Raw genomic sequence first — 51,487 nt, 5'->3', positions numbered from 1 at the left:
TACCAATTACCAATTACCAATTACCAATTACCAATTACCAATTACCAATTACCAATTACCAATTACCAATTACCAATTACCAATTACCAATTACCAATTACCAATTACCAATTACCAATTACCAATTACCAATTACCAATTACCAATTACCAATTACCAATTCCCTCCCTTGTGATGATAAGCTGAAAGCTGATCTGTGAGAAGCTTAACGGCAATGGAATGGCACGTAACTGATGCTCAAAGCTTGGCAATTATTGATAGTGAAATTGGCGATCATGTCTTTTCACCAGCGGAATATGAAATAGTCCGGCGAGTAATATACGCCACCTCTGATTTTGAGTACCAGTCTTTGATTCGTTTTTCGGAACACGCTTTACAAGCAGGAGCAGCCGCACTGGCAGCACGTACTACCATTGTGGTAGATGTGCCAATGGTACAGGTAGGTATTGCCTACGATATTCAAAATACCTTTGCCAACCCGGTGTATTGCAGTATGGAGGCTTTAACCCGTCCCCAAAAAGAAAGAACTCGCTCGGCTTGGGGGATTGAAACTCTAGCCAAGCGTTATCCAGAGGGAATTTTTGTAGTTGGTCAAGCTCAAACTGCCCTCACTACATTGGTAGATTTAATTGAAGCGGAAGAAATTCGACCGGCTTTGATTATTGCTACTCCAGCAGGTTTTATTAATGTAACTGCTGATAAAGAACGTTTACAGGATTCTTTAGTACCTTATATTACTATTGACAGTCGTAAGGGTAATGCGGTGGTAGCATCTGCTATTGTTGATGGTTTGGTTGATTTAGCTTGGCAAGCTTATGGTCAAGATAGAAGTGGGGTAAGTTAAATCAGTTATTAATTGATAATTGATAATTGATAATTGACAACTGTTTCATTCAAGGTTTATGACCTCTCCTTTCAAGGAGAAAAAAAGAAAAAATTTCCTATTTCCCAATCCTCTCACGAATGAGCCAGAAGTAATTGTTAATTGTCAATTGTTAATTGTCCATTGATTAATAACTCCTGACTCCTGACTCCTAATAATCATCATCTCCATATCTTTGTGGTTCTGGACGACGGCGACGGGGTTTTTCTTGTTGGTTTTCTCGTAAGCGAACACTAACTTCATTAAAAAAATCTTCTCGCACGTAGGGATAGTCACTCACCCATAAATTACGACTGGGAATGTAGATATTACTAAATTCCTCGATTATGCTTAAATCTGGGCGATTTGACATGACTACCATTTCTGCGATTTGACCACGAGCGATCGCTTTGTGTGCAGGACGTAATGGTGCATCAAATTCGATACTAAATCCTGTATCGTCGCCCACTTCTAAATTAATTCTTTTTTCGCGATTTTCAATAATTACTAACTCGCCTTTGTTATTGACTGTTTCTTGTTTGCCAATTAATTTTTCTGTAATCCACCAATCTACTACCCGCCCCCGAAAAAAACCGCTATACTTGTAACGCCGACATTTTGCATTGCGAATACTAGCTTGAAATACGGGATACCATAACCAAAAAAATGCCCCAAATACCCCAAAGACAAAAATCAAACCAAAATCTAGTTTCAAAAAGATCCTTAGCAGGAAAATTACAACTACTGTGACTACAGAAATTAATAATCTTTGTAAAAAGTTGTTGAATTTTCCCCAGTAGTATTTATACTGTGAACCACTGGCAATAAGAGGAATAATTTGTTCAAATTTTTGGCGAGTCAGTGGAACAAGCATATTAATTAATTGATAATTGACAATTGATAATTGATAATTGTTTGATTCCAGTTCTAAAACATCCCCTTTTAGATTTTAGATTTTAGATTTTGGATTTTCACAAATATAGGACTATACAGGGTGATCAGGATATCAATATATTTCTAGAAATGAGACTAAACAGTAATTTCGCTCCTGACTCCTGACTCCTGACTCCTGACTCCTGTTTTACAGAATCTTTTCTAATCCATATACTAATGATTTTAACTGGTTAATTTTGCGAATTGCTAGTAAAACTCCAGGCATATAACAGGAGCGATCGCTTGTATCATGGCGTAGGGTGTAAATTTGCCCTGCTGCACCGAAAATTACTTCTTGATGGGCAATGAGTCCAGGTAGGCGTACACTATGAATTCTAATCCCTTCATCAACTAAAGATCCTCTCGCTCCTGGTATTTTTTCCGTTTCTGTGACTTGGGGAGGGTTAAAAGTTTTACCCATTTCCGCTAATAACTGCGCTGTCTGAATGGCTGTACCGCTTGGTGCGTCTGCTTTCTGGTTGTGATGCAGTTCGATAATTTCCACATGATCAAAGTATTGGGATGCGGTGACTGCGGCTTGTTGTAGCAGTACCATACCGATGGAAAAGTTAGGAATAATTAAACAACCTGTACTGGCTTTTTCGGCAAAGTCGGCTAAGTTTTTGAGTTGTTCGGGACTTAAACCGGTTGTACCCACTACGGGACGAATACCATAGGCGATCGCACTGCGGACGTTATCATACACTGCATCAGGATGGGTAAAGTCTACCATTACCCCTGGTTGTAGCTGTCTTTCTCCTGCTACATAGCCTAACATTGGCTCTAATTGATTGGTTATTGGCACTTCTAAGGGTTCGCTTAAACCTGCCAATTCTCCTGCGTCTTTTCCCTGATGTTCTGGTGAGGTATCGAGAGCGCCCATTAATGTCATATCAGGTGCTTGGGCTACTGCTTTGATTACTTCGCGTCCCATTTTGCCAGCAGCACCGTTGACAATGACTGGGATAGTAGATTGATTGGTCATGTTTCTAGAATTGCGTTTTTAGTTATTTTACCTATAGAGCAGGGAACAGGGAACAGGGAACAGAAAGCAAAAGGCACAGGGCAAGAGGCAAAAGTTAATATTTTACCCTTGCACCCCTGCTTTCTTCAGTGTCACCTGTCACCTGTCACCTGTCACCTGTCACTTGCTTTCTGCCTTTAGGAAACTTTTAATAAATAGCTCATACAGTGTCCCATTAAAAAGTAGACTACTAACATTGCGGCCGCTGCCAGAGCAACCAATGTACCCGCCAACATGAGGGAAAATTCTTTGTTTTCGTAGGCTTTCTCCATCAGGTGCAGTGACCAAGCAACCAGCGCCACATCAAAAAGTAAAATAGGAATCAACATATTTCTTAATATTTCTTAATACTAGTAAACTAATATTAACATTGTTTTCGGTAACTGTGTCTAGCCGAAGAGAGATGGAATTGGTTGCTGGGGCTGGGATCAACAAGGCAAGCGGACTGGAACAGATCGTTCCTGCAAATAATTTTTAATTTGGGCTACGCTTAATTGTCCATAATGTAAAAGAGATGCTAATAAAGCGGCTTCAGCTTGACCTGCTGTTAAAGCGTCATGGATATGCTGACAATTTCCTGCACCACCAGAGGCAATAACGGGAATTTGCACAGATTCGGCGATCGCTCGCGTCAACTCCAAGTCATATCCGGCTTGAGTGCCATCTGCATCCATACTTGTCACCAACAATTCACCAGCCCCCCTTTTTTCCACTTCCTGCGCCCACCGTAAGGCATCTATTCCAGTATTTTCCCTACCACCACGCACGTAAACATCCCAACCAGGGTTATTGGGGTCTACTCTTTTGCGGGCATCAATAGCCACAACTATGCACTGATTACCAAAGCGATCGCTCGCTTCATTGATCAAATTTGGGTTGCGGACGGCCGCAGAATTAATACTAACCTTATCAGCCCCGGCTCGTAACAAACCTTTAACATTTTCTAAGGTTTGAATTCCACCCCCCACAGTCAGCGGAATAAAGACCTGTTCAGCAGTCCGGTAAACCACATCAATAATCGTATCCCGGTCTTCATGAGTAGCTGTAATATCCAGAAACACTAACTCATCAGCACCGGCTTCGTTATAAACTTTGGCTAGTTCTACTGGATCACCCGCGTCCTTGAGGTCTACAAAGTTAACTCCTTTAACAACTCGTCCCGCCTTGACATCTAAACAAGGTAAAATTCTTTTAGATAACATAGTGATTTTTCTATCTTTGGTAATTGTTCGGAATTTAAATTGTAAAGGTAATTGGGGAATTAGGTGACAGGAGGCAGGAGGCAGGAGGCAGGGGAGCAGGGAGCAGGGGGAAGTTAATAACCCAATGCCCAGTCACCAGTCACTAGTCCCCAGTCCCCAGTCACCAATCCCCAATCACCAATCCCCAATCCCCAGTCCCTAAGTTAAGATAGCTGAATTATGTCCATAATCTCCTCAAAAAAACAGCCTCCAGAACCCAACGGACAGCCACAACAGCGCCGCGAGTCGCCTAAAGCTTCTACCCAAAAAGCGCCTCCCCAGGAAAATATACTGCAACCGGAAGCGACTGTTGAGGAAGAAGGTAAGCAGGAAGAGAGTATTCGCCCCCAACGTTTTGCAGATTACATTGGGCAGAAAGATTTAAAGGATGTATTAGATATTGCCATTAAAGCAGCTAAATCTAGGGGTGAAGTGATGGATCACCTGTTGCTGTATGGTCCGCCCGGTTTGGGTAAAACCACAATGGCGATGATTTTAGCTGCGGAAATGGGGGTAAATTATAAAATTACTAGCGCCCCTGCTTTAGAACGACCAAGGGATATAGTCGGTATATTGGTAAATCTCAAACCGGGTGATGTGCTGTTTATTGATGAAATCCATCGGCTTTCCCGGATGACGGAAGAAATTTTGTATCCAGCAATGGAAGATTATCGCTTAGATATTACCGTTGGTAAAGGTTCGAGTGCCAGAATCAGAAGTATACCGTTATCTAAATTTACTTTGGTGGGAGCGACAACCCGCGTCGGTGCGTTAACTTCACCCTTGCGCGATCGCTTTGGTTTAATCCAAAAACTGCGATTTTATGAAGTTGACGAACTGACTCAAATTGTCCTCCGCAGTGCAGAATTATTACAAACTCCTGTTAACGCTGAAGGCGCTACAGAAATCGCTAAACGTTCACGGGGAACACCAAGAATTGCCAATAGATTACTAAAGCGAGTCCGTGATTACGCGGAAGTAAAATCATTTACAGAAATTGACCAACCTATTGCCGCAGAAGCATTGCAACTATTCCAAGTAGATCCTTGTGGTTTAGATTGGACAGATAGAAAAATGTTAAGTGTGATCATTGAAAACTTTAATGGTGGTCCAGTGGGGATAGAGACTTTAGCCGCAGCGACAGGAGAAGACACCCAAACCATAGAAGAAGTTTATGAACCCTATTTAATGCAAATTGGCTATTTAAGCCGGACTCCTCGCGGTAGAGTGGCGACAAAAGTAGCTTATAAGCACATGGGCTTTAAACCACCTAATAATGAGCAGTTATCTTTGCTTTGAAATCGGTTAATGATTGACCATATTCTGATTTTGTGGAAAAAAGATCCGCGAAATCCCCCTTACCTCTATAGGGCGGAGATTGATAGCGAACTTAGTTGTAAAGTCTAAGTTGCGGCACTCCCCTGGGAGAACATCGATCAGGTATACTGGCTGAACTAGTCAGTAAATTTCACCCCAAGGCTTGAAAATCGGACATGGACATCAAAAATCTGTTTATAGCAGGTGGTGTGGTGATGTGGCCACTACTACTTTCTTCAGTTGTAGCTGTAGGGCTAATTATTGAAAGAGTCAGGTTTTGGGTCAAAATTAGCAACCGTCAGCACCGAGTAGTCAGAGAAGTATTGAGTCTGTATCGTCAAAACAATGTGGTTAGTACCATTGATACATTGAGGAAGAATGTAGATTTGCCGATTTCCCGGATCTTTTTGACAGCTTTGGAACTAGAAGAGGCAAACCCAGAAGAGTTTCGTTTGGCTTTGGAAAGTGAAGCTCAGGCAGAAATACCTTTGCTCAAAAGATTTAACACGGTTTTTGATACTATTATTGCCCTTGCACCTCTGTTAGGATTACTGGGAACTGTACTGGGTTTAATTACTTCCTTTGCATCTTTGAATATTGGGAATGTGGGAGGATCACAAACTGCAAATGTCACAGGTGGTATTAGTGAAGCTTTGGTTTCTACTGCTACAGGTTTAATTGTGGCAATTTTTACACTTTTGTTTTCCAACACATTCCGGGGACTTTATCAACGGCAAATAGCTTTGATTCAAGAATATGGTGGAGAGTTAGAACTGTTATATCGTCGTCGCTACGAAAGAGGAGAAAAAACCTATGCGCCTACAAGATGATCCAGATATCCCTGCACAGATTAATATTGTGCCGATGATTGATGTGATATTTGCGATTTTGACATTTTTTATCATGTCAACTTTGTATCTTACCCGATCCGAAGGTTTACCAGTAAATTTACCCCAAGCAGCAACAGCAAAAAGAGATAATCCTGCACAGGTGACGCTCACAATAAATAATACCGGTCAGATTTTTTTGAATAAAGAAGCTGTTAGTTTAGAGCAGTTAGCAGATCAGGTGAGAGCAAAAGCAGAACCATCACAACCTTTGATGGTAATACTTAATGCAGATGAAGCTGTGAATCACGGACAAGTGGTAGCTGTGATGGATAAAGTGCGACAGGTAGAAGGTGTGAAATTAGGTATTGCAACTCGTAAATAATTAAGGATTCAAATGATTAAATTAATCTGTATTTTCCTGAGTTTATTACTGACCTTTGGTTTTTGTACACCAGCGATCGCACAAACCCAAACCATTACCGCAGAAGAGCTACAATTAGGGGATGAGTTAGCAAATAAAGCCTTTGCAGCTACAAATCAAGGTGATTTTACAACAGCGGAAAAATATTGGACAGAAATTCTGGAAAAATTCCCTACTAATCCTGCAATATGGAGTAATCGCGGTAATTCGCGGGTAAGTCAGAATAAATTACAGGCTGCACTAGAAGATTATAACAAAGCCATTGAATTAGCACCTAATGTAACTGATCCTTATTTAAATCGCGGTGCAGCATTGGAAGGTTTGGGAAGATGGGAAGAGGCGATCGCTGATTATAATCATGTTTTGGAATTAGATCCAAACGATGCAATGGCCTATAATAATCGTGGTAATGCCACAGCAGGTTTGGGGAAATGGGAAGAGGCGATCGCCGACTATCAAAAAGCTACAGAAATAGCTCCCAATTTTGCTTTTGCTCGTGCTAATTATGCCCTAGCTTTGTATGAAACAGGTGAAATAAATACAGCTATCCGAGAAATGCGGAATATAGTCCGTAAATATCCTAAATTTGCCGATATGCGTGCTGCTTTAACCGCTGCTTATTGGGTAGGTGGTAACAAAGGAGAAGCTGAAAGTAATTGGGTAGCAGCTTATGGACTAGATACACGGTATAAAGATATTAATTGGTTAACAAATATTCGCCGTTGGCCTCCTAGTTTGATAGCAGCGTTAGATAAGTTTTTGCACTTACAGTAATCATCATGGCGATAGCTGAAAATGAAAGCGATCGCCCCAAAAATTACCTAAAATTAACATCTTTCAATTTCCACAAATTTAAACCTAAAACCATTTTCCTGTAATTGTTCTTCTTTGGTTACTTTGCCAAAATCAGCAAATTCAGGAAAGTATATATCACCCGCAAAACTCCCTTCCACAATTGTCAAATATAGCTTATTAGCAAATTCCATAGCCTGAGTATAAATTTGTTCTCCACCAGCAATAAATATCTCTTCTGTTTCACTCATTTTACTCCATTGAATTGCCTGATACAGAGAATGGAAAACCAAACATCCAGGAGCTTGATAATCAATATTTCTAGTCACAATAATATTAGTACGATTTGGCAATGGATGATTAAAAGTAGCATAGGTTTTACGACCCATAATTACAGGATGTCGCCAAGTAATTTCTTTAAAATAACGTATATCACTAGGAATATCCCAAGGAATACCCCCACGAATGTGTTCTTTTTTGGAATCAGCTAAAATACGATCTTCGGAAATAGCAGCTATGAGACTAATAAGAGCCATAATTCATAAATATCCTTATTCTTGAACAGGCAATAATTATTTTTAATATAGTGATGTTTTTGCTCATTAAACATAAGTTTTATAAAGTTTTCAAATTAGTAACAGGATTTTTTATAGAAAATAGCTATATTTTTGACTTGTGGTGCTGTTTTCTGGTATAAAACATTGTAATTTACCAAAAAACTATAACATGACTCATTACTGCTTAATTTGCCCAGCATCCACTGGTCATTGGAACACCATGTTACCATTAGGCAAAGAATTACAACAACGTGGCCACCGTGTTACCCTGATAGGTGTTCCTGATGCACAACCCAAAGCACAAGCAGCAGGGTTAGAATTTCAAGTCATGGGTGAAACAGAATGTCCCCCAGGTTCAACAGCAAAAGCTTTGGCTAAATTAGGTGAATTAAGTGGACAGGAAGCACTAAAATACACAATCAAACTCTTTAAAGAACAAATCAACATCAAAATCAGAGACATCCCCAAAATTGTCAAAGATGCAGGTATAGAAGCACTACTAATAGATCAGACTTTTGCAGAAGGTGGTACTATTGCTGAAATTTGTGGGATGCCTTTTATTACTATTTGTAGTGCAGTAGTTTTAAATCGAGAACCCAGCGTTCCCCCATTTATGACAAATTGGAATTATAACCCAACATGGTGGGGAATACTGCGTAATAAATTAGGTTATAAATTATTAAATAAAGCAACTCAACCGATTACAGAATTAATAGATAGCTATCGTCAAGAAAACAATTTACCTGCATACTCTCAAGTTAATAATCGTTATTCTCCATTAGCACAAATAAGTCAACAACCAGCAGAATTAGAATTTCCCAGAAAAGAATTACCCCAGTGGTTTCATTTTACAGGACCATATCATAATTCTACAGGTCGGGAAGTTGTTGATTTTCCCTTTGATAAATTAACCGGACAACCATTAATTTATGCCTCATTGGGAACTTTGCAAAATCGTTTATTACCAGTTTTTCAAACTATTGCCGAAGCTTGCAAGGATTTAGATGCACAATTAGTTATTTCTTTAGGTGGTTCAGCCGATCCTCAAGTTCTCCAAGGACTACCAGGAAATCCTTTAGTAGTGCGTTATGCACCACAGTTACAACTATTAGAAAAAGCCAATCTCACCATTACCCATGCAGGACTAAATACTACATTGGAATGTTTAACAAATGGTGTGCCAATGGTAGCAATTCCCATTGCTAATGATCAACCGGGAGTAGCATCTAGAATAGTTTGGTCAGGATGTGGGGAAGCTATTCCTGTGAAGAAAGTGAATGTGAATAATTTGCGGAAAGCGATTACAAAAGTCCTCACGGAAGAATCTTATAAAAAGAATGCTTTGAGGTTGCAAGCTGCAATTCAACAAGCGGGAGGAGTTAAGCGAGCAATTGATATTGTCGAACAGGCTATATCTACAGGTAAACCTGTTTTAGCTGATGTTAATAGATAACACAAAATTATATTTTTGATGCTATCTCATGAGAGAATTTACTTCTTCCAGGAGCATTTTTTCTACAATATCTGCTGCTTTGTTTAGACCTCCGGTATTTTTCAGAATTACAGATATACGGTTTGCAACTTCTGTATAAGTTGAACTCATTAGCAAAGTATTAATTTTTTCAATTACCTGAGAACGATTAAACTTTTGTTTGTTCAACTTCAGACCAACTCCTATATCTACAATACGTGCTGCATTGTAGTGTTGATCTCCAAAAAAAGGTAAAGCTAATATTGGCTTTGCCGAATAAAGAGCTTCGTTAATACTATTCATTCCACAATGACTAACAAATACTCGAACATTTGGATGAGAAAGAACAGCTTGCTGGGGAACAAAATCTTCTACACGAAATGAAGATGGTAAATTTGTAAGAATATTCTGTTGTTGTTTTGGTAAAGACCAGAGAACTTTTAACCCAGTTTTTTCTAGTCCTGCTACTAATTCTTGACATTGCCACTGTTCTATATTTGCAAGAGTACCAAACGCAACATATATTATTCCCTTACCTTCTGGATCATCTTCCAACCATTGACTTAAAGAAGAATCTATAGGTTCAGGTGTTTTTGGCAAAATTGGTCCAACCATTTTTACCCAAGGAGGTAATGGTCGTGAAATTTCAAAAGCAAAATCTGTACCCACTATGATTGGTTTTTTGTCAAAAGGATCATCTAATTTTTTATTTCCAGCACACTCCTGACGAATTTTATTCAGTTTAATTGCCGTAGGCGCAAGATAAGGAATTAGTAAAGTTGGTCTAATAAAATTAAAGAAGCGTTGCCATACATTCATTGTTATAGAATAAGATGTACCGAACCGGGGATATTGATCATTAGTCTTGACAAAATTACCTAAAAATCTACTTTGGATAATATATGGTATGTTCATCTTTTGAGCTAAATCCATGGCTGGAATAGCAGCACGATCAATAATTAACAGATCAGGTTGATACTTATTAAAAATAGGAATCAAATTTTCATACATCGGACGATAGGAACTAATCAAGCGTTTCAACATCATCTGTTCACCACGTAAGGTACTTTTTTCTTGAGAAATATCCTTCCAGAAATCTTCTGTTTTATGATTGTTATTATTCGTTGTTTCATTTGATTTTATTTGCCAAGGAATAAATTCAGCACCAGTTTTAGATACCCAATTCTTAGCACTTTCAGAAATAACAAATCGGACTTGATATCCTCGTTGAACAAGTTCGGTAGCCATGGCTATCATTTGATTAGTATGTCCAAGTAAAGGCAAAGAAACAAACATTATATTTTTGTCCATTTTTATTACCAAAATTTATTTTTCATATTATCATATTTTTAGCTTACCTTATTAAATACTCAAGATAATAAATGACAAATATGAACTGGACAGAAAACTCAATTGTCATTTATTCAAACCCTAGATACTATCATGTAGAAGACTAGTCTCCTTTATCTATAAACAAAGGAATTGGAGGGAGTCAAGAAGCAATAGACATCTCCGAAAATTAAATATGCATTATCTGAAACTCTTGGTAGGGACAATTCATGAATTGTCCCTACATCTTTTTCGGAGAAGTCTAATTCATCTGAAAACATTAAATTGCAGATGATTATATTTCCCACCCCAAAATTTCATCCGGTGTCAATTCCTGCACATTACTAAACACTACCTTTGCACCTGCTTTAATCATTGTTTCAGTATAAGCTTCTTGACGTGCTACCGTTCCCTGAACATGAGGTGGTAAAACTCCCACACCTACCCAAGTACGAGAATTATCTAAAATCTTGGCTTTTTCAACGGTGTGCATATCTGCTACTGTATCACCTACATAGATGACAGTTTGTTTTTTATGACTGCCATTTTCTAATAAATCAATAGTTGCAAATAAACCCGTCGGATCAGGTTTACCCGGTGCATCTTCCATCGCAATTAAAACCGGAGATTTTAAACCCAAACGTCTTTCTAAAATATAGTTAGCAGAACCGCGAGTAGCACCGCTAAAAAATCCCCAATCAATACCAGCTTGTGTTAGTGCTTCTAAATAACTAGCTTGTAACAATAAAGGTTCATCACAAATATAACCATTCCAATTTTCTGAATCTGTTCCGCGATAACGAGATTGAAAATAGACAACTATATCTTCATAATTTAATGCTAATTCTTCTCTATTTTTTCCCTGACTCACAAAGTAACGGTAAATTAATTCTTGAGAACCTTCCCAATCATTATTCCAAATTCCCTCAGATTTGAGATTATCAATATCTACATCTGTGGGACGATAGACTTGATGAGTAAAATGCTCTACAGTATCTGCTAAAGCGCGACGATAAGAACCGCTAACATCACGAATTACACCATCAATATCGAAAACGATCATTATATTGGTTTGTTTAGTCATAGTCACAGGTAATAGCTGTTTTTTAGAGTTTAGACCCAATTCACCATAGATTTTAATAGATTCAGAGGTATGAGACAAAAAAATTTTTGCCTTTGAAGTCTGTAACTGGAGAAGATATCAGTGGGGAGCATTGCTGTCTGTATCAGGACTTTCACCCACAAATTTCAGATTAGCTATAGGATGGTATGAGTGGGGATCACCAAGGTTTATCCTCCTGTAGCTAGAGAAAAGGTTAAAACTTTATGCCGTAAATTCCAGTAGTCTAAGTACAACAAAATCTGTATTCTTGTCAGGACTAGACATAGGGGGTACAACCCCTGGTATCATAGTTAAACAGGAATAAAAATTACACAATTACGGAGGTGCATCTCTATGCTTAGAGGTAATACGAAAAAACAATTAACCTATTCTCCTCAAAGTCAATTAGCCTATTTTCATAGGAAAAAATTTAGCTATTACCCGGACAAACAATACACCTATTACCCTCAAAAAAAAGTCAGCTATTACCCGGACAAAAAATACACCTATTACCATTTAATTGCTGTATTTATAACCGGGTTGATAGGAGGATTGACAATCAATAATCTTTATCACAATTATCATTACCAAAGTGTACTTGATTCACCATCTTTAGAGTCAGCAAAAGCAAAAAAAACAGCCGTTGTCAAAGTTACTGCTCACATTATCACAATAGACAAACAAACAGCCTTCAATTCTGTCTGGAATCTGCCACAAGTACAACGCAAAGCCAAAGAGATTGAAAGTCTTTCTAAAGGCAGTATTCGTTTGTCCGCACTTGTTGAAAGTTCTCCTACTACCGATAGACCTTTTTATATAGTGAGAGTGTTTGAAAATCATCCAGATAAAACTACCAGTCCGGTTTATTGGTTTAAAGTTTCCAGTTCTACTGGTGTCATCCAACCTTTAGATTTGGTGCAGAACGAATACATAGCTCTGGAAAAATGGAATCCTGATGGACGGTAATAGTTTAAGCTTGGTCATGTCTTAAATAACGAATCGGTAATCCTTTTGATTTTTCTCTAGTCTCTAGTCCTTGCATTTTGTTTTTTTAACTACTTTAATCAAACAAATTTTGACCAGAAAAATATCTTATTAAATAGGATTTTGGACTTGTTGTTGACTTAAGTCAATGGAGAAAGGTGAAGGGCAAAATTGTCTTAACGAAGGCAGAAGGCAAGAAGCAGTATCTTATTCTCCCCAATCACCAATCACCTCTTCCCCAATCACCAATCCTATTTTTTCACAACTTTGAGACGCTGAGTAATCATTGTCATGCCATCATTACGCAGGATGACCGCAGAAATCCATTGTTGTCCAGGGGTAGATGGTGCAGTTCCGGTTTTAAATAGTCCTCCAGCAGAGAGTAATTCTAAATTTACTGGTGTGGGGTTGAGATATTTGCTGGGTTGGATGGTTTCTTCCATAGCACTTCCCAATAGGAAATCATTACCTAATGGTTCTTGGACAATAGCATCAAAGCTATATTTCTGACCAACTTTTACCTGTTGTGGTAATTTAATTTCTACTTGGGGTGGTTGGTTGCCGGAGGTAAGCTGGGTGCGTTCGGATAAAATCTCTTGGTGCAGGATTTCTGTACCTGCTATGCGCTGACGGGATGTAATGGTAGCATTGAGAGTTAGATTATTACGGTTAGAAGATGGTAAACCTGTGATTGTGGTGACTGTTTCTGCAATGATGGTTTTGCCTTCTGATTTCCAAGATTTTAGTCTAGTGCTGTATCGTAGTTGAGGATATCGCTGCCAGAAAGATTTTAAAGCTTGTTCCATTGTTTGGCGGTTTAATCCATCGCCATGAGTGAATTTGGGGCTGTAAAATTGCATTACGCCTTTAATATCACCCCGACTAGAGGCTGTGTCAATTTGTGTGAGGAGGTTTTTTAGTGCTGGGGGTGCATTTTCCGGTTGAGCAGCTTGAGCAATTTGCCCATTACTGGTTAAATTCAGTGTCAGTAGGCAGGACAACAGGGAAATACTGCCAGTTAATGTTTTGTTGTGGTTCATTAATAAAGCAATAATATTAGTCATTGATTATAGTTTACTGATTTACTCACAGAAGGTCAGGAATTTACAGCAGGAGTCAGGAGTCGTAGGGGCGAAGCATTCGGGCGATAAATTATCAATTTTATGAAAAGGTTATCTTCCGAATGCTTCGCCCTTACAGGAGTCAGGAGTCAGGAGTAAAACTCTATTTATGTCTAGGTTTCAAATGAGATTCTGTACCTCATTGATATGTAATCTGCTGTATTTATCAACAACCGCATGAAGTAGAATGTTTGGCGCTACCTTGATTGTAATGGATATGTTAAAAGTAAGGCGGTTTCATTGTTAAATGGTTGTCAGTAGTGGTGACAGCTATCACTATGCTAATCAAGGTTTTTGCAGTTTTGTTAATTCGGATGACTCCGGGTAAATTAATTGCATAACTATGATATATTTCGATGGTTTTAGGAAATATAGGTTTCAATGCCAAACGCACGGTTAAAATTACTCATAGCTGCTAGTGGGACTGGTGGACATTTGTTTCCGGCGATCGCATTAGCTGATAAATTACAAGAATATGAAATTGAATGGCTTGGTGTCCCCAATAGACTGGAAACTCAGCTTGTACCTAGCCAATATCCTTTGCATACCATTGCTGTGGAAGGGTTTCAACAAGGTTTAAGTCTTGCCTCTGTGGGTATCCTGTTTAAACTCATTGGTGGAATTTTGCAGGTGAGACGCATTCTTAAACAAGGAAATTTCCACGGATTATTTACTACTGGCGGTTATATTGCTGGTCCTGCGGTGATTGCGGCTCGTTCTTTGGGTTTACCTGTGGTTTTTCATGAATCTAATGCTTTACCTGGTAAGGTGACACGATTTTTTGGACCTTGGTGCAGTGCGGTGGCTGTGGGTTTTGATGTGGCTGCTAAGTATTCGCCTGGTGTTAAAACTGTCTGTGTGGGTACTCCTGTGCGATCACAATTTTTGGCTCAGGAAATTGCAGAAAATTTAGATTTACCTATCCCTGATGGTGCGCCTTTAATTGTGGTTTTTGGCGGTAGTCAAGGTGCGGTAGCGGTGAATCAGTTGGTGCGCCAGTCTGCTCCGGCTTGGTTTGATGCTGGTGCTTATATTGTACATTTAACAGGCGATCGCGATCCAGAGGCGGCTAGTTTACAACATCCCCAGTATATATCATTACCATTTTACGATAATATGGCGGCTTTGTTACGACGGGCTAATTTAGCTATTAGTCGTTCTGGTGCGGGGAGTTTAACCGAGTTGGCGGTGTGTGGTACACCAGCAATTTTAATTCCTTATCCTTTTGCAGCGGAAGATCATCAGTCTTTTAATGCAGCGGTGTTTACTGAAGTTGGTGCGGCGTTGAGTTTTCAGCAGTCTGAGTTGACACCAGAAATTTTGCAACAGCAGGTTTTAGATTTGTTGCAATCTCCAGCAGATTTAGCCAAGATGGGAGAGAAAGCAAAAGCGATCGCAACTCCCGATAGTGCTGATAAGTTGGCTGCTTTGGTGCGGGAAGTGTTATTTAATAATTGACAATTGAGAATTGTCAATTATCAATTGATAAAAAGTTGATTAAATTTAACGGGAGCATCCCAAATGTGTAAGTTTATTTTTTTGATTGAACCGCAAAGGACACAAAGTACACAAAGGTAAGAGGGTTTCGGAGAGTTTTTGGTGTAGCGGCGGTTATTTTTTCAAAATTGGGATGCTGCCAATTTAACCACCTATGACATTGACATCCAGGAAATTTTCAATCAAAGCATAAACATCACTACGGCTGAGTTTTTCTTTACCATTGGCTAACGCCTCCAGTGTACCGTGAGCTAAGGCCAAAGGAATTTGACAGAATTGCAAAGCAGGTCCTGTCGGTAGAGAGTTAGTATAAATATCAGCTAATTCCAGATTACGACGTGCGTATTTTTGCAAATGCTCATGATGCCAACCCTGGGGAAAAAAGTCTACACCACGGGTTAAATCTTCAGCGTTATTACGTAAAATATTTACAGCTTGTAAACCTCTACCAAAAGCGATCGCCTGAGTACGGTTAGTTTCTGTGCCATCGTACCATGACCATAAATCTGAGAGTAACAAGCCCACCGCACCTGCCACCCCAAATGTGTAACGATCTAAATCAGATTCAGTTTCAATTTTCCAATTTCTTTCTGCCCAATAAGCCATCCTATCAGCCATTGCTGCTGTTGCATCCCAAATGCGAGGGGCAATACTTTCAGGTGCTAGTATTGACCATTCTCTCACCCGTAGACTCACTTCTGCTAAAGAATTTTCGTAACCTTTGAATCCTACAGCAAAAGCATCTACCGCAAAACCATCAACCCCAGTTTGCAATGTTTGGCTAATGTTGCGTAACAGATGCGCTTTGGTAGCATTATCTAATTCTGGATGATCTTCAATTTCATCAATGGCACGCATACATAAGTAAGCTGATGCTACAGCTTCTTGCAATCCTGACGGTAAAATACTGATGGGTATATAAAAAGTTCTACTGGTTTCTTTGAGGATTTGCAAGGCATCTTGGCGTAAATCCATTATTTCACTCCTCTGTTGATTTTCACACCATACCGGAATTTTAGATTTTTTGATGATACTGGATTTAGTTTCTACTCCCAAATCTAAAAAACTATCTCGTATTTCATCGAAAAATTAGTAGTTTATGGTATCGCAATTAACAAAAATCTCAAATCTAGCAAATTATAGTCTAGTAACGATTTAGGACTTACGCAAGATTGTACTAAAAACCTGATTCTTGCGTAGGGATAATTCATGAATTACCCCTACTCATGAATTACCCCTACTTTCGTTCTATTTTGCGTAAGTCTTGCTATTTTATAATAATCTCTGTGTAGTTGATGCAAAAAAGTTAAAAATAATGCTTATATACTAATAAAAAACTCTAGGATTTACGCACAAGTCACAAAAGAATTAACAACTCCTAGCACAGAGAACACAGAGGAATAGGAGTTTGGGAGAGTTTTTGCTAAGTCCTATTTCTAACTCCTTGAACTCCTGATAACTGATAAGTAGGTCTATCCAGATCCCCGACTTCTCAGAGAAGTCGGCGATCTAGCTCCTCAACATTTTATGTTTAATTAGGGCTTGCTGAATAAAGATGAAAAGATTACAGGTAAAGGGTCTTAGCCTGCTGGAAGTTAAAAAAGTGCAAGCTTTTACGAGGTAGAAACTTAAAAACCTTGCATTTAATTCCTACTCAAAGGAAAAATCGTTCCCATCCAACTCTTGAAACTGTCACCTGTCACCTGTCATCACGACAAAACTTTTTCAGCAAACCCTAATTATGTTGACCTGTCACCTTTACTTAAAATCGGAATGTGGTGCGAATCACTCCTGTATAAATGGTGTCGTTATTGCTGTTATGTTCTGGGTTGAAAATCACTATTAAACCAGGAGTAATGGAGAGATTACTATTCACTTGATAACGGTATAGTGCCTCTAAATGGTAGGAAGTATCACTATCTAAACGTCGGGGACTGGTTGCAGTGGGAACTGCTGGACCAAAATCATTACTGGTGACTTTTGGCGGTTGACCAAAAATAATTCCTGCCAAGTTACCTTTTTTACCTAAATCGGGTAAACCTAAAGTTACCGCCCAGTTCCAAATGTCTGCTGTATCCCCTCTGTTGACATTTGTGGCATTATTTTCTGCGATCGCCTGAGTATAACCCACCCAGCCAGAAAGTACAAATTGGGGACTAAAACGATAGCTCGTTTGTAACCCATAATGATTAGCAGAAGTAGCAACACCACCACCAAAAGGACTATTAGCAAAAACGCTACCCTCCGCACCAGAAACACTCACATCTCCAGCCACAGCACCACTAAAATAAGAATGGGCATAGGCTAAAGCCAAAGTCAAATTTTGATTAGGTTGGAAAGCTAACTGTGCTAAAGCACCATAAGTACCATCAAACAAACCCCGACTTTCATCCGGGTTATCAGCATTTCTCGCTAAATAACCACCAGAAAAAGTAATTTTATCACTCAGTTTAAAAACCGCACTTACACCAGCACCTCTACCACTAGCTAAACCAGTATTACTAGCACGGTAAATAGGTGAAAAGCGACCAAACCGAGATAATGCACCAGTTGTAGCGGCTGACAATAAAGGGTTAACAGTATTGAAATTGTCAAAAAATGAACCACCAATAGCATCCACAGTCACATTGACTTTATCACCTACCGGAAAGTTGTAGAACAATTTACCAACTTCTACGGTGTTATTAGCATTAACAGTGGTATCCCAACCCAAACGGGTCATTTGTGTACCAGAAACAGCACCGTTAAAAGCAATAGTATTGTTAGCTTTTAATATGAGTCGTAAGCGGTCTTTACCACTAAAACTGGTATCAAAAATTAACCGCACCCGATCAGAAAAGATGGTATTATCTTGTAAACTGCTGCGTGCTGCACCTGTGCGCCATTGGTCAGAGTTCAGTGGTCTATCTCCACCAAATACACTACCCACTGTGAAAATTACATCACCACTTAATTTAGTAGTTGTGGAAAATTGCTCACTTTCTAACACCGCAGTCCGACTTTCTAAACCATCCAATCTTCCCCGCAATTCTACTAATCCATCAGCATATTCTTGTTGTAATTTTTGCAGAGTTTCTAAATCTTCCTTTTTCACAGCATCAGCCGTACTTGTGGCAATTAATTCTTGAACCCTGTTCAGACAAGCATTTAAACCAGCAGCAAACTCATAGCGAGTCATAGCTCGATTACCCCGGAAGGTACTGTTAGGGTATCCAGCAATACAACCATATCTCTCTACTAAAGATTGCAAAGCTTGAAAAGCCCAGTCTGTAGGTTGCACATCAGCAAGTTGGGAAACTGATGTTACCTGCTCTAAAGTATTTTCTGTTTCTGGAGTCGGAGTTTGAGCCATCACACCCATTGTACTTCCCGCAACCAGTAAAGGAGCTATCCAAAAGGAATTTTGTACAAAACTAGACATATACCTCACACATGAAAATCAAAAAATTTTACCAAATTGGTTGGTAAACTTGCTATACCAACTTAAATAAAAGTTCACACCTGTATCCGTGATAAATACCGCAGCATTTACCCGTTGGAAGTAATAAAATAATTAGATATTTAGTTGTAAAAGTTAAAGTTTAAATTGCAATATTCATCGCAATATTCAACCCAAAAAATCATTTGTTGTTTAAAGATTTAGCTGCTTTTTAGAAAGTTTTAACTGCTTCCATAGCCTTTGAATTTGAGTGTAAGCATCCTCTGGAGAAAGCTTGCCGTTAGTCTGTAAATTACATATATAGTTCACTCGCTGGGAAAATTCTTGTAAATTGGCATTAAAATTTATGTACTCTGGTTTGAACTGACCGTAATACCTATTAATAGGATAAAGAAACTCATGTAAGGTAATTAAAAAATCTTTATCATGTGACATATTCATTACTTTTGTTTGTGTCAGTAGAAAAACTATAAAAGTATTAACATTGGGGTATTTTTTGCTCAACCAACTAAGTTGGTATAAACACCTTATACCAACCTTAAAGGGAAAAAAGTATTGTAGTATACAAAAAATAGAATATAGATATGTAAATATTTACCAACTTACATGGTAAAAATTTGGTAAAATTGCCAATACCCTACTGAGTATCAATTATTATGAATATCAATTTTGCAAAAACCCTTTTCTCCGTAAAAAGAAGACGATTGATGATATCAATTGCTACAGCATTAAGCACAATGCTGATAGCAATTAGCATACCAACCCTCACTTCCACCCCTGTTGTAGCGCAGTCCAATACCAGCTTGCTTGTATCTGCGGCTGCAAGCATGAAAGATGTATTGGAAGAAATTAAACCTCTGTACCAACAAAGTCAACCAAACGTCAACATTACTTATAACTTTGGTAGTTCTGGTGCTTTACAGCAACAAATAGAACAAGGTGCGCCAGTGGATGTTTTTATATCTGCGGCAAAAAGACAGGTAGATGCTTTAGAACAAAAAAATCTTTTAGTTCCTGGTAGTCGTACCGTCATTGCTAAAAATCGCCTAGTTTTAATTGTACCAAAGAATGTTTCTGGTATTCGTAGTTTTTACAATCTCAAAGATGCAAAAGTTAAAAAGATTGCTATTGGTGAACCGAGAAGCGTACCTGCGGGGCAATATGCACAACAAGTATTACAGAAATTAAAAATTTGGGATCAGATCAAATCAAAACTGGTCTATGCTAATAACGTGCGTCAAGTTTTAGCATCTGTAGAAAGTGGAAATGCGGAAGCAGGTTTAGTGTATTCTACCGATGCGAAAATATCTAATAAAGTCAAAGTTGTAGTTGCGGCTGACGAAAAATATCACTCTGAAATTATTTATCCCTTAGCCATACTCAAACGCAGTAAAAACGTTGATACAGCTAAGAATTTTTCTCAGTTTTTAGCTAGTGATAAAGCTAAAGCTGTATTTAGAAAGTATGGGTTTATTCTGCCTTAATTATTGCTGAAATTAAATTCCTGCATTTTTGATTCCTATACTTTTCAAGTATGCAGGAATAACAGTAAGTGAAATTAATCGAATTGAAAATTTACATCACAGCAAACAAATAATGTTTTACAACCCACATTCCCGATTTAGAAATTTTCTCTATTTTGGTTTAATGACTATCACAATAGTAATAGCTATTGCCTTTAGTCAAATCACAAACCTATCTCCAGTTACAGCCCAGCAACCAGAGAAAGTAAATTTAATAGTTTCTGCTGGTGCGGGTTTAAAACCAGTGTTAGAAAAAGTTAAGCAAGCATATAATCAGAGGCAGTCAAAATTAAATATTACTTATAACTATGCTTCCTCTGGTGCTTTAGCTAGACAAATTGAACAAGGAGCAAAAATTGATGTTTTTATTTCAGCATCTGCTGAACATTTGACTACTTTACAAAATAAAGGGTTTATTTTAGAAAAAAGTCGTAGGAATTTACTCAAAAATTCCATAGCTTTAATTGTACCGAAAGATTCCACAGCAATTAAGAGTTTTCAAGACCTAACAAAGCCGACTGTGAAAAAAATTGCTGTCGGTGAACCCAGAAGCGTACCTGTGGGTAAATCTGCCCAAGAACTTTTTAATTACTTCCGTATTTCTGAACAAGTAAAACCTAAACTTCTCTATACTAGAGATGGTCCACAAGTTCTTTTTTATGTGGAAAATGGAACAGTTGATGCAGGTATTACCCATGACAGTAACGCCAAACAATCTAACAAAGTAAAGATTGCCGTTATTCCACCAGAAAACACTTATACCCCTTTAATTTATCCGGTAGCTATTCTGAAAGATAGTAAAAATATTGCTGCTGCTAATGAATTTGTGAATTTTTTATTTAGTCAACCTGCAAGAAAGCTATTTGAACAATTTGGTTACAAAATGGCTGATTAAATATTAAATTTGCATATTTCAATCAAATCTTGTGGGGTGGGCATCTTGCCCGCCCTAATTATTTCAAGTCAATAAAATCCTTAATCTTCACTAATTCTCTCACTAATGTTGACGTTTCCAAATAACTTATTTATCCAAGGACTAGCAATAAAAATTCCTGCTAGTACCAACAAAAATACAGAAATTCCAAAAATTTGGTCACGGGGAATTTCTAACACACCACGTAAAATAATTTCTCTTAACGCAGAAACAATAGTAATTTCTACCGCAGCACCTACAGAAATACTATGTTCTTGCAGATAATCAACCAAAAGCCTAAATAATTCCACAAGTATCAAGATAAACAAAATATCAGATGTTACTTCCCGCAAATCTAATGGATGCAAAAAGGAGATGAACATATCTCCTAATCGAATTAGCATCACACAAAATAAACCTACGCAAAGAGAAATAACAATAACATCTTGAAAAAGTTCTAAATTACGGACAATTCTATCTCTCTTAAACCAACTATTTACTTCTACAAGTATGCGTTTTGGCATAGTCGCTACAGTATATTTATTTTTATGGGTGGTAAAAAGTAATCTTAAATTAAAATCCAAATTTACAATGTTTATCGAGAGCATTAATAAACTTTTATGAATTATTTCCGCCCAACTCAATAAGCAGAAACTAACAGAAAATAGCTACTAAAGAGATTAATGATAGCTTAGAAGCTTCTTACAGAACTAGCAAAATTGAGAAATACTGGAGCGAATCATGAAAATTACTTATGACTCAGAAGTTGACGTTTTAAGGATTATCTTTAGTAATGCAGAAATTGAAGAAAGTGATGAAGAAAAACCAGGAATCATTTTAGACTATGACGAAGTTGGAAATATTATAGGAATTGAAATAATAGTTTACACATCAGATAGGATTGCTATATGCTTATAATTGGTAAGTATCAAAAACCTATCCTGTAGCAGTGCATGAGCTACTGTATCAATCCTAGCTGTCCCAAACCACAAAACCCCAAACAACCCTTATTTTGTCAAGCGTGCGGTTCTGAGTTACTTTTAGAGGGGTGTTATCGAGTCATTCGTCCTTTGGGTGGTGGTGGTTTCGGTAAAACCTATGAAGTGGAAGACTCTGGTGCAAAGAAAGTTCTCAAGGTTCTGTTTAATACAGTTCCTAAAGCGGTGGAACTATTTCAGCAAGAAGCGGAAGTGTTAAAACGACTCAACCATCCCGGTATTCCTAAAGTTGAATCAGATGGTTACTTTATTTATTCTCCTAGAGATGCTAAAGAACCCCTGCATTGTTTGGTGATGGAAAAAATTGAGGGAATGAACTTAGAACAATACATGATTCAACGTAACCATCAACCCATCGGTGAACGTGCTGCTGTAAGATGGTTGAAACAGATAGTTGAAATTTTACAACAGGTCCATCAACAAAATTATTTTCATCGAGATATTAAACCACCTAATATTATGTTACGCCCCAATGGGCAGTTAGTATTAATTGATTTTGGGACAGCACGGGAAGTTACACAAACTTTCATGCAGAAAGTCGCAGGACAGCAAGTTACAGGAATTATTTCCGCAGGTTATACACCATTGGAACAAATAAATGGTAAAGCTGTTCCGCAATCAGATTTTTTTGCTTTGGGGCGGACTTTTGTTTATTTGTTAACAGGTAAGTCTCCTGATAATTTTCATGAAGATGCACGAAATGGAAAGCTAATTTGGCGAAATCATGCTGTGGGTATTTCTCCGGGTGTAGGAGATTTGATTGATTATTTAATGTCTCCATTTCCAGGAAATCGTCCTAAAGATACGCAGGAAATATTAAATTGTATTAGTGTAATTGATGGTTCTTTTAAACCTGAATTTCATCAAACCAGTAATTTTAAATATGGAAGTTTTTGGTTGCGTTTATTAGCTTACTGTATGGATATTCTGATTTTAACTATTACTATATCTTTATGGTGGAAAATATTTTTTAATTTTTTCCCTTTATTACCAGACTATACCATCAATAATGTTGGTGCTTTTGGATATTCTTTAATTTTTACATCATTAACTACCATAGGAGGAGTTTTTGGAGAATTAATTGCTATGATATTATTTCTTCATTCTTTCAATGATCCAACAGAACCTTTATTTGCTTTTATCATACCTAGTTTTGGTTTTATTGGTAAATGGCTATATTTTACCTGTTTTGAAAGTTCTCATTTACAAGCAACTTTGGGCAAAATGATGTTAGGTTTAAAAGTTACTAATATCTCTAATATGCGGTTAAAGTTTGGTCAGGCAAATGTAAGATTTTGGAGTAAAAGTATTTCTGGTTTAATATTATTGATAGGTTTTATTATGGCTTTTTTTACAGAAAAAAGACAAGGTTTACATGATAAGATTGCTAGAACTTTAGTTATTAAAAAATCATCTCCATAATTACACATCATTTATTTTCTTCTTGCAACATGGAAAAAGGGTAAAAATTGGCATGGAATGGATGAAGATGAACGTGAATCATTTATAGATGATTTAGTGCATGAGGATAGACAATGCAACCAATAGTTGTATTTGATAAAAACATTCTCTGAATTATTGGTTATTTCCTATCTCTTAAATTTCATAACTCATAATATAATCATCCATCACAAAACCACCACCAAAATCTATTACTTTACTCTCAATAATCTTAAACCCAAATCGAGTATAAGCTTTAATTCCTTTTACATTCCTTTTATTAACATTGAGTATAATTTTCTGCAAATTCATATCTTTAGCTTTTTGACAAACATGAGATAACATTATTTGTCCATAACCAAACCCATGCAGTGCAGGTAATAAATAACATTTATGTAATTTCAAACAATTAATATGATTAAGATTATCTTTTACTTCCGCACCATAAGATAAATAACCAACTATTTGATTATCTTTAACGACTTTATCATAAAATATTCCTAGCTGATAAATTTCTTTTTCAATTATTTCAAGAGCATACATTTTATCTAACATATACTCTATTTGTTCAATACTGATAACGCCGGGATAGTGACTACACCAAATTTCTCGACTAACTTTGATCAGTTCCTCAAAATCAGTATCTAATAACTTTTCAATTTTGATTGTTAAATTATTCATATATGGCAAGTTACAGGAAACAGGTGACAGGTGACAGTGTGAAAAGTCTTTAGGTATGTAGGTTTGATCATCAAGTTATGTCCTAAGCGACTTGTCTGTTGTGATATCAAGTGAATTTTACTCCTGACTCCTAACTCCTTGATCTCCTGACTCCTAACTCCTTGATCTCCTGACTCCTGACTCCTAAATTCTGCTATATTTTAAACTTTAGTTTCTAGCGGGTGCTGAGAAGTTTGTAAAGTTTGCGGTAAACCCCAATCTGGACGCAATTTAGCCGCTTGACGCAAATAAATGTGGTGAACGGGGGCGGAAGTTGGCAAATAGGCGTGAATTAAAAAGCGGATACAACGCTGTAAACTGCCTTCGACGTGCATTTGTTGGACATCCAACATAGCTACACTATCCCATAAAGGACGACGGCGGGCGATCGCTGCTGGGAAAATAGCATCTAAGTCACGGGTGACAGAAAAAGTAACACTTAAAATTTCTGTTGGTTCTAGTTTATTCCGTCGTTCCAGTTCATTAATTAATTCTGTCACCGCTTCTGTAATTGCTTCTACGCTATTTTCGGCAACGGTTGTTGCACCACGAATTGCCCGCATTTGCCATTCCACTTCCAAAGTCCTCCTGAATTAGTCATGAGTTATTAGTCACTAGTCATTAGTCATCAGTACACAGACTGGTAACTAGTGACTATTGACAATTAATCTACGGTCTATATAACCACAAGGGTAAACCACTTGTAGACATTTCAAATTCCAGCCAATCAATTCCAGCCGCAATTTGTGATTTCGACTGACTACTACCTGGTAGAACTCGACTCAATAATGGTTTACGTTCTTCTAGCGTATAACAAGGAGTTTTTTCTGGATCAAGTCCGACTAATTCCGCTGTCCAGCGTCGTGCATCTTCTTCTGTTCCCAAACGGTCTACAACCCCTAATTCTAAGGCTTGTTCTCCGGTGAAAATGCGCCCATCAGCGAAATTTTTAACTGTTTCTACCTCCAAGGAACGAGCCTGTGCTACTGTCTCTACAAACTGCTGATAGCTGACATCTATCAATTCTTGCAGGATGTTTTCTTCTGGTTCTGTCAGTTCCCTGTCAAAAGATAATATATCTTTATAAGGTCCAGACTTGATCACCTTAAAGGAAACACCTACTTTTTCTAACAGACGTTCTAAGTTGTTTCCCCGTAAAATCACGCCGATACTACCTGTAATTGTGCCTGGGTTAGCCATAATGTGTTCCGCTCCCATGCCAATATAAACGCCTCCAGAAGCCGATATATTGCCAAAACTCGCTACGATTTTGGTTTTTTTGCTCAATCGCTTCAAGGCGCTGTATATTTCTTGGGAATCTCCTACAGTACCCCCAGGGCTATCAATACGCAGCAGTAAAGCGGGAAATTTTTTCTCTTCTACTGTTTTTAGGGCTTCTAACACTCGTTTGCGGGTAGCACTGGCGATCGCACCAGTTATTTCAATCCGAGCAATTTGTTTACGAAACTTGGGTTTAAACGGCCAGATCATGAGTAATCTAATCAGTTAATAGATTTAATATAAATTGTCCAGCGGTCAGATGACCTCTTCGACTCTTTTCAGAAGATTAAACCAGCAAGTATGAAGCTATTTAAATTTTAAGGAAATTTTTAGATTTGGTTTATAGTGTTGTTTGCTATATTTCTTAATAAAGGAATATTTCTTTAAATGTTCCATTCTCAACCAAACTCTGTACTGGTTTGTTGCGTGATTGTCAAAAATCACCATTTCCAAAACACAATCTAAGTTGGTAACAGTACAGCAATTATACAGTTGCTCATACATCTATCTTTTTTTACAGCACAATTTAACAGCATAATGCAGAGTTATTAGTCACAAGCGACTAATGACTAAAAAACCTTACTTACAAAAAATCACAGCAATAACTGAGCTATGCCAAAAAATAGTTAAAGTCAGGGATAGCAGCAGATTTGTTTATAAGAAAGTTAATTTAGTTGTTAATTGTCATTAAATCAAAGAGAGACGTTATCTAACTTTCTGAGTTACTTAGGAATCAATACGCAGTATTTGATACCGATAATAAGCATAGATATCAAAAAGCCCACCCACAAAACCGAAAGTAAGACTGATAACAAATAAGCCATTGATAGGACTACCAGTACCAAAAGTAGCCAGAAAATGCAAAATCTGAGCGGGTACTTCTTCAGTTAGTCCTTGCAAACCGGGGACAAAGCCAAAAAGGCATAAACAGATTAATATACCGCCCACCAAGAATATCGGAGCAATAAAACTGAAAACAGTAGTAAGCAAGAAAGATCGGAGAAAGTTGGTAAAAAGATTCATAATCAGGCAATCTCCAAGAGTAAGGTGAATGATAGCCAAGAAGCAGTACGTTAATTTCTACAATACGTGCGATCGCTCCTGAAAAGTTAATTTGTCAAAAATCTTAAGTTTTCATTAAAAGAAAAGTTAATATAACCCTCAAGTGATGAGGCTATGTTGATGGCTTCCAAAGGGTAAAATACCTGATATATCAAGATTTTTGGCGTTTAACAACGTCGTAACATATTTAATCAAGCAAAATAAGCTGCTTAATTTTCTGAGAGAATCTTTAAACTAAGTTAATGTTTGGGGATTGGGGACTGGGGATTGGGAAAAATAACTAATGACTAATGACTAATGACTAATGACAAAAAACCAATAACTTTCGCTATTCTTAAAGCATTCACTGAGTTAGATAGAAAACATTGAGCCAGACTATATCCAAATCCGGTTTAGGTGCATGGACCCAGCGATTACTAGCAGCGATTTTTTTAGGTGGACAAGTGATAGTTCACCTGATGAAAGGCAAAATCCATCGCCGTAATACCTTAGAACAACTAGCCGCCGTCGGTCCAGATTCCCTGTTTATCGCCTTATTGACGGCCGTTTTTGTAGGTGCAGTATTTACAATACAGGTAGCACGGGAGTTTATCAACTTTGGCGCAGGAAACTTAGTTGGGGGAGTATTAGCAGTAGCCTTAACCAGAGAACTGACACCAGTGCTAACAGCAGTGATTTTAGCCGGGCGAGTTGGTTCTGCATTTGCCGCTGAAATTGGCACAATGCGGGTTACAGAACAAATAGATGCCCTGTTGATGTTAAAAACAGACCCCATTGATTATTTAGTTATTCCTCGTATCCTGGCTTGTTTATTAATGCTGCCTATCTTAACCTTGTTATCCTTAGTTACTGGCATGGGTGGGGGACTAATAGTTGCCATCAATATTTACAACCTCTCAGATACAGTATTTTTAGACTCAGCCCGTAACTTCTTGGATATTTGGGACATCGTTAGCGCCATGATTAAAGCAGGCTGCTTTGGCGTTTTAATTGCTATTATTGGTTGCAGTTGGGGTTTAACCACCACAGGAGGAGCGAAAGGTGTGGGACAATCAACCACAACTGCCGTTGTTACCGCCCTGCTGATTATTTTTATTAGCAACTTTTTTCTATCATGGTTAATGTTTCAGGGAACAGGTGGGGGATTCACTCCTGGACTCTGATGATGACTAGTGATTGGTGATTGGTGATTGGTGGTTGGTGATTGGGTTAGCAACCTCCCTATCTCCCCTGATTCCGTATTCCCTATTCCCTATTCCCTATTCCCTAAAATTATGACTACTTCATCAGTACCTAACGCCCTATCTACGGTGGAACTCAAGCCAAGTTACAATATCCCTATTGTGTTGGTGCTTGGTTCTATTCCCATATTGCTTTTGCAACCTTGGGTTGGAGGAGCGATCGCACTGCTAGGATTATTTTTAATGTTGCAAGCTGTAACCTTGCGATTTCAATTTACTGCTACTGATTTTGATCTTTACCGGGGTGAAAAGTTAATTCGGCGTTTTCCTTACCGAGAATGGCAAAACTGGCGGATTTTTTGGGATAGAGTTCCCATTTTGTTTTACTTTAAAGAAATCAACAGCATTCACTTTTTACCGATTTTATTTGACCCCAAGACCTTAAAATCTTGCTTAGAAGAACGTTGTCCCAGAATATGAATAGTCAACGGTTGGTAGACTGATAACTGATAACTATAGCAGGAGTCAGGAGTCCGTAGGGGCAAACCCCCCGTGGTTGCCCGAAAAACGCCCGTACTACGGCTATAATTTAGTCGCGTTAATAATTACAATCCTATTTATGAACCCAGAGGAATCCCAAACTCCAAAACCGATAGATGACTGGTGGGAAGAAACGCCGCATGAAATTTCCACAGATGAAAAACAGGCGGAAATATCAGCAAATTTATCGGATGATTCACCATTAGAGACAGAAACATCAACTCCAGCACAACCATCAGCAAAGGAAGTTGATGTAGAGTCTGCAATGATGAACACAGAAACACAAACGTCAAAAACAGTAGAAACAGTAGAAAAAATAGATAATAAATTCCTGGAATCAGAATCAGAATTTAATTCACTATATGCAGTAGCAGCGCAACGAGTAGCTGAGTTACAGGAAACCGAAGCCGCACTCAAAGCAGAAATATCTCAACTGCAAATTACTTACAAAACCCTTCAGGGACAGGTTAGCGAAACTCAAACAGCACTCTCGAAAATGGTGCAAGAGTCCCTTTCATTGTTAGAACAACGTAAACAGGCATTGCAAATTTCTGTAGAACAGCTAGAACGACGACAAGAACGCATTAGAAATGAAATGCGAACGACTTTTGCAGGTACGTCTCAAGATTTGGCTATTCGGGTACAGGGTTTTAAAGATTATCTCACAGGTAGTTTACAAGATTTGGCAGCCGCAGCGGAACAATTGCAACTGGTGCCGGCTGTGAGGGAAAAAGAAAGAGAAAAACCAGCCATAAAAGAGGCGAAAAAAGAATCCAAACCTGTTGAAGAACAGTCTCAGACTTTGCAATTTGCCCAACAACAGTTTCAAGATACAACAAAACAAATTCGCCGTTTAATTGATCAATATCGCAACCAACCAGATTATTATGGTCCTGCATGGCAGTTAAGGCGCACTTTTGAACCTGTTCACGCTGAAAGAGTATCTAACTGGTTTTTTACCTTAGGAGGACGGGGTGCGCTGCGGACAATGGGTAGTCGTTTGCAGAATATTTTGATTGCTTCAGCGGCAATTTCGATTTTACATAAATTATATGGCGATTACGCGGAGCGTAGTGCCGGAGGCGATCGCCTACGTACTCTGATTTTAGCTAATAGTCCCGAACGTTTGGGCGAATGGCGACGGGGTTTACAAGATTGTTTAGGTATTGGTCGTCCTGATTTTGGACCAGACAGAGGTGTGGTATTATTTGAATCACCTAACGCTTTAGCCCAAAAAGCAGATAGATTAGTTAAATCTAATCAAATGCCGTTAATTATCATTGATGATTCTGAGGAGCAAATTAGTTTAGGCTTATTACAATTCCCTTTGTGGTTAGCTTTTGCACCAGATCCGAAAATGATGCGCGATCGAGATTTTGATGATGATTTTTAATTATAGGGAATGGTGACTGGTGATTGGTGATTGGTGACTGGTGATTGGTGATTGGTGATTGGTGACTGGGGAAAAAAATTTTAGATTTTAGATTTTAGATTTTAGATTGGAGTTAACAAAAACAATCCAAAATCCAAAATCCAAAATCCAAAATCCAAAATAAATAACTCCTGACTCCTGACTCCTGATAGCGACTTGTACTGAGCCTGTCCTGAGCCTGTCCTGAGCCTGTCCTGAGCCTGTCCTGAGCGGTGTCGAAGGGCGGTGTCGAAGGGCGGTGTCGAAGGGCGCAGTCGAAGTAAGCGTGGCGTTAGCCATACTTCTGAACTTCTGAACTTCTAATAAAATTATGGCTATTTGGTTGACTTTGTGTGGGGTAGTGGTTTTATTAGCTTACCTTTTGGGTTCTTTTCCCACTGGATATCTTGCAGGTAAGTTATTAAAAGGTATTGATATTCGTGAAGTTGGTTCTGGTTCAACTGGTGCCACCAATGTTCTGAGAACTTTGGGTAAAGGTCCGGGGGCTTTTGTGTTATTTGTTGATTGTTTGAAGGGAGTATTAGCCATAAATCTGGTTTATGCTTTATTCAATTTTGCTCCTGGTTATAATGTCATACCTGCAAATTTAAATGTGCAATTATGGCAACCTTGGTTAGTAACTTTGGTTGGGTTAGGGGCAATTTTAGGACATAGTAAATCAATCTTTTTAGGTTTTACTGGTGGTAAGTCTGTGGCTACCAGTTTGGGTATTTTATTAGCCATGAATTGGCCGGTTGGTTTGGCTACCTTGGGGGTTTTTGGTGTAGTTATTGCTATATCTAAAATCGTTTCTTTAAGTTCTATTTCTGGTGCTGTTGCTGTTTCTATTTTGATGGTGGTTTTCCAGCAACCTTTAGCTTATGTTTTGTTTAGTATTGCTGGGGGTTTATATGTAATTATTCGTCATCGCAGTAATATTGAAAGGTTGCTGACAGGTACAGAACCCAAAATTGGACAGAAGGTAGAAACTGAATCTCAACAAACAGCGTAAATAAAGCCTGGTAATTAATTCCCAGTTTCATGGAATTTGGCTAAACAATGGCTAAACCTTTCAAGTGGACATATAAGGGTAAAGTTTTGGCTATCTAATACTTGGTTTATTTACGCCGTACTGTACTACCATCTTTTTGTGTGGGCATCGCATCTATAGCGTTTCCCAGTCTCATGAGGTACACCCTCATTTATTTACTGCTACCAATTCCCAATTCCCAATTCCCAATTCCCAAAGACAAAAAACTCTGTACCTCACTAACTTGGTAAATGCTATATCTATAGATTTCTTCATTTATTTTTCTTTCTTGGGGGGGCGAAAATTGATAGTTGAGGGGTTGACTCGGCGCTGGGGGCGCGGTACTATTCTAATATAATGGAGTGTTGCTAAAATTTTTAAACTAAGCTACATCCCATTATTAGAGCTTGTAAAGATAACTCTACCAGGAATAAATAAAAAAAGCAATCCCTTTCCAGCCGCCAAATCATAAATTTTTACCTATTTTTGATGCAGTTTCATAATTAAAAATCTATATTAAATTAGAAATTATAAAGTTTTATAACTGATAACTGATTACTAAATGTTGACAAAGATGGTTAAAATAGATAGAAAAGTCTATTTTTACAACCCGTTATGTCTACAGAATCAAATATTGAAGATGTACAAGCACCAATTAATACTGCACCACCGGAAGTTAAACAGATAATTGAGAGAGTTTGTAGGTTAGAAAAATCAAGACTTGCGAGAAAAAGCAAAGGTGCAATTAATGATGATATTTTAGGAATAATCAAAGAAGCAGTGAAAGAAGTGGTGCAGGAATGAAACTAACCTCGATTAAACTTTGTAATTTTCGTTCTTTTTATGGACAGACTCCAGAAATTACCATTGCGACGGGAGATATTAAAAATACTACAATAATTCATGGGAATAATGGAGCAGGTAAAACCAGTTTATTAAATGCGTTTACCTGGGTGTTATATGAAAAATTTACTGCTGCGTTTGCTGCGACAGAACAGTTAGTAAATAAAAGAGCGATCGCAGAAGTAGAAAATGAACAACCTGTAGAATGTTGGGTAGAAGTTGGTTGGGAACATGAAGGAAACCGATACCGAGCAAAACGCACCTGTCGAGTTTATAAAAATGCTACCAACATGGAAGCAACAAAAACAAAATTAATTATTCAAACCGTAGGAGATGACGGTAAATGGTATTTTCCCATTGAACAAGCAGAAGAGATTATCAATAATATATTACCAGCAAGTTTACATCAATATTTCTTTTTTGATGGGGAACGCATAGAAGAAATTGTGAGGTCTGATAAAAAAGCAGAAATAGCAGAAGCAACAGAAACATTTTTAGGAGTGAAAGTAATTGACTTAGCAATTAGACATTTAAAAGAAGCAAAGAAAACCTTAGATAACGAACTTGCTGCTATTGGTGATGCAGAAACTAAACAATTATTAAAAGAGCAAAGTAAACTAGAACAAGAAATGGAAAGAATTAATAAAAGACAAACAGAAATTAAAAAAGAGTTAGAAAATCAACAGACATTTAAAAAAGATATCAGCAGTCGGTTGATAGAACTCAGTGCAGTGCGAGAATTACAAGAAAGACGAGAAAGTTTAGAAACTCAAAAACGTAGTAGTTATGAAGAACTGAAAAAAACTAAAGAAGCACTGAAAAAGATTATTTCCAAACAAGCATACACAGTATTATTAGGTCAAACAAATGCAAATTTTCGGGGAATTATCAGCGAATTAAAACAAAAAGGAGAATTAAAATCAGGAATTTCTAAAGAATTTGTCGCGGAATTAATTCAAACAGGAAGATGTATTTGTGGAGCAGAATTAAAAGAAGGAGGAAATGGACATTTTCACGTTAAATCACTTTTGAAAAAAACCGGATCTTCCTCTGTAGAAGAAACAGCAATTAGAATGGGAGCGCAAGTTGATGATATTGATAAACAAGCGGATATTTTTTGGGATAATGTTAACAGAGAACAAGCAAGAATTAGTCAGATCAAAACCTCACTTTCCCAAATAGAAGGTGAGTTAGATAATATTGAAGAAATCTTGAGAAAAGATCCCAATGAAGATATTAGCGGTTTACAAAAACGGTTAGATGGAATTGAAGGGAAAATTGATGAATTAAACCGAGAACAAGGTGCAAACCAACAGGAAATTTCTCACCTGAAAACAGAAGTTGATGTATTAGTCAAACAAATTGCTAAACAAAAACAAAATGAAGGAAGACAAATTTTAGCACAGCGTCGTATTATTGCAACTCAAGACGCAATTGAAAGATTAACAGAGGTGAAAAATAGACAGGAGAAACAATTTAGATTGCAGTTAGAAAAGCGAGTACAGGAAATATTTTCGGAAATTTCTGTCACTCCTTATATTCCTAAGATTACGGAAAAATATGAACTAACTTTAGTTGAGAATACCACAGGAATAGAAGCACTGGTAGCAGCATCTACGGGAGAAAATCAAATTCTTAGTTTATCATTTATTGCGAGTATTATTGATAAAGTGCGGGAATGGAGTGAAAAACGAAAAATCATGATGGTTCCTGATAGTAGCACTTTTCCTATTGTTATGGATTCACCTTTTGGAAGTTTAGACGCTAACTCTCGTCGTCACATTGCACAAACTATTCCTAAATTAGCAAATCAGTTAGTGGTTTTAGTGACGAAAACTCAATGGAGGGTGGAGGTTGAGGAGGAAATTTTAGAAAGAATTGGTAAGGAATATGTGTTAACTTATTATTCTTCTAAACCTGACTGTGAACAGGATTTTATGGAGGTGAATGGGGAGAAATATTATCTGATTCGTCAAAGTCCTAGTGGTTTTGAGTATACTGAAATTGTGGAGGTGGAAAGGTAGAAGAGGAACGAACCGCTACAGACGCAGAGGACGCAGAGAGAAACAGAAAAAATTATCTGCGTTTATCTGTGTTTATCTGCGTTCTATTTTTTATCTCACGCAAAGACGCAAAGACGCAAAGGGAAGAACGCAAAAGGAGAAAGGAAAAATGGTTGCTATTTCTGATCGGTTTTATTTGACTCCCCAAGAGTTTTTAGAGTGGGAAGAGTTGCAGGAAATTAAATATGAATATCTTGATGGTGAAGTTTTTGCAATGACTGGAGGTACTATTCCTCATGCTGCGATCGCTTTAAATTTAGCTTCTGCTTTGAAAAGTCATTTACGGGGAAGTAAGTGCAGTGCTTTGATGTCAGATGCAAAGGTTGGAGTTTCTGAAAATGGACCTTTTTTCTATCCTGATGTGGTGGTGAGTTGTCATCCTCAAGATAGACAAGCGATTAAGTTTTTGCAATTTCCTTGTTTAATTGTTGAGGTACTTTCTCCGGGTACGGAAGCTTATGATCGGGGTAAAAAGTTTGAAAAATATCGCAATTTTTCTAGTTTACAGGAATATGTTTTGATTGATTCTCAAAAAATCGGTTTAGAATGTTTTAGGTTAAATGATCGGGGTTTTTGGGAATTACATCCTTTTGTTGAGGGTGATGAGGTTCATTTAACAAGTGTTGATTTTCAGTTTCCTTTGTCTTTGATTTATGAGAATGTGGTTTTGGTGGGAGAAAATGAAGAGTTTAAGGATCAAGCAGGTTAATTTTTGATGACAAATATTATCTGCGTCTATCTGTGTTCATCTGTGTTTTATTTTTTTTCTCACGCAAAGACGCAATCTCCGTCAGGAGATCCCGCAGGGTAGACGCAAAGGGAAGAAAGCAAAGTTTTGATTTTAGTTAGTACCATTTGTTGTAAAATATTGGGAGTTGAGATTTTAAGATTATGGCGGAATCTGGTAGAATCAGGGTGGCTAAGGATAAGGCTGATTTGGTGAAGTCTTTAATTTCTTCTGATGGGGGAAATGGTCCTTTTCAAACTTTCGCTGATGTGATTGTTTTTGCTGCTGCTTTGGGGGTTAAGTATAAGAAGCGTGTTCCTTTTGAGGAAGTTTCTAAACGTGAACCATCTCCTATTCCTCAAGAACAGTTTATCGTTAGAAGTTATGATGTAGTTATAAACCTTTTAGCGGTTACTGATACTGAAAATATTTCACTCTTGTCTTTTAATGATGGTAATAATAATGAAATAAGAAATCGTATATTTGAAGAATACGCTAATGGTGGACTTGAAATATTGAGAGGAGAACTTCGTGGTGCTGTAGACTATTCAGAACGTATTTTATTATTTCTACATCATCAACGATTTCCAGAAGAATTTGATGGAGATTTTGATTTAACAAGATTTATTTAATTTCTTCAATTGCTTTGATAACACAGGTTAATAACCAACCAATTATTACCAATATCAACATGATTCAAAACTCTAATATCTCAGAAGATAGAACTTTAGATTACTACTGTAATTGTTTCTCCAAAATTAAAGTATACAAAACAAAAAAAAAGGGAGACGCACTCAACAAACCTATACTGATACTTTCTGTTATGGAGTTAATTAGCAGTGATTTCATGAACGAAAATTATATTTATATTTCAGATACCTTAATCGAAATATTTAAAAAATACTGGAATTTAATGACATCTTCTCCTTTTAAAAGCAGTGATTTTGCACTTCCATTTTTTCATCTTAAAAATGATGATTTTTGGCATTTACAATATAGTTCTGAATATGATGGAGGTCGTCCTCAAACAATTCCTAAATTAAAAAATGATGTTAGTTATGCGTCTTTAGACATAGAATTATTTTATTTGATTAAAAATGAAATAACAAGAAAGGAATTAGTAGATTCATTGGTATCTAATTGGTTTTCACAGGATGGCAACAATATAGATGATATTGCACAAATAAATCAGAATTTTGAAAAAGATTCTTCTTTTATAGATAATGAAGAAAGAAATATCATAGATAATAACCCTGAATATAGTTTAAGAAAAACTTTAGTTAGAAATGCTTTCTTTAGAAAAGCAGTAGTTTCTGTATATAGTTGTCAATGTGCTTTTTGTGGTTTAATGGTTAATCAAAATCTCAATCAAAATATAGTAGATGGCGCACACATAAAACCATTTTCCCAATTTTATGATAGTAGAATACATAACGGTATAGCCTTATGTAAAAATCATCATTGGGCATTTGATAGAGGTTGGTTTGGTGTTGATGATAAATACAAAATTATTGTTAGTAAAGAATTAGAAGAAGTATCTCCCCACGCTAAACCAATAAAAGATTTTCATGGTGAAAAACTCATATTGCCTAAAATAGAGAAATACTTTCCAGATATTGAAGCTTTACAATGGCATCGTCAAAACATTTTTCAGCAATAACTATAAAACTGGTGGTAAACCTACATCTTGCGGATCAACCAACTTTCCATCAAAACCAATAGTATTATCTTCCATCGTTCTCGCATCAGCTAAAGCTTTACGCAATTGTGCAACCTCCATTTTTTCAGTCATTCCCCCCAAAATATAAACCAACAACTTCACCGCTAACTCCTTTCCTGAAACCTGAACCCGCTTTTTATTCGGATCATATAAAACCCCATACCATAAAGAATGGGGAAACTCCATTTCACTAAAACCACCTTGACGATCAAATTTTCGCAACTTCTTAAAGATGGCTTCTAAAGACATACCTTTTTTAAAAACCAAAATTCCCAAAGCTTGCGCTAAAGCAACTTGAGACACCGGACGAAATAAAATATTTGCCTCACCACCACCTTTTTCAAAACTAAAGCGTCTTAAATTTGGTGTATCTTCATGATCTAAAATTTTATAACTGGGAAGACTCGCTAAATAATCAAATAATTCTGTAAAATCTGCAATTCCTTCTTGTAATTCTTCATCATCTGGACGTTGAGGAATTAACCCTTTTTCTAAAGGTTTCCAATGGGGGAATTTTTGCCCTAAATATGTAGTAGACATATCCTGTAAAGCTTGCAGTGTAGTCAAAACAGTAGAATTTTTTGCTACTGTAGCACTATTCCAATTGATACGCGGTTTGCGCTTTTCTTTCTCTGCCAAAAGTGGATGTGTCACCGCAATCTTTCGCGCTACAATTGCAAAACCATCATCTTCATTTAACTGGGTTAATTGACCTTTTGTTAAAGGTGCAGCCATTAAATTTACATGAACAAAAATAGACCTAACTCGTTGTTTTGCTTCTGTATAAGTCTCTCCAGCATTCACCGCACAAATAAACTCAATGCCGATTTTTTCCTGTGGTAAATTTTGCAGATCATCAACATCAATTTGAGAATCATCTATCAATTCTGAGAGAGTAATATAACTATCACTATGAGTTTTATCTTTTTTATATCTTCTCAATTTACCAGTTTGCAGTAATTCTAATAAACCTTGAACTCCCATTAATCTATGCTGACCATCTAAAGCATAAATACTAACATTTTCTTCCGCTACATTTAACAAACCAAAAGAACCATTTTTATCTAGAGGAATAAAATCTGTAGTAGCTTTTTTAGCACGTCCTTCACTATTCCACTCATCTGCTTTTGCATTATCAACCCAAGATTGATTAATTACAACCAATACCGGGGGAAACTTATGGTTTTTTCGTGATGCTAAATATTGTACTAACGCAGCTTGACGCGACCAATCTAACGGACGTTGCTGAACTTCATCAATACTATCTGCATCAATTTCAATATTCTCGGTTTCGGAATTATAATTTTTTTGCAACAGAGGTAATGTAGAAGCAAAATTAACTCTCTTTGCAAACCATTCTAAAGTAACAGAACCCACATAAGCTTCAACACCTCCCATTTTTGTTTGCTGAACTAGAATTTGGTCTTGTTTGTCAAAAAATGTCTTGAGTAATGTAGATAACATCTGTTGACCTTGAGTTTCATTTTCTGTGTACTGTTGAGAAATGTTACAATTTTGTTCAAATTGGCTGTCCATAAGGTTAATTTTTAAAAACTAAGGTGGAGACTGAGTTGCTTATTTTCCCAAAATATTGGATACTAAAAGTATAGTTTTTAAAAACAATTTTTAAAAGTTAATGTAAACTAACTTAGTATAAATAATTTTTGAATTTGCATTTATCTCAATACATATAATCCAGGTACATCTATATAATTACAGGTAGGGAGTCATGACTATAGCACCACAAACAGACAGTAAAAATCAGCAAAATCGTACTGTGGCGGAATTGGTAGACTATATTCAAGTTCTCACCACAGAAATTCAGGAATTATATTGTTTGGATGCGATACCTTGGGTTGTGGGTTATTCTGGGGGAAAGGACAGTACAGCAACGTTACAACTTATTTGGAATGCTATTTCTGGACTTCCACCAGAAAAAAGAACTAAAACTATTCATGTTATTACCACAGATACATTAGTAGAAAATCCTTTAGTTGCTACTTGGGTAAAAAACTCTCTAAAACAAATGAAAATAGCAGCGCAAGAACAAGGAATACCGCTTGAACCGCATCTGCTTTATCCGGCAGTTAAAGATACATTTTGGGTTAACTTAATAGGTAAAGGCTACCCAGCACCACGTAATCGTATGCGTTGGTGTACCGATAGATTGAAAATTAAACCAACTGACAGCTTTATTAGAGAAGTAATTCAAGCTACTGGTGAAGTAATTCTTGTATTGGGTACTCGTAAGGCTGAAAGCGTAAAACGTTCTATAACAATGGCTAAACATAGAGAATGGCGAATACGCGATCACATGAATCTTAATCCTAGTAGACCTAATTCTATGATTTACCTTCCTATAGAAGATTGGCGAACTGATGAAGTTTGGATTTATTTGAATCAGTGGGAAAATCCTTGGGGATATAGCAATAAAGATTTATTTACTATGTATAGAGGTGCAACAGCAGATAATGAATGTCCTTTAGTTGTTGATACTTCTACTCCTAGTTGTGGTGATTCCCGTTTTGGTTGCTGGGTTTGCACAATTGTTAATAAAGATAAATCAATGGAGGCAATGATTCAAAATGATGAAGAAAAAGAATGGATGCAGCCTCTCTTAGATATGCGTAATGAATTAGATATCAGAGATGATAGAAATAAAAGAGATTTTCGCCGTATCTGGGGAGAAGTGCAACTATTTGAACGTAATGTAGATGGTGAAATATCTGTTGAACCAATTCACGGACCTTATACAAAATATTGGCGAGAATATTGGTTAAGGAAACTATTAAAAATAGAAAAACAAATCAGACACACTGCCCCGGAAAACATGAGAGATATCACCTTAATATCTATGGAAGAACTCAGCGAAATTCGCCGGATATGGTTAGAAGAAAAACACGAATTTGATGATAGTTTACCCCGAATTTATCAAGAAGTGACAGGAGAAGAATTTAAAGATCCCCGTCCTGGTGCAGATTATAGCCTACTGGGTAGCGATGAATGGGAAGTATTAGAAGAAATCTGTGAAGGTGACGCAATGCAATTAGAACTAATGGCGAAATTGTTAGATACAGAAAGACAATTTAAGAAAAAAACGCGCCGAGTAGGGATTTTTGATAGTTTAGAAAAATGCTTTGAAACCAGTTCTCGTTCTCAACAAGATGCTATTGATTATGCCCATTTTAAAAGAGACTTACGACAAGCAGCAAGTGAAGGAGATATAGCCACAATTCGCGCAGCATTTAAACAATTAAATATCGGTGAAACAGCAGAAAAAGAAGAGAATGAACAACCAAATAAACCAGCAAATTTTGCGAGTATGAAATTTAAGAAAAAAGAGGAGTAGATTATGTTACAAACATTACCACAACTTATAGACTTAGAAGAATTTCTTGACTGGTATCCAGATGGATATGGACGGTTTGAATTACATGATGGAGTCATTTTTGAAATGCAAACGACGGGAACACATGAACAGGTATCAGGATTTTTAGCACAGAAATTAAGTGTACAAATCGAACAAAATAACCTACCTTATTTTATCCCCAGACAATGTATTATTAAACCAGTAGATTCTGCCAAATCTGGTTATAATCCCGATGTCATTGTTTTAGATTGGAACGTCATTAATAATGAACCTTTATGGAATAAACGTTCTACAATTACCCAAGGTGAAACGGTCCGTTTAGTAATTGAATTAGTTAGCACAAATTGGCAAGATGACTATTTAATCAAATTAGCTGAATATGAAAAATTAGGTATTTCTGAATATTGGATCACTGACTATCTAGGTTTAGGTGGAAGAAGATATATTGGTAATCCTAAACAACCAACAATTTCTATACATAATTTAATTGAAGGAGAATATCAAGTTAGTCAATTTACAGGAAATGATGTGTTAATTTCTGCGGCATTTCCTAACTTGAATTTAACAGCTAATCAAATTTTTAGAATTGGTGATAAAAGGTAAAAATAAATCCTTCATTTCTCGTTCTAGAAATTGGCTTCTCTGTGCCTCTGTGGTTCGTTTAAAAAACTATTAATTTTTAAATTTTAACTCTCATGATCTTCCTAGAACTCGTACTGCAAAACTTCGGTCCCTACGCTGGTAGACAAGTCATCAACCTTGATCCCAGAATAGATCAAGATAATATTCGCCCTATCATCCTTTTAGGAGGAATGAATGGTGGCGGAAAAACAACATTAATGGATGCTATTCGCCTCGCATTATATGGACAACGCGCCCAATGTTCTACTAGAGGAAACTTGAGTTATAATGATTTTTTAACTCAATGTGTCAATAGTCAAGCTGATACCATTAATAAAACCCGAATTGAATTAGTTTTTGAACACATCGAAGACGATAAACCAATTCAATATCGTGTAGTGAGAACTTGGGAAAAAAATCCCAAAGACGGTAAAGACTCATTAGGAATTTTAGGAAAAGATGAAACTTGGCCTGTTGATTCTTTAGCTACTATTTGGGATGAATATATAGAAAATATTCTCCCTTTAGGTATTTCTAATTTATTTCTGTTTGATGGGGAACAAGTAAAAGAACTTGCAGAACAAGAAATACCACCTGCTGTAGTTGTAGATGCTATTAATGGACTTTTAGGATTAGAATTAGCTGATAAATTAGCAGTAGATTTAGAAATATTAGTGAATCGTAAAAAAAAGGAAACTGCTGATAAACAAGATTTAGCTAAATTAGAAGAATTAGAAAACCGTTTAGCAGAACAATTACAAAAAGAAAATAATAAACAAAAAGAATTAGAAAAATTAGAAACAGATTTAAAAGATTTAAAAATTCAATATGATGAAGCATTAAATAAATATATTTCTGAAGGTGGAAAACTCGCTGCTGAACGTAGTCAACTAGACACCCAAAAAGAAAATCAAGTTCAAAATGCAGAAAATATCCGTAAATCATTACGTGAATTAGCGGAAGATGTGCTACCATTAGGGTTAATTCCTAATTTATTATCCCAAATTCAAACCCAAGGGGAAAAAGAGTTAAAATTTCAACAAATGCAATTAGCAAAGGATGTGTTAATTGCTAGAGATCAACGTTTACTAAATTTGCTCAATCAGCTAAATTTAGAATTAGAGAAAATTAACAGTATTCAAAATTTCTTAGTTGAAGATATTGATAAATTATATGCTGTTAATTCATCTACAGAAACCACTTGGTTAAATGCTGATGAAGAAAGTTTAACTTTGTTAGATAATCTCGTCTATCGTTTACAAATTGCCAAAAATACAGCTAATGCTAAAATATTAGAACTGCAAAATTACGAAGAACAAATACTCACCATAGACAGACAAATTCAAACAGCAGCAGCACCAGAAGCTTATGCAGAATTACAACAAGCTAGGGAAAAAGCCGAAAGAGAATGGAATAAAGCAAATAGTAATGTAGAGTTTTTAAAACGTCATTTATTAGAATTACAAGCAACAATTGAAAAAACCAAAAAAGAACTAACTAACTATACTAGCGATAGTTTGAAATATCAAAGTACAGAACATTTAATTAATGCAGTCACTAAAGTACAAGCAACCTTAAAGATATTTAGAGAAAAATTGACATTAAGGAAATTGAATAAATTAGAAGAAGAAGTAAAAAACTGTTTTCTTTATCTTCTGCATAAATCAGATTTAGTTCATAGAATTGCCATTGATGCCCAGACATTTAGTATATCATTATATGATTTAAAAGGAAAACCAGTACCTAAAAATCGCCTATCAGCAGGAGAAAAACAACTATTAGCGATCGCCTTCCTTTGGGGTTTAGCAAAAGTATCAGGAAAACGTTTACCCGTTGCTATTGACACACCACTAGGAAGACTCGACTCATCCCACAGAAACAACCTAGTAGAAAGATACTTTCCCGCAGCGAGTCATCAAGTAATCTTACTTTCCACCGACACAGAAATAGCCAAAAAAGAAGTAGAACTCCTGAGAGAAAACGAAGCGATCGCCCGTGAATACCTCTTGCAATATAACTCCGGTAAAAGAGAAACTACAATAAAAGACGGTTATTTTTGGTAGAATATCATCTAGTATTTCACAAAGTTAAATATGACAACTCCCTTACTACCAACCTTACAAAAACTTCCCACCAACTTACCCCTAGAAGGTGCGATCACAATAGAAATACAACAAGGAACACCAATATTTCGCGCCTCCGTTTTCTGAATCGCTTAGTGCGTAATATTGCCCAAAATCAAAATATTACAAATATATAACAGTAGTAGTTCGTTAATCAAAAATCATGGAATCACCAATAGAACGTATTAGACTATCCCAAACAGCCAAAGATCAACTACTCAAACTCAAACGCAACACCAAAATAGAACAATGGAACATCCTATGCAGATGGGCGTTTTGTCGTTCCCTAGCAGAAACCGCCCCCCCATCACCCGTACCCATCCCCCAAGATAGCAACGTAGAACTAACCTGGAAAGTATTTGGGGGAGAAATGGCTGATATATTGCTATTGGCATTGAAACAACGTTGTCACAACGACGGTTTAGACACAGATAAAGAAACCCTCATCACCCAATTTCGTTTACACCTACATCGAGGAATAGGATACTTAGCCGGAGATCCAAATATTAAGAGAATTGAAGATTTAATAGAAATGGCAACAAAAAAAGTAAAATCCTGATTTTACAACGTTCAGACGTATCTAGACATGAACTACACAATAGTCATGTCAACAGCAACAATGGTAAAAAAATTTTTAATACATGAACCCAGTACAATCGCTATTAAAAGTATTCGGTAGCCGCAAAATGGCGGCTTTATTATTACTAGGTTTTTCCTCTGGTTTACCCTTATTTTTAACCAGCAAAACCTTACAAGCATGGATGACCATTGAAAAAGTAGATTTAACTGCCATTGGCTTATTTAGCCTTGTTGGTTTGCCCTATTCCTTAAAATTTCTTTGGTCGCCCTTGTTAGACTGGATTAAACTGCCCTTTTTAGGCAGGAGACGGGGTTGGTTAATTATCTTACAAATAGGGTTATTAATAGCGATCGCCTGCATGGCCTTACAACAACCCAAACAAGCCCTACAACTACTAGCCATCAACGCCGTAGCCATCGCCTTCCTCAGTGCCACCCAAGACATAGCCGCCGATGCCTACCGCACCGACATACTCGAACAACTAGAAATGGGTGCAGGTGCAGCCGTATTCGTTTTAGGTTATCGCATAGCATTACTACTCACAGGCTCATTAGCCCTCATCCTAGCTGATAAAATACCTTGGTCTTCAATCTACTTATTAATGGCAGTGGCTATGGCAGTAGGTATTATAACCACCTTATTTGCACCAGAACCAAAAGAAACCATCCCACCAGAATCTTTAACCGCAGCCGTCATCTTACCCTTTGGTGAATTTTTTCAGCGTCAGGGCATAGTTTACGCCTCTTTAAGTCTCCTGTTCATAGTCTTATATAAACTCGGCGACTCCTTTGTGAATAATATGTCCACGCCGTTTTTGCTGCAAACAGGCTTTACTCAAACCGACATTGGCGCAATTCAAGGTGGCATGGGACTAATAGCCACCATAGTTGGTACACTGGCAGGAGGCGCATTTTTGAGTAAAATTGGGTTGAATCGTTCACTTTGGGTATTTGGTGGGTTGCAAGCAATCAGCAACTTAGCTTATCTTTTACTTGCACAAGTTGGGAAAAATTATCAGGTTCTCTTACTCACAATCAACATCGAAAACTTTTGTGCAGGATTAGGAACAGCCGCCTTTGTTGCTTTTTTAATGAATATGTGTAATCAGCGTTATTCCGCCACACAGTATGCTTTACTTTCTAGTTTTATGGCCGTCAGTCGTGATATTCTAGTTGCGCCAGCAGGTTGGTTAGCAAAAACTACAAGTTGGCCTTTATTTTTTGTGATTAGTATTGTTGCTGCTATACCGGGACTACTCCTATTACCTTTCTTTGCCCCTTGGAATCCCAAACCAGTGACAGCAACCAGACCAGGACTTGAAGAAGAAGAGGATATATGGGAAACCAAGTAGTAATTCTTGTCGGTACATTCGTCCTCGTTGTCACAGGTTTATTACTGGGCTACGTACTCTCACAATTAGTTTTAGGATATCTTATCTTTAGCCCCCTCACTCTCCTGGGAACAATCAGCTTAGTTCTAATTTTTGGCACACTCTACTACGTTTTATTTTGGCAACTAAAAAGAGAACAGTTACAGCCCTCCACTCCCAGCCTACCTAATCAGGTAGACGAAGAAATTACAGGTAACTACCTCAAAAACCGACTCATTGCCAGATTATCCGGTGACGTAGCCGCAGCCGAAAGATTAATCGAACAAGCCAAGCAAAATTATCCCGGAATGCCAGAAAATTGGTATTGTGAACGAGTCCTGGATGATTTGGATCGGGATGCACGTTAACCTTTAGTTTTTCCTGCCTCCAAACTCGCTAAAATAAATTAAGAAAAATTTACATTAACTGGTTTTCCACCAGTTACCTCATTATTTACAATCCCGAATATGGCTTTTTTTCGTCAATACATCGCCCCCCTACTCGTAGTTCTAGTATTTTTGATTGCCCTAGTCGCAGTCAGCGCCCGGATTTTCCTACCCTCCGACATGGCCGCACCCGCACCCATTGGAGTGATAGTTAGTAATTTGTAAACAAGGGAACAGGTGACTGGTGACTGGTGACAGTAAAGAAAACTTGAGATTTTAGATTTTAGATTGGAGATACTCAAAACAATCCAAAATCCAAAATCCAAAATCCAAAATTGAATCGCCCCATGCCCAATTTTGACTTTCCTTTGGACGGCTATTCTATTCGCCGAGGTTCTACCTTAGACAAAGCACTATTGGTTAAGTTTATCCAGCGTACTTACCAAGAACTATTTCCTACTCAAGATTTTTCTCACCTCGCCTGTACAGTGGAACAATATTTCTCCACTGACACCCCTTTGTGGTGGGTATATGAAACTCAGGGAACAGGGAACAGGGAACAGGGAACAGAAGGCAGGAGGCAGGAGGCAGGAGGCAGGAGGCAGGAGGCAGAAGGCAGGAGGCAGGAGGCAGAAGGCAGGAGGCAGGAGGCAGGAGGTAAATATTTCTTCCCAGTCACCAGTCACCAGTCCCCAGTCACCAGTCCCCAGTCCCCAGTCCCCAGTCCCCAGTCCCCAGTCCCCAGTCCCCAGTCCCCAATCCCCAGTCCCCAATCCCCAATCCCCAGTCCCCAATCCCCAATTCCCAATCCCCAATCACCAGTTCCCATAGCCTGTCTTTGGGCAGGTAACGCCATAGACCAAGTTACAGGCGATCGCCATGCTCACATATTCTTGCTTTATGTTGTCCCTTCCCATCGTCGTCGGGGGATAGCTAAGGCATTAATGCAGCATATAGAAAACTGGGCAAAACAAAGGGGCGATCGCCAAATCGGACTCCAAGTATTTACCTCTAACACCCCCGCCCTCAACCTTTATCAAAATCTTGGTTATCAAACTCAATCCCTATGGATGATAAAATTCATTAGGTGATTGGGGACTGGTGACTGGGGACTGGGGACTGGTGACTGGGGACTGGTGACTGGTGACTGGGGACTGGGGACTGGTGACTGGGGACTGGTGACTGGTGACTGGGGACTGGGGACTGGGGACTGGTGACTGGGGACTGGTGACTGGGAAGAAATATTTACCTCCTGCCTCCTGCCTCCTGCCTTCTGCCTTCTGCCTCCTGCCTCCTGCCTTCTGCCTTCTGCCTCCTGCCTTCTGCCTTCTGCCTCCTGCCTCCTGCCTTCTGCCTCCTGCCTCCTGCCTTCTGCCTCCTGCCTCCTGCCTCCTGCCTTCTGCCTCCTGCCTCCTGCCTTCTGCCTCCTGCCTTCTGCCTCCTGCCTCCTATATAATTACTTTTTAAAAAATATTATGTACGACGAAGACGATATAAACCTACTTGATAACGAAGCTGATTTAGAAAGCCCCCTAGACAAAATAGAACCTATTACCCCTGAATCAGAAATAGTTAAACCTGATCCAGAGGCAATGTTAGCACTCTTGGAAGATCCTCAATCCCAGCAACGAATGTTAGCCGCCCGTGCATTTTGTGATATTCAAGATGAACGAGCCATACCCCATTTAATTCGCTTATTAACCGATTCTTGTCCTTTAGTTAGAGTTAGCGCCTCCTATGCCTTGGGACGTAACCCCAGCCCTGATGCTGTTGAACCCTTAATTAATCAACTTAACTGCGATTTTAATGGCTATGTCAGAAAAGGTGTAGTTTGGGCTTTAGGCAACTGCCGCGATCGCCGTTCCTTAAACCCCCTCATAGATGCCCTCAAAACCGACATTTCCGCCGTCCGTCTCTGGTCTGCCAGCGCCCTCGCCCAAATGGCAACTCTGGGTTATGAAGTAGTTATTGGTGCAATACCTCCCTTAATTGAAGCCCTTGTTCAAGACCCCATACCCGCCATCCGTAGTAACTGCGCTTGGGCAATCGGTCAACTGTGTAAAGAATTACCTTCTAATGTAGTCTATGCTACAGCTATAGACGCATTAATTCAAGCCTTTGCTGAAGATAAAGATTTGGGTGTCAGAGAAGATGCCAAAGCTTCACTGCTGGGAGTTGGTGATCCCCGTGGTTTGCAATTAATTGAAACCCTAGAACAAGAAGGATGGTTTTAGGTAATTGACAATTGACAATTGATAATTGACAATTTTAGATTGGAGTTCAGAAAAACAATCCAAAATCTAAAATCCAAAATCCAAAATCGGCAACTCCCAATCAATCTCAGGTTTACCCCAACCACTTAAAGCTGAATTAATAGCTGAAAAAGGTTTACTACCAAAAAAACCATTACGTGCAGAAAGGGGTGAAGGATGAGCAGATTTAATTACTAAATGTCGGCTAGTATCAATTAATTTCAGCTTCTTTTGTGCATAACCACCCCACAACACAAACACCACCGGATCGGATTTTTCATTAACCTTTTGAATCACTGCATCAGTGAAAATTTCCCACCCTTGATTTTTATGGGAATTTGGTGTGTGCGCCCTCACAGTTAACACCGCATTTAACATCAATATACCCTGTTTAGCCCAATTCACCAAATAACCATGATTGGGAATATCACACCCCACATCCGCTTTCAATTCTTTATAAATATTCATCAGTGATGGTGGTGGTTTAATCCCCGGTTTCACAGAAAAACATAAACCATGAGCTTGGTTTTCATCATGGTAAGGATCTTGTCCCAATAACAAAACATTTACCTCTTCATAAGACGTTAATTCAAAAGCTGAAAAAACATCTTCTTCTGGTGGATAAATATTATAAGATTGTCTTTCCTCACTTAAAAACTCTTGCAGTTTATTAAAATAAGGTTTCTCTAATTCCTCTGCTAAAATTGATTGCCAAGAATTAGGCAATTTAACATTTTTCTCTATCAATTATCCTCACCTCATAATTCATACATAATGATCAAAACTCTTCCCAGTCAACAATCACCAATCACCTATTCTTCAGGACGTTCTATATCATCTTCCCCTAAATATTCACCATTTTGAATTTCTAGAATTACTAAAGGAATAGAACCAGGATTTTCTACCTTATGCAAAGTTGCAGCAGGTACATAAGTTGACTGGTTACTATTTAACAATATTTCCTCAACACCACAAGTTACTTTGGCCACACCAGAAACTACAACCCAATGTTCATGACGATGATAATGGATTTGTGGTTTAATACCGTGTCTAGGTTTAATTTCCACCCGACTAATTCGATAATTTTCCCCCTCTTCTATGACTTCTACATGACCCCAGTAACGTTCCCCTGAATGGGAAGAACATTTTTTAATATTGGACTTCATCTCATTCTCATGCTGACTCATAACTGATTTACTACCTGGTTTAATTGTTATACCTATACAATTTAGCTGTGTAACAGCTTATGAGAATGTAGTTCATTTACCTAAAAATCACCATTAAATTTATATTAAATATCGATATTTTCTAGATAGATAAAGTTTTATTAGAGAACACAAATTGTTCAAATTATAGTGCTGACAAGTAATGGATTTATAATGGCGATCGCACAATTTACATTTTGCATAATCATGCTTTCAGTAACTTCAATCTCTAGACAAACTGGCTCTAAATTATTAATTTATATCAAGTTAATAATTTTAGAGCTTAAATCTGATTGATTAAATTCAATTACTGATAATATCCGCAGGATTAACATAAATAACCTAACGAACTGTTAACCCTGAGTTAGAATTGATTACTTTCCTCTCACCGTACCGCAATAACCTTTCTATAGTTAACAACTGATTTTCCCATACTTTAACTCGATAGTGATTTTCCTTTGCTGCTGTACCCATCCAAATTTTAAATTGAGTCTGAAAACGAACGATTGGTGATGTACTACTGACAACTGATAACTGATAACTGATAACTGATAACTGTCTACTGACAACAAGTATTGATTAATTCCTCAACTCCCGCAACTGGGAATATACTGATATTCAACTGACGCGATACTTCTTCTACTGTCATATCATCTAAAAATATTAACTCACCATGTTTGAGCATGACACTAGGTAATAAAATACCATCTCCTAAATCTTGCCCTTTTAAATGATACAGTAAATCATGTCCGGTTAATAATCCGGTAACACTGATATTTTGCCCCCAATAATCACTATATAAAGCACGCATTTTTACATCCAAACCTTCTACATTATTTAACTGTTTAACCAGTGGTTTAAATGCCGTTTCCACTGCATTACCTACCACCCAAGTTAATTTTTTTGCAGGAAAGATTTTTGCTGGTAATAATTCGTTAGCTGCATGGGCAAATTGTTTAATAAATAAGCGAATAGAACCCACACCATTATCTAGTTGTGGATATTCTTCATATTCCGCTTCACTTGGTAATTCTGCACCAGCAATTAAAAACCATTCATCCGCTAACCAAGCTACATTAGAACCATATTTTTGTTTAAATTCTTGGCACAGTAATTTCACTTGAGAAATTACTTCTTTGGCTTTTTCTCTTGTTACAGGTACGAGTTCATCTTCTTGAGGACGAAATCGCGTTAAACCAACAGGAACAACTGCTACTGATGCTACTGCTGGTATTTCTCCTGTATGAAATGATGTCAAATCTCTTAATGTTTTTTCTAGATGTTCACCATCATTTATTCCTGGACAAACTACTACTTGAGCATGAATTTGTAACCGTCTTTCTTGAAACCATTTAAGTTGTTGTATAATCTGCCCAGCACGGGGATTTTTTAATAGTCTAGTTCTCACTTCTGGTTCTGTCGCATGAACAGAAACATATAAGGGAGATAACCGCATTTGTTCAATGCGTTGCCATTCTTTTTCTGGTAAATTTGTTAAGGTTAAATAAGAACCATATAAAAAACTCAACCGATAATCGTCATCTTTTAAATATAAGCTGGAACGTTTACCAGGTGGTTGTTGATCAATAAAGCAAAATGGACAACGGTTATTACATTGAATTAAATTATCAAATAAAGCCGTTGCAAATTCTAACCCTAAGTCTTCATCATAATCTTTTTCAATTTCAATTTGATGAGTTTTACCGCGAGTATCTAATACTTCAAGTTCTAAAAATTCATCTGCACACAAAAACTGATAATCAATTAAATCACGTGGTTTTGTACCATTAATGGCAACTATCGCATCACCAACTTCAAAACCAATTTCAGCAGCGATGGATTCGGGTAGCACCTTGGTAATTTTTGCAGGTTGAATGGTAGACATATATTAGGGAATAGGGAATAGGGAATAGGGAATAGGGAATAGGGAATGGGGAATGGGGAATAGGCAATGGGGAATGGGGAATAGAAGGTAAAAGGCAAAAGTTAATATTCTCTCCCTGACTCCTGACTCCTGGAAAATTATCCTTGCCAACCGTTGGCGATCGCTAATAAAATAGCACAACCAAAAGCTAATCTATACCAAACAAACACAAATGTATTTTTTGTTTGTAAGTACCTAATCAAAAATGCAATTGATAAATAAGAAAAAATAAAGGTGGAAACAATCCCTATAACTAATAATAAAACTATATTATCTGGTAATTGCCCTTCCTGAAACAACTGAAAAATTTTCAAACTTTTATATAAGGTAGCTATCGTCAAAGTAGGAAACCCTAATAAAAATGAAAACTTTGCTGCTGTATCACGTTCTAATCCTAAAAATAAGGCTGTAGTTAAGGTTGAACCAGAACGAGAAACCCCAGGAATTAAAGCTAGAGTTTGTCCTAATCCTACCAAAATACCATCCCGAATTTGTAAGGAATCAAAACCACGCTTGCGAGTTCCAACCTTTTCTGCCAAACCCAATAAAATCGACATGATCACTGACATTATAGCAATGACTAATGCACTTTCAGGTAAAACATCTTTTAACAGAAAACCCAAAATTAATGCCGGCATTGTTCCTACAGCAATACCCACCAATATTTTCCATTCTTCTCGTTGCCAATCTTGATCTTGAAATGCGGCAATTGCACCTGTAACAATACTAGAAATTTGTGACCAAAAATATAATAATATCGCTATCACACTACCAAATTGAATCGCATCCACAAAATCTTTAGCACCTAGTTCTTTCCAAGCAAATACTTTGGTGACTATTAACAAATGTGCTGTACTACTAATCGGTAAAAACTCTGTAATACCTTGCACAATACCTAAAATAAAAGCTTGCAACCATTCCGGGGTAACTTGTTTTGTATTTTCTGCTACGGCCAGCAAATGGGATGATAGTTGGGATGATAGTAAATATATACTACTTGCTTCTAAAATTGTTGTCATTAACCAGACTCCCAAAATGGATGTGTAATTTTAACAAATTATCCAACCTGATCCGCTATTGTCATCAGTTTTTCCGGGCAAGATTTTTTTGGGGACTGGTGACTGGGGACTGGGGACTGGGGACTGGTGACTGGGGACTGGTGACTGGGGACTGGTGACTGGGGACTGGTGACTGGGGACTGGTGACTGGGGACTGGTGACTGGGGACTGGGGACTGGGGACTGGTGACTGGGGACTGGTGACTGGGGACTGGTGACTGGGGACTG

General features: G+C 37.6%; 52 protein-coding genes and 4 pseudogenes. 33 read left to right on the top strand and 23 right to left on the bottom strand.

Annotated features, from left to right (window positions below; translation table 11 throughout):
• Both H6F45_RS19935 and H6F45_RS19930 read left to right on the top strand, forming a co-directional pair.
• Positions 1 to 200 (top strand): annotated as a pseudogene (locus tag H6F45_RS19935) (hypothetical protein); the annotation flags it as partial.
• Positions 201 to 214: 14 nt separating this feature from the next.
• On the top strand, positions 215 to 844 hold the full coding sequence (locus H6F45_RS19930; RefSeq protein WP_137666598.1) for a precorrin-8X methylmutase: 630 nt from the start codon (positions 215 to 217) through the stop codon (positions 842 to 844).
• Between the two features lie 190 nt (positions 845 to 1,034).
• On the opposite strand, the gene H6F45_RS19925 is transcribed toward H6F45_RS19930, so the two are convergent.
• The 4 genes from H6F45_RS19925 to hisF all read right to left on the bottom strand — a co-directional run bounded on the left by H6F45_RS19925 (position 1,035) and on the right by hisF (position 4,021).
• Complete coding sequence (locus H6F45_RS19925; RefSeq protein ID WP_137666580.1) at positions 1,035 to 1,736, bottom strand: phosphate ABC transporter permease; 702 nt, start codon at positions 1,734 to 1,736, stop codon at positions 1,035 to 1,037.
• A 207-nt stretch (positions 1,737 to 1,943) separates the two neighbouring features.
• On the bottom strand, positions 1,944 to 2,780 hold the full coding sequence (dapB, locus tag H6F45_RS19920; protein ID WP_096567788.1) for a 4-hydroxy-tetrahydrodipicolinate reductase: 837 nt from the start codon (positions 2,778 to 2,780) through the stop codon (positions 1,944 to 1,946).
• 176 nt (positions 2,781 to 2,956) lie between these two features.
• Positions 2,957 to 3,148 carry a hypothetical protein gene (locus H6F45_RS19915; RefSeq protein WP_096567789.1) on the bottom strand — a complete coding sequence of 64 codons (192 nt, stop codon included), beginning with the start codon at positions 3,146 to 3,148 and terminating at the stop codon, positions 2,957 to 2,959.
• 99 nt (positions 3,149 to 3,247) lie between these two features.
• Positions 3,248 to 4,021, bottom strand: coding sequence for an imidazole glycerol phosphate synthase subunit HisF (hisF, locus tag H6F45_RS19910; RefSeq protein ID WP_096567791.1), 774 nt, complete (start codon positions 4,019 to 4,021; stop codon positions 3,248 to 3,250).
• 219 nt (positions 4,022 to 4,240) lie between these two features.
• Between hisF and ruvB the strand changes: the two genes are divergently transcribed.
• The 4 genes from ruvB (at position 4,241) to H6F45_RS19890 (ending at position 7,402) form a co-directional block, all read left to right on the top strand.
• Positions 4,241 to 5,359, top strand: a complete 1,119-nt coding sequence (ruvB, locus tag H6F45_RS19905; protein ID WP_096567793.1) for a Holliday junction branch migration DNA helicase RuvB — start codon at positions 4,241 to 4,243, stop codon at positions 5,357 to 5,359.
• Between the two features lie 194 nt (positions 5,360 to 5,553).
• On the top strand, positions 5,554 to 6,207 hold the full coding sequence (locus H6F45_RS19900) for a MotA/TolQ/ExbB proton channel family protein (protein WP_096567795.1): 654 nt from the start codon (positions 5,554 to 5,556) through the stop codon (positions 6,205 to 6,207).
• The gene (locus H6F45_RS19895) at positions 6,191 to 6,589 is read left to right on the top strand and encodes a biopolymer transporter ExbD (RefSeq protein ID WP_096567797.1); all 399 of its coding nucleotides are present in this window, start codon (positions 6,191 to 6,193) and stop codon (positions 6,587 to 6,589) included. Before H6F45_RS19900 ends, H6F45_RS19895 begins: the two co-directional genes overlap by 17 nt.
• Before the next feature lie 12 nt (positions 6,590 to 6,601).
• Positions 6,602 to 7,402: a tetratricopeptide repeat protein gene (locus tag H6F45_RS19890; RefSeq protein WP_137666581.1), complete on the top strand. Its 801-nt coding sequence runs from the start codon at positions 6,602 to 6,604 to the stop codon at positions 7,400 to 7,402.
• 53 nt (positions 7,403 to 7,455) lie between these two features.
• On the opposite strand, the gene H6F45_RS19885 is transcribed toward H6F45_RS19890, so the two are convergent.
• Complete coding sequence (locus tag H6F45_RS19885) at positions 7,456 to 7,956, bottom strand: dihydrofolate reductase (protein WP_137666582.1); 501 nt, start codon at positions 7,954 to 7,956, stop codon at positions 7,456 to 7,458.
• Positions 7,957 to 8,146: 190 nt separating this feature from the next.
• Between H6F45_RS19885 and H6F45_RS19880 the strand changes: the two genes are divergently transcribed.
• On the top strand, positions 8,147 to 9,430 hold the full coding sequence (locus H6F45_RS19880) for a glycosyltransferase (RefSeq protein WP_190348168.1): 1,284 nt from the start codon (positions 8,147 to 8,149) through the stop codon (positions 9,428 to 9,430).
• Between the two features lie 21 nt (positions 9,431 to 9,451).
• Here the strand turns inward: H6F45_RS19880 and H6F45_RS19875 are convergent, their stop codons facing one another.
• Complete coding sequence (locus tag H6F45_RS19875) at positions 9,452 to 10,759, bottom strand: glycosyltransferase (RefSeq protein ID WP_137666584.1); 1,308 nt, start codon at positions 10,757 to 10,759, stop codon at positions 9,452 to 9,454.
• A gap of 313 nt (positions 10,760 to 11,072) precedes the next feature.
• Positions 11,073 to 11,861, bottom strand: coding sequence for a TIGR01548 family HAD-type hydrolase (locus H6F45_RS19870; protein WP_190348167.1), 789 nt, complete (start codon positions 11,859 to 11,861; stop codon positions 11,073 to 11,075).
• 372 nt (positions 11,862 to 12,233) lie between these two features.
• Between H6F45_RS19870 and H6F45_RS19865 the strand changes: the two genes are divergently transcribed.
• Positions 12,234 to 12,845 carry a hypothetical protein gene (locus H6F45_RS19865; RefSeq protein ID WP_199291192.1) on the top strand — a complete coding sequence of 204 codons (612 nt, stop codon included), beginning with the start codon at positions 12,234 to 12,236 and terminating at the stop codon, positions 12,843 to 12,845.
• A 269-nt stretch (positions 12,846 to 13,114) separates the two neighbouring features.
• Here H6F45_RS19865 and H6F45_RS19860 read toward each other — a convergent pair whose 3' ends face one another.
• Positions 13,115 to 13,927, bottom strand: coding sequence for a nuclear transport factor 2 family protein (locus tag H6F45_RS19860; protein WP_137666586.1), 813 nt, complete (start codon positions 13,925 to 13,927; stop codon positions 13,115 to 13,117).
• 438 nt (positions 13,928 to 14,365) lie between these two features.
• On the opposite strand from H6F45_RS19860, the gene murG reads away from it, so the two are divergent.
• Positions 14,366 to 15,442 carry an undecaprenyldiphospho-muramoylpentapeptide beta-N-acetylglucosaminyltransferase gene (gene murG / locus H6F45_RS19855; protein ID WP_137666587.1) on the top strand — a complete coding sequence of 359 codons (1,077 nt, stop codon included), beginning with the start codon at positions 14,366 to 14,368 and terminating at the stop codon, positions 15,440 to 15,442.
• Positions 15,443 to 15,625: 183 nt separating this feature from the next.
• Here murG and H6F45_RS19850 read toward each other — a convergent pair whose 3' ends face one another.
• From H6F45_RS19850 to H6F45_RS19840, 3 genes are all read right to left on the bottom strand, one after another.
• Positions 15,626 to 16,456 (bottom strand): phytoene/squalene synthase family protein, encoded by an 831-nt coding sequence (locus H6F45_RS19850; RefSeq protein WP_190348166.1) that lies wholly within the window; start codon positions 16,454 to 16,456, stop codon positions 15,626 to 15,628.
• A 787-nt stretch (positions 16,457 to 17,243) separates the two neighbouring features.
• Positions 17,244 to 18,902: an iron uptake porin gene (locus tag H6F45_RS19845; RefSeq protein WP_137666589.1), complete on the bottom strand. Its 1,659-nt coding sequence runs from the start codon at positions 18,900 to 18,902 to the stop codon at positions 17,244 to 17,246.
• Between the two features lie 210 nt (positions 18,903 to 19,112).
• Positions 19,113 to 19,355 (bottom strand): hypothetical protein, encoded by a 243-nt coding sequence (locus tag H6F45_RS19840; RefSeq protein ID WP_190348171.1) that lies wholly within the window; start codon positions 19,353 to 19,355, stop codon positions 19,113 to 19,115.
• A 221-nt stretch (positions 19,356 to 19,576) separates the two neighbouring features.
• Between H6F45_RS19840 and modA (H6F45_RS19835) the strand changes: the two genes are divergently transcribed.
• Both modA (H6F45_RS19835) and modA (H6F45_RS19830) read left to right on the top strand, forming a co-directional pair.
• A complete protein-coding gene (gene modA, locus H6F45_RS19835; RefSeq protein WP_190348165.1) occupies positions 19,577 to 20,404 on the top strand; it encodes a molybdate ABC transporter substrate-binding protein in 828 nt (275 codons plus the stop codon).
• A gap of 163 nt (positions 20,405 to 20,567) precedes the next feature.
• Positions 20,568 to 21,338, top strand: a complete 771-nt coding sequence (modA, locus tag H6F45_RS19830; RefSeq protein ID WP_242027418.1) for a molybdate ABC transporter substrate-binding protein — start codon at positions 20,568 to 20,570, stop codon at positions 21,336 to 21,338.
• Positions 21,339 to 21,418: 80 nt separating this feature from the next.
• Here modA (H6F45_RS19830) and H6F45_RS19825 read toward each other — a convergent pair whose 3' ends face one another.
• The gene (locus H6F45_RS19825) at positions 21,419 to 21,880 is read right to left on the bottom strand and encodes a phosphate-starvation-inducible PsiE family protein (RefSeq protein WP_190348163.1); all 462 of its coding nucleotides are present in this window, start codon (positions 21,878 to 21,880) and stop codon (positions 21,419 to 21,421) included.
• A gap of 217 nt (positions 21,881 to 22,097) precedes the next feature.
• On the opposite strand from H6F45_RS19825, the gene H6F45_RS19820 reads away from it, so the two are divergent.
• Positions 22,098 to 22,274, top strand: a complete 177-nt coding sequence (locus H6F45_RS19820; protein WP_096567816.1) for a DUF2283 domain-containing protein — start codon at positions 22,098 to 22,100, stop codon at positions 22,272 to 22,274.
• Positions 22,275 to 22,309: 35 nt separating this feature from the next.
• Positions 22,310 to 23,776, top strand: coding sequence for an RDD family protein (locus H6F45_RS19815; RefSeq protein ID WP_190348162.1), 1,467 nt, complete (start codon positions 22,310 to 22,312; stop codon positions 23,774 to 23,776).
• Between the two features lie 174 nt (positions 23,777 to 23,950).
• Here H6F45_RS19815 and H6F45_RS19810 read toward each other — a convergent pair whose 3' ends face one another.
• From H6F45_RS19810 to H6F45_RS19795, 4 genes are all read right to left on the bottom strand, one after another.
• The gene (locus H6F45_RS19810; RefSeq protein WP_190348161.1) at positions 23,951 to 24,475 is read right to left on the bottom strand and encodes a GNAT family N-acetyltransferase; all 525 of its coding nucleotides are present in this window, start codon (positions 24,473 to 24,475) and stop codon (positions 23,951 to 23,953) included.
• A 200-nt stretch (positions 24,476 to 24,675) separates the two neighbouring features.
• The gene (aroH, locus tag H6F45_RS19805) at positions 24,676 to 25,089 is read right to left on the bottom strand and encodes a chorismate mutase (protein WP_096567822.1); all 414 of its coding nucleotides are present in this window, start codon (positions 25,087 to 25,089) and stop codon (positions 24,676 to 24,678) included.
• A 94-nt stretch (positions 25,090 to 25,183) separates the two neighbouring features.
• Positions 25,184 to 26,005 (bottom strand): signal peptide peptidase SppA, encoded by an 822-nt coding sequence (gene sppA / locus H6F45_RS19800; RefSeq protein ID WP_096567824.1) that lies wholly within the window; start codon positions 26,003 to 26,005, stop codon positions 25,184 to 25,186.
• Between the two features lie 516 nt (positions 26,006 to 26,521).
• Positions 26,522 to 26,818: a hypothetical protein gene (locus tag H6F45_RS19795; protein ID WP_096567826.1), complete on the bottom strand. Its 297-nt coding sequence runs from the start codon at positions 26,816 to 26,818 to the stop codon at positions 26,522 to 26,524.
• Positions 26,819 to 27,222: 404 nt separating this feature from the next.
• Here H6F45_RS19795 and H6F45_RS19790 point away from each other — a divergent pair, with 404 nt between their 5' ends.
• From H6F45_RS19790 to H6F45_RS19780, 3 genes are all read left to right on the top strand, one after another.
• A complete protein-coding gene (locus tag H6F45_RS19790) occupies positions 27,223 to 28,020 on the top strand; it encodes an MlaE family lipid ABC transporter permease subunit (RefSeq protein WP_137666594.1) in 798 nt (265 codons plus the stop codon).
• Positions 28,021 to 28,131: 111 nt separating this feature from the next.
• Positions 28,132 to 28,518, top strand: coding sequence for a DUF3119 family protein (locus tag H6F45_RS19785; protein ID WP_190348160.1), 387 nt, complete (start codon positions 28,132 to 28,134; stop codon positions 28,516 to 28,518).
• A 139-nt stretch (positions 28,519 to 28,657) separates the two neighbouring features.
• Positions 28,658 to 29,971 carry a DUF3086 domain-containing protein gene (locus H6F45_RS19780; protein WP_137666595.1) on the top strand — a complete coding sequence of 438 codons (1,314 nt, stop codon included), beginning with the start codon at positions 28,658 to 28,660 and terminating at the stop codon, positions 29,969 to 29,971.
• Between the two features lie 87 nt (positions 29,972 to 30,058).
• Here the strand turns inward: H6F45_RS19780 and H6F45_RS19775 are convergent, their stop codons facing one another.
• Positions 30,059 to 30,289, bottom strand: a complete 231-nt coding sequence (locus tag H6F45_RS19775) for a hypothetical protein (protein WP_190348159.1) — start codon at positions 30,287 to 30,289, stop codon at positions 30,059 to 30,061.
• Between the two features lie 31 nt (positions 30,290 to 30,320).
• On the opposite strand from H6F45_RS19775, the gene plsY reads away from it, so the two are divergent.
• From plsY to H6F45_RS19745, 6 genes are all read left to right on the top strand, one after another.
• On the top strand, positions 30,321 to 31,001 hold the full coding sequence (plsY, locus tag H6F45_RS19770) for a glycerol-3-phosphate 1-O-acyltransferase PlsY (RefSeq protein WP_096567835.1): 681 nt from the start codon (positions 30,321 to 30,323) through the stop codon (positions 30,999 to 31,001).
• Positions 31,002 to 31,634: 633 nt separating this feature from the next.
• Positions 31,635 to 31,823, top strand: a complete 189-nt coding sequence (locus H6F45_RS19765; protein ID WP_096567837.1) for a hypothetical protein — start codon at positions 31,635 to 31,637, stop codon at positions 31,821 to 31,823.
• Positions 31,820 to 33,886 (top strand): AAA family ATPase, encoded by a 2,067-nt coding sequence (locus tag H6F45_RS19760; RefSeq protein ID WP_190348158.1) that lies wholly within the window; start codon positions 31,820 to 31,822, stop codon positions 33,884 to 33,886. The genes H6F45_RS19765 and H6F45_RS19760 overlap by 4 nt, the downstream gene beginning before the upstream one ends.
• Before the next feature lie 148 nt (positions 33,887 to 34,034).
• Entirely contained in the window at positions 34,035 to 34,634 is a 600-nt protein-coding gene (locus H6F45_RS19755; protein ID WP_190348170.1) for a Uma2 family endonuclease, read from the top strand.
• A gap of 182 nt (positions 34,635 to 34,816) precedes the next feature.
• Positions 34,817 to 35,284 carry a DNA phosphorothioation-associated protein 4 gene (locus tag H6F45_RS19750; RefSeq protein WP_190348157.1) on the top strand — a complete coding sequence of 156 codons (468 nt, stop codon included), beginning with the start codon at positions 34,817 to 34,819 and terminating at the stop codon, positions 35,282 to 35,284.
• A 59-nt stretch (positions 35,285 to 35,343) separates the two neighbouring features.
• The gene (locus H6F45_RS19745) at positions 35,344 to 36,312 is read left to right on the top strand and encodes an HNH endonuclease (protein WP_190348156.1); all 969 of its coding nucleotides are present in this window, start codon (positions 35,344 to 35,346) and stop codon (positions 36,310 to 36,312) included.
• On the opposite strand, the gene H6F45_RS19740 is transcribed toward H6F45_RS19745, so the two are convergent.
• The gene (locus tag H6F45_RS19740) at positions 36,313 to 37,908 is read right to left on the bottom strand and encodes a DGQHR domain-containing protein (RefSeq protein WP_190348155.1); all 1,596 of its coding nucleotides are present in this window, start codon (positions 37,906 to 37,908) and stop codon (positions 36,313 to 36,315) included.
• Between the two features lie 193 nt (positions 37,909 to 38,101).
• Here H6F45_RS19740 and dndC point away from each other — a divergent pair, with 193 nt between their 5' ends.
• The 11 genes and pseudogenes from dndC to H6F45_RS19690 all read left to right on the top strand — a co-directional run bounded on the left by dndC (position 38,102) and on the right by H6F45_RS19690 (position 47,055).
• Positions 38,102 to 39,721 (top strand): DNA phosphorothioation system sulfurtransferase DndC, encoded by a 1,620-nt coding sequence (gene dndC / locus H6F45_RS19735; RefSeq protein WP_190348154.1) that lies wholly within the window; start codon positions 38,102 to 38,104, stop codon positions 39,719 to 39,721.
• A gap of 3 nt (positions 39,722 to 39,724) precedes the next feature.
• Positions 39,725 to 40,345 (top strand): Uma2 family endonuclease, encoded by a 621-nt coding sequence (locus H6F45_RS19730; RefSeq protein WP_190348153.1) that lies wholly within the window; start codon positions 39,725 to 39,727, stop codon positions 40,343 to 40,345.
• Positions 40,346 to 40,437: 92 nt separating this feature from the next.
• Positions 40,438 to 42,426 (top strand): DNA sulfur modification protein DndD, encoded by a 1,989-nt coding sequence (gene dndD, locus H6F45_RS19725; RefSeq protein WP_190348152.1) that lies wholly within the window; start codon positions 40,438 to 40,440, stop codon positions 42,424 to 42,426.
• 223 nt (positions 42,427 to 42,649) lie between these two features.
• Positions 42,650 to 43,045 (top strand): DNA sulfur modification protein DndE, encoded by a 396-nt coding sequence (gene dndE / locus H6F45_RS19720; RefSeq protein ID WP_096567859.1) that lies wholly within the window; start codon positions 42,650 to 42,652, stop codon positions 43,043 to 43,045.
• An 82-nt stretch (positions 43,046 to 43,127) separates the two neighbouring features.
• Complete coding sequence (locus H6F45_RS19715; RefSeq protein WP_190348151.1) at positions 43,128 to 44,417, top strand: AmpG family muropeptide MFS transporter; 1,290 nt, start codon at positions 43,128 to 43,130, stop codon at positions 44,415 to 44,417.
• On the top strand, positions 44,402 to 44,803 hold the full coding sequence (locus tag H6F45_RS19710) for an ABC transporter permease (protein WP_187041731.1): 402 nt from the start codon (positions 44,402 to 44,404) through the stop codon (positions 44,801 to 44,803). The genes H6F45_RS19715 and H6F45_RS19710 overlap by 16 nt, the downstream gene beginning before the upstream one ends.
• Positions 44,804 to 44,902: 99 nt before the next feature.
• Positions 44,903 to 45,046: a hypothetical protein gene (locus H6F45_RS19705; protein WP_187041732.1), complete on the top strand. Its 144-nt coding sequence runs from the start codon at positions 44,903 to 44,905 to the stop codon at positions 45,044 to 45,046.
• 122 nt (positions 45,047 to 45,168) lie between these two features.
• A pseudogene (locus H6F45_RS19700) lies at positions 45,169 to 45,357 on the top strand (GNAT family N-acetyltransferase); the annotation flags it as partial.
• A gap of 288 nt (positions 45,358 to 45,645) precedes the next feature.
• Positions 45,646 to 45,912: pseudogene (locus tag H6F45_RS19695) on the top strand (GNAT family N-acetyltransferase); the annotation flags it as partial.
• Positions 45,913 to 46,038 carry a hypothetical protein gene (locus H6F45_RS27100; protein ID WP_277877002.1) on the top strand — a complete coding sequence of 42 codons (126 nt, stop codon included), beginning with the start codon at positions 45,913 to 45,915 and terminating at the stop codon, positions 46,036 to 46,038.
• Between the two features lie 258 nt (positions 46,039 to 46,296).
• Positions 46,297 to 47,055, top strand: coding sequence for a HEAT repeat domain-containing protein (locus H6F45_RS19690; RefSeq protein ID WP_096567867.1), 759 nt, complete (start codon positions 46,297 to 46,299; stop codon positions 47,053 to 47,055).
• Positions 47,056 to 47,121: 66 nt separating this feature from the next.
• Here H6F45_RS19690 and H6F45_RS19685 read toward each other — a convergent pair whose 3' ends face one another.
• The 5 genes and pseudogenes from H6F45_RS19685 to H6F45_RS19665 all read right to left on the bottom strand — a co-directional run.
• Positions 47,122 to 47,820 carry a uracil-DNA glycosylase gene (locus H6F45_RS19685; protein WP_096567868.1) on the bottom strand — a complete coding sequence of 233 codons (699 nt, stop codon included), beginning with the start codon at positions 47,818 to 47,820 and terminating at the stop codon, positions 47,122 to 47,124.
• A 65-nt stretch (positions 47,821 to 47,885) separates the two neighbouring features.
• A complete protein-coding gene (locus H6F45_RS19680) occupies positions 47,886 to 48,260 on the bottom strand; it encodes a phosphomannose isomerase type II C-terminal cupin domain (RefSeq protein ID WP_096567870.1) in 375 nt (124 codons plus the stop codon).
• A gap of 577 nt (positions 48,261 to 48,837) precedes the next feature.
• Complete coding sequence (locus H6F45_RS19675) at positions 48,838 to 50,163, bottom strand: TIGR03279 family radical SAM protein (protein WP_137669410.1); 1,326 nt, start codon at positions 50,161 to 50,163, stop codon at positions 48,838 to 48,840.
• A 137-nt stretch (positions 50,164 to 50,300) separates the two neighbouring features.
• A complete protein-coding gene (locus H6F45_RS19670; RefSeq protein ID WP_096567876.1) occupies positions 50,301 to 51,221 on the bottom strand; it encodes an undecaprenyl-diphosphate phosphatase in 921 nt (306 codons plus the stop codon).
• 38 nt (positions 51,222 to 51,259) lie between these two features.
• Positions 51,260 to 51,487, bottom strand: a pseudogene (locus H6F45_RS19665) (hypothetical protein); the annotation flags it as partial.

The sequence above is a fragment of the Sphaerospermopsis sp. FACHB-1194 genome, from assembly GCF_014696235.1.
Lineage (GTDB): Bacteria > Cyanobacteriota > Cyanobacteriia > Cyanobacteriales > Nostocaceae > Sphaerospermopsis > Sphaerospermopsis kisseleviana.
This window is presented reverse-complemented; position numbering and strand designations above follow the sequence as displayed.

Coding starts and splice junctions, on each gene's coding strand:
- H6F45_RS19930 (WP_137666598.1), top strand. CDS start 215: ATGGAATGGCACGTAACTGATGCTCAAAGCTTGGCAATTATTGATAGT.
- H6F45_RS19925 (WP_137666580.1), bottom strand. CDS start 1,736: ATGCTTGTTCCACTGACTCGCCAAAAATTTGAACAAATTATTCCTCTT.
- dapB (WP_096567788.1), bottom strand. CDS start 2,780: ATGACCAATCAATCTACTATCCCAGTCATTGTCAACGGTGCTGCTGGC.
- H6F45_RS19915 (WP_096567789.1), bottom strand. CDS start 3,148: ATGTTGATTCCTATTTTACTTTTTGATGTGGCGCTGGTTGCTTGGTCA.
- hisF (WP_096567791.1), bottom strand. CDS start 4,021: ATGTTATCTAAAAGAATTTTACCTTGTTTAGATGTCAAGGCGGGACGA.
- ruvB (WP_096567793.1), top strand. CDS start 4,241: ATGTCCATAATCTCCTCAAAAAAACAGCCTCCAGAACCCAACGGACAG.
- H6F45_RS19900 (WP_096567795.1), top strand. CDS start 5,554: ATGGACATCAAAAATCTGTTTATAGCAGGTGGTGTGGTGATGTGGCCA.
- H6F45_RS19895 (WP_096567797.1), top strand. CDS start 6,191: ATGCGCCTACAAGATGATCCAGATATCCCTGCACAGATTAATATTGTG.
- H6F45_RS19890 (WP_137666581.1), top strand. CDS start 6,602: ATGATTAAATTAATCTGTATTTTCCTGAGTTTATTACTGACCTTTGGT.
- H6F45_RS19885 (WP_137666582.1), bottom strand. CDS start 7,956: ATGGCTCTTATTAGTCTCATAGCTGCTATTTCCGAAGATCGTATTTTA.
- H6F45_RS19880 (WP_190348168.1), top strand. CDS start 8,147: ATGACTCATTACTGCTTAATTTGCCCAGCATCCACTGGTCATTGGAAC.
- H6F45_RS19875 (WP_137666584.1), bottom strand. CDS start 10,759: ATGGACAAAAATATAATGTTTGTTTCTTTGCCTTTACTTGGACATACT.
- H6F45_RS19870 (WP_190348167.1), bottom strand. CDS start 11,861: ATGACTAAACAAACCAATATAATGATCGTTTTCGATATTGATGGTGTA.
- H6F45_RS19865 (WP_199291192.1), top strand. CDS start 12,234: ATGCTTAGAGGTAATACGAAAAAACAATTAACCTATTCTCCTCAAAGT.
- H6F45_RS19860 (WP_137666586.1), bottom strand. CDS start 13,927: ATGACTAATATTATTGCTTTATTAATGAACCACAACAAAACATTAACT.
- murG (WP_137666587.1), top strand. CDS start 14,366: ATGCCAAACGCACGGTTAAAATTACTCATAGCTGCTAGTGGGACTGGT.
- H6F45_RS19850 (WP_190348166.1), bottom strand. CDS start 16,456: ATGGATTTACGCCAAGATGCCTTGCAAATCCTCAAAGAAACCAGTAGA.
- H6F45_RS19845 (WP_137666589.1), bottom strand. CDS start 18,902: ATGTCTAGTTTTGTACAAAATTCCTTTTGGATAGCTCCTTTACTGGTT.
- H6F45_RS19840 (WP_190348171.1), bottom strand. CDS start 19,355: ATGTCACATGATAAAGATTTTTTAATTACCTTACATGAGTTTCTTTAT.
- modA (WP_190348165.1), top strand. CDS start 19,577: ATGAATATCAATTTTGCAAAAACCCTTTTCTCCGTAAAAAGAAGACGA.
- modA (WP_242027418.1), top strand. CDS start 20,568: ATGACTATCACAATAGTAATAGCTATTGCCTTTAGTCAAATCACAAAC.
- H6F45_RS19825 (WP_190348163.1), bottom strand. CDS start 21,880: ATGCCAAAACGCATACTTGTAGAAGTAAATAGTTGGTTTAAGAGAGAT.
- H6F45_RS19820 (WP_096567816.1), top strand. CDS start 22,098: ATGAAAATTACTTATGACTCAGAAGTTGACGTTTTAAGGATTATCTTT.
- H6F45_RS19815 (WP_190348162.1), top strand. CDS start 22,310: ATGAGCTACTGTATCAATCCTAGCTGTCCCAAACCACAAAACCCCAAA.
- H6F45_RS19810 (WP_190348161.1), bottom strand. CDS start 24,475: ATGAATAATTTAACAATCAAAATTGAAAAGTTATTAGATACTGATTTT.
- sppA (WP_096567824.1), bottom strand. CDS start 26,005: ATGATCTGGCCGTTTAAACCCAAGTTTCGTAAACAAATTGCTCGGATT.
- H6F45_RS19795 (WP_096567826.1), bottom strand. CDS start 26,818: ATGAATCTTTTTACCAACTTTCTCCGATCTTTCTTGCTTACTACTGTT.
- H6F45_RS19785 (WP_190348160.1), top strand. CDS start 28,132: ATGACTACTTCATCAGTACCTAACGCCCTATCTACGGTGGAACTCAAG.
- H6F45_RS19780 (WP_137666595.1), top strand. CDS start 28,658: ATGAACCCAGAGGAATCCCAAACTCCAAAACCGATAGATGACTGGTGG.
- H6F45_RS19775 (WP_190348159.1), bottom strand. CDS start 30,289: ATGGCTAACGCCACGCTTACTTCGACTGCGCCCTTCGACACCGCCCTT.
- plsY (WP_096567835.1), top strand. CDS start 30,321: ATGGCTATTTGGTTGACTTTGTGTGGGGTAGTGGTTTTATTAGCTTAC.
- H6F45_RS19765 (WP_096567837.1), top strand. CDS start 31,635: ATGTCTACAGAATCAAATATTGAAGATGTACAAGCACCAATTAATACT.
- H6F45_RS19760 (WP_190348158.1), top strand. CDS start 31,820: ATGAAACTAACCTCGATTAAACTTTGTAATTTTCGTTCTTTTTATGGA.
- H6F45_RS19755 (WP_190348170.1), top strand. CDS start 34,035: ATGGTTGCTATTTCTGATCGGTTTTATTTGACTCCCCAAGAGTTTTTA.
- H6F45_RS19750 (WP_190348157.1), top strand. CDS start 34,817: ATGGCGGAATCTGGTAGAATCAGGGTGGCTAAGGATAAGGCTGATTTG.
- H6F45_RS19745 (WP_190348156.1), top strand. CDS start 35,344: ATGATTCAAAACTCTAATATCTCAGAAGATAGAACTTTAGATTACTAC.
- H6F45_RS19740 (WP_190348155.1), bottom strand. CDS start 37,908: ATGGACAGCCAATTTGAACAAAATTGTAACATTTCTCAACAGTACACA.
- dndC (WP_190348154.1), top strand. CDS start 38,102: ATGACTATAGCACCACAAACAGACAGTAAAAATCAGCAAAATCGTACT.
- H6F45_RS19730 (WP_190348153.1), top strand. CDS start 39,725: ATGTTACAAACATTACCACAACTTATAGACTTAGAAGAATTTCTTGAC.
- dndD (WP_190348152.1), top strand. CDS start 40,438: ATGATCTTCCTAGAACTCGTACTGCAAAACTTCGGTCCCTACGCTGGT.
- dndE (WP_096567859.1), top strand. CDS start 42,650: ATGGAATCACCAATAGAACGTATTAGACTATCCCAAACAGCCAAAGAT.
- H6F45_RS19715 (WP_190348151.1), top strand. CDS start 43,128: ATGAACCCAGTACAATCGCTATTAAAAGTATTCGGTAGCCGCAAAATG.
- H6F45_RS19710 (WP_187041731.1), top strand. CDS start 44,402: ATGGGAAACCAAGTAGTAATTCTTGTCGGTACATTCGTCCTCGTTGTC.
- H6F45_RS19705 (WP_187041732.1), top strand. CDS start 44,903: ATGGCTTTTTTTCGTCAATACATCGCCCCCCTACTCGTAGTTCTAGTA.
- H6F45_RS19690 (WP_096567867.1), top strand. CDS start 46,297: ATGTACGACGAAGACGATATAAACCTACTTGATAACGAAGCTGATTTA.
- H6F45_RS19680 (WP_096567870.1), bottom strand. CDS start 48,260: ATGAGTCAGCATGAGAATGAGATGAAGTCCAATATTAAAAAATGTTCT.
- H6F45_RS19675 (WP_137669410.1), bottom strand. CDS start 50,163: ATGTCTACCATTCAACCTGCAAAAATTACCAAGGTGCTACCCGAATCC.
- H6F45_RS19670 (WP_096567876.1), bottom strand. CDS start 51,221: ATGACAACAATTTTAGAAGCAAGTAGTATATATTTACTATCATCCCAA.